Annotated in this window: 53 protein-coding genes, 1 other RNA gene and 1 pseudogene (2 of these 55 only partly in view); 29 read left to right on the plus strand and 26 right to left on the minus strand. The window is 39.9% G+C overall.

Annotation, left to right across the window (positions count from 1 at the left end; translation table 11 throughout):
• From FTV04_RS01990 to FTV04_RS02010, 5 genes are all read right to left on the minus strand, one after another.
• Positions 1 to 1,369, minus strand: partial view of an ATP-binding protein gene (locus FTV04_RS01990; protein WP_306669631.1) — the 5' portion only. The gene continues 470 nt to the left of window position 1, outside the view; only the first 1,369 of its 1,839 coding nucleotides appear in the window; the start codon lies at positions 1,367 to 1,369; its stop codon lies beyond the left edge, outside the window.
• Positions 1,370 to 1,422: 53 nt separating this feature from the next.
• Positions 1,423 to 2,106 carry a response regulator transcription factor gene (locus FTV04_RS01995; protein ID WP_078188703.1) on the minus strand — a complete coding sequence of 228 codons (684 nt, stop codon included), beginning with the start codon at positions 2,104 to 2,106 and terminating at the stop codon, positions 1,423 to 1,425.
• A 226-nt stretch (positions 2,107 to 2,332) separates the two neighbouring features.
• Positions 2,333 to 3,112, minus strand: a complete 780-nt coding sequence (locus FTV04_RS02000; protein ID WP_180088415.1) for a glutathione S-transferase N-terminal domain-containing protein — start codon at positions 3,110 to 3,112, stop codon at positions 2,333 to 2,335.
• A gap of 143 nt (positions 3,113 to 3,255) precedes the next feature.
• Positions 3,256 to 3,768, minus strand: coding sequence for a ribonuclease E activity regulator RraA (gene rraA, locus FTV04_RS02005; protein WP_168377554.1), 513 nt, complete (start codon positions 3,766 to 3,768; stop codon positions 3,256 to 3,258).
• A 10-nt stretch (positions 3,769 to 3,778) separates the two neighbouring features.
• Positions 3,779 to 4,444: an NAD(P)H-binding protein gene (locus FTV04_RS02010; RefSeq protein ID WP_168377555.1), complete on the minus strand. Its 666-nt coding sequence runs from the start codon at positions 4,442 to 4,444 to the stop codon at positions 3,779 to 3,781.
• A gap of 215 nt (positions 4,445 to 4,659) precedes the next feature.
• Here FTV04_RS02010 and rpsT point away from each other — a divergent pair, with 215 nt between their 5' ends.
• Positions 4,660 to 4,926, plus strand: coding sequence for a 30S ribosomal protein S20 (gene rpsT, locus FTV04_RS02015; RefSeq protein WP_078188707.1), 267 nt, complete (start codon positions 4,660 to 4,662; stop codon positions 4,924 to 4,926).
• 104 nt (positions 4,927 to 5,030) lie between these two features.
• Here rpsT and FTV04_RS02020 read toward each other — a convergent pair whose 3' ends face one another.
• Positions 5,031 to 7,625 (minus strand): M66 family metalloprotease, encoded by a 2,595-nt coding sequence (locus FTV04_RS02020; RefSeq protein ID WP_180088417.1) that lies wholly within the window; start codon positions 7,623 to 7,625, stop codon positions 5,031 to 5,033.
• A gap of 444 nt (positions 7,626 to 8,069) precedes the next feature.
• Between FTV04_RS02020 and FTV04_RS02025 the strand changes: the two genes are divergently transcribed.
• Positions 8,070 to 8,513 (plus strand): hypothetical protein, encoded by a 444-nt coding sequence (locus tag FTV04_RS02025; protein WP_180059081.1) that lies wholly within the window; start codon positions 8,070 to 8,072, stop codon positions 8,511 to 8,513.
• 88 nt (positions 8,514 to 8,601) lie between these two features.
• Here the strand turns inward: FTV04_RS02025 and FTV04_RS02030 are convergent, their stop codons facing one another.
• Both FTV04_RS02030 and FTV04_RS02035 read right to left on the minus strand, forming a co-directional pair.
• Positions 8,602 to 9,345, minus strand: a complete 744-nt coding sequence (locus FTV04_RS02030) for a histidine phosphatase family protein (protein ID WP_180088419.1) — start codon at positions 9,343 to 9,345, stop codon at positions 8,602 to 8,604.
• Positions 9,346 to 9,414: 69 nt separating this feature from the next.
• The gene (locus FTV04_RS02035) at positions 9,415 to 10,266 is read right to left on the minus strand and encodes a 3'(2'),5'-bisphosphate nucleotidase CysQ (RefSeq protein ID WP_180088421.1); all 852 of its coding nucleotides are present in this window, start codon (positions 10,264 to 10,266) and stop codon (positions 9,415 to 9,417) included.
• 13 nt (positions 10,267 to 10,279) lie between these two features.
• Here FTV04_RS02035 and FTV04_RS02040 point away from each other — a divergent pair, with 13 nt between their 5' ends.
• From FTV04_RS02040 to FTV04_RS02055, 4 genes are all read left to right on the plus strand, one after another.
• Positions 10,280 to 10,981 (plus strand): HAD-IA family hydrolase, encoded by a 702-nt coding sequence (locus tag FTV04_RS02040; RefSeq protein WP_180088423.1) that lies wholly within the window; start codon positions 10,280 to 10,282, stop codon positions 10,979 to 10,981.
• Complete coding sequence (locus tag FTV04_RS02045; RefSeq protein WP_180088426.1) at positions 10,974 to 11,414, plus strand: RNA-binding S4 domain-containing protein; 441 nt, start codon at positions 10,974 to 10,976, stop codon at positions 11,412 to 11,414. The genes FTV04_RS02040 and FTV04_RS02045 overlap by 8 nt, the downstream gene beginning before the upstream one ends.
• A 145-nt stretch (positions 11,415 to 11,559) precedes the next feature.
• Positions 11,560 to 12,603: a recombinase RecA gene (gene recA, locus FTV04_RS02050; protein ID WP_180088428.1), complete on the plus strand. Its 1,044-nt coding sequence runs from the start codon at positions 11,560 to 11,562 to the stop codon at positions 12,601 to 12,603.
• Positions 12,604 to 12,683: 80 nt separating this feature from the next.
• Complete coding sequence (locus FTV04_RS02055; protein WP_180088430.1) at positions 12,684 to 13,328, plus strand: regulatory protein RecX; 645 nt, start codon at positions 12,684 to 12,686, stop codon at positions 13,326 to 13,328.
• Positions 13,329 to 13,436: 108 nt separating this feature from the next.
• On the opposite strand, the gene ffs is transcribed toward FTV04_RS02055, so the two are convergent.
• Positions 13,437 to 13,533: signal recognition particle sRNA small type (ffs, locus tag FTV04_RS02060), an RNA gene on the minus strand.
• A 291-nt stretch (positions 13,534 to 13,824) separates the two neighbouring features.
• On the opposite strand from ffs, the pseudogene FTV04_RS02065 reads away from it, so the two are divergent.
• Positions 13,825 to 14,686: pseudogene (locus FTV04_RS02065) on the plus strand (YbgF trimerization domain-containing protein).
• Positions 14,687 to 14,746: 60 nt separating this feature from the next.
• Here FTV04_RS02065 and lpxA read toward each other — a convergent pair.
• The 12 genes from lpxA to rimO form a co-directional block, all read right to left on the minus strand.
• Positions 14,747 to 15,535, minus strand: a complete 789-nt coding sequence (gene lpxA / locus FTV04_RS02070) for an acyl-ACP--UDP-N-acetylglucosamine O-acyltransferase (protein WP_168377606.1) — start codon at positions 15,533 to 15,535, stop codon at positions 14,747 to 14,749.
• Complete coding sequence (gene fabZ / locus FTV04_RS02075) at positions 15,532 to 16,017, minus strand: 3-hydroxyacyl-ACP dehydratase FabZ (protein WP_171263789.1); 486 nt, start codon at positions 16,015 to 16,017, stop codon at positions 15,532 to 15,534. The genes lpxA and fabZ overlap by 4 nt, the downstream gene beginning before the upstream one ends.
• Positions 16,018 to 16,022: 5 nt before the next feature.
• A complete protein-coding gene (gene lpxD / locus FTV04_RS02080) occupies positions 16,023 to 17,093 on the minus strand; it encodes a UDP-3-O-(3-hydroxymyristoyl)glucosamine N-acyltransferase (RefSeq protein WP_180088432.1) in 1,071 nt (356 codons plus the stop codon).
• 3 nt (positions 17,094 to 17,096) lie between these two features.
• Positions 17,097 to 17,597, minus strand: coding sequence for an OmpH family outer membrane protein (locus tag FTV04_RS02085; protein ID WP_180088434.1), 501 nt, complete (start codon positions 17,595 to 17,597; stop codon positions 17,097 to 17,099).
• 41 nt (positions 17,598 to 17,638) lie between these two features.
• Entirely contained in the window at positions 17,639 to 20,182 is a 2,544-nt protein-coding gene (gene bamA, locus FTV04_RS02090; protein WP_180088436.1) for an outer membrane protein assembly factor BamA, read from the minus strand.
• A 40-nt stretch (positions 20,183 to 20,222) separates the two neighbouring features.
• Entirely contained in the window at positions 20,223 to 21,578 is a 1,356-nt protein-coding gene (gene rseP / locus FTV04_RS02095) for an RIP metalloprotease RseP (protein ID WP_180007769.1), read from the minus strand.
• Positions 21,579 to 21,581: 3 nt separating this feature from the next.
• Positions 21,582 to 22,778, minus strand: a complete 1,197-nt coding sequence (gene ispC / locus FTV04_RS02100; RefSeq protein WP_180088438.1) for a 1-deoxy-D-xylulose-5-phosphate reductoisomerase — start codon at positions 22,776 to 22,778, stop codon at positions 21,582 to 21,584.
• Complete coding sequence (locus tag FTV04_RS02105; RefSeq protein ID WP_078188722.1) at positions 22,779 to 23,603, minus strand: CDP-archaeol synthase; 825 nt, start codon at positions 23,601 to 23,603, stop codon at positions 22,779 to 22,781. It abuts the gene before it with no gap.
• Positions 23,604 to 24,359, minus strand: a complete 756-nt coding sequence (uppS, locus tag FTV04_RS02110; RefSeq protein WP_180088440.1) for a polyprenyl diphosphate synthase — start codon at positions 24,357 to 24,359, stop codon at positions 23,604 to 23,606. It lies immediately after the preceding gene.
• A gap of 6 nt (positions 24,360 to 24,365) precedes the next feature.
• Positions 24,366 to 24,920 carry a ribosome recycling factor gene (gene frr / locus FTV04_RS02115; RefSeq protein WP_078188724.1) on the minus strand — a complete coding sequence of 185 codons (555 nt, stop codon included), beginning with the start codon at positions 24,918 to 24,920 and terminating at the stop codon, positions 24,366 to 24,368.
• A gap of 79 nt (positions 24,921 to 24,999) precedes the next feature.
• Positions 25,000 to 25,728 carry a UMP kinase gene (gene pyrH / locus FTV04_RS02120; protein WP_078193535.1) on the minus strand — a complete coding sequence of 243 codons (729 nt, stop codon included), beginning with the start codon at positions 25,726 to 25,728 and terminating at the stop codon, positions 25,000 to 25,002.
• 45 nt (positions 25,729 to 25,773) lie between these two features.
• On the minus strand, positions 25,774 to 27,117 hold the full coding sequence (rimO, locus tag FTV04_RS02125; protein WP_180088442.1) for a 30S ribosomal protein S12 methylthiotransferase RimO: 1,344 nt from the start codon (positions 27,115 to 27,117) through the stop codon (positions 25,774 to 25,776).
• Between the two features lie 352 nt (positions 27,118 to 27,469).
• Here rimO and glnL point away from each other — a divergent pair, with 352 nt between their 5' ends.
• Together glnL and glnG are read left to right on the plus strand one after the other, a co-directional pair.
• Entirely contained in the window at positions 27,470 to 28,576 is a 1,107-nt protein-coding gene (gene glnL / locus FTV04_RS02130) for a nitrogen regulation protein NR(II) (protein WP_078188727.1), read from the plus strand.
• Positions 28,566 to 30,041 carry a nitrogen regulation protein NR(I) gene (gene glnG / locus FTV04_RS02135; RefSeq protein ID WP_180007766.1) on the plus strand — a complete coding sequence of 492 codons (1,476 nt, stop codon included), beginning with the start codon at positions 28,566 to 28,568 and terminating at the stop codon, positions 30,039 to 30,041. Before glnL ends, glnG begins: the two co-directional genes overlap by 11 nt.
• A 70-nt stretch (positions 30,042 to 30,111) precedes the next feature.
• Here glnG and FTV04_RS02140 read toward each other — a convergent pair whose 3' ends face one another.
• The 3 genes from FTV04_RS02140 to mnmG all read right to left on the minus strand — a co-directional run bounded on the left by FTV04_RS02140 (position 30,112) and on the right by mnmG (position 33,982).
• Entirely contained in the window at positions 30,112 to 30,438 is a 327-nt protein-coding gene (locus FTV04_RS02140; RefSeq protein WP_180088476.1) for a hypothetical protein, read from the minus strand.
• 114 nt (positions 30,439 to 30,552) lie between these two features.
• Entirely contained in the window at positions 30,553 to 31,758 is a 1,206-nt protein-coding gene (gene mhpT, locus FTV04_RS02145) for a 3-(3-hydroxy-phenyl)propionate transporter MhpT (protein ID WP_180088444.1), read from the minus strand.
• A 343-nt stretch (positions 31,759 to 32,101) separates the two neighbouring features.
• Positions 32,102 to 33,982, minus strand: coding sequence for a tRNA uridine-5-carboxymethylaminomethyl(34) synthesis enzyme MnmG (gene mnmG, locus FTV04_RS02150; protein WP_180027015.1), 1,881 nt, complete (start codon positions 33,980 to 33,982; stop codon positions 32,102 to 32,104).
• 253 nt (positions 33,983 to 34,235) lie between these two features.
• On the opposite strand from mnmG, the gene FTV04_RS02155 reads away from it, so the two are divergent.
• From FTV04_RS02155 to FTV04_RS02200, 11 genes are all read left to right on the plus strand, one after another.
• Entirely contained in the window at positions 34,236 to 34,586 is a 351-nt protein-coding gene (locus FTV04_RS02155; RefSeq protein ID WP_078188731.1) for a hypothetical protein, read from the plus strand.
• Between the two features lie 148 nt (positions 34,587 to 34,734).
• Positions 34,735 to 35,613, plus strand: coding sequence for a bile acid:sodium symporter family protein (locus tag FTV04_RS02160; protein WP_180088446.1), 879 nt, complete (start codon positions 34,735 to 34,737; stop codon positions 35,611 to 35,613).
• A 74-nt stretch (positions 35,614 to 35,687) separates the two neighbouring features.
• Positions 35,688 to 36,575, plus strand: a complete 888-nt coding sequence (locus tag FTV04_RS02165) for a bile acid:sodium symporter family protein (protein WP_180088448.1) — start codon at positions 35,688 to 35,690, stop codon at positions 36,573 to 36,575.
• Positions 36,576 to 36,701: 126 nt separating this feature from the next.
• Positions 36,702 to 37,604: a 50S ribosomal protein L11 methyltransferase gene (gene prmA, locus FTV04_RS02170; protein WP_180088450.1), complete on the plus strand. Its 903-nt coding sequence runs from the start codon at positions 36,702 to 36,704 to the stop codon at positions 37,602 to 37,604.
• An 18-nt stretch (positions 37,605 to 37,622) separates the two neighbouring features.
• Positions 37,623 to 38,507, plus strand: coding sequence for a DUF3426 domain-containing protein (locus tag FTV04_RS02175; RefSeq protein WP_180088452.1), 885 nt, complete (start codon positions 37,623 to 37,625; stop codon positions 38,505 to 38,507).
• Between the two features lie 392 nt (positions 38,508 to 38,899).
• Positions 38,900 to 39,169 (plus strand): DNA-binding transcriptional regulator Fis, encoded by a 270-nt coding sequence (gene fis / locus FTV04_RS02180; RefSeq protein WP_001086304.1) that lies wholly within the window; start codon positions 38,900 to 38,902, stop codon positions 39,167 to 39,169.
• Between the two features lie 95 nt (positions 39,170 to 39,264).
• Positions 39,265 to 40,839 carry a bifunctional phosphoribosylaminoimidazolecarboxamide formyltransferase/IMP cyclohydrolase gene (purH, locus tag FTV04_RS02185; RefSeq protein WP_180088454.1) on the plus strand — a complete coding sequence of 525 codons (1,575 nt, stop codon included), beginning with the start codon at positions 39,265 to 39,267 and terminating at the stop codon, positions 40,837 to 40,839.
• A gap of 130 nt (positions 40,840 to 40,969) precedes the next feature.
• Complete coding sequence (purD, locus tag FTV04_RS02190) at positions 40,970 to 42,253, plus strand: phosphoribosylamine--glycine ligase (protein WP_180088456.1); 1,284 nt, start codon at positions 40,970 to 40,972, stop codon at positions 42,251 to 42,253.
• Between the two features lie 120 nt (positions 42,254 to 42,373).
• Positions 42,374 to 42,844: a DUF4238 domain-containing protein gene (locus FTV04_RS16720; protein WP_257220936.1), complete on the plus strand. Its 471-nt coding sequence runs from the start codon at positions 42,374 to 42,376 to the stop codon at positions 42,842 to 42,844.
• Positions 42,845 to 42,866: 22 nt separating this feature from the next.
• Entirely contained in the window at positions 42,867 to 43,397 is a 531-nt protein-coding gene (locus FTV04_RS16725) for a DUF4238 domain-containing protein (protein ID WP_257220937.1), read from the plus strand.
• A 6-nt stretch (positions 43,398 to 43,403) separates the two neighbouring features.
• The gene (locus FTV04_RS02200; RefSeq protein ID WP_180088458.1) at positions 43,404 to 43,961 is read left to right on the plus strand and encodes a GNAT family N-acetyltransferase; all 558 of its coding nucleotides are present in this window, start codon (positions 43,404 to 43,406) and stop codon (positions 43,959 to 43,961) included.
• Between the two features lie 248 nt (positions 43,962 to 44,209).
• Here the strand turns inward: FTV04_RS02200 and FTV04_RS02205 are convergent, their stop codons facing one another.
• On the minus strand, positions 44,210 to 44,530 hold the full coding sequence (locus FTV04_RS02205; protein WP_180088460.1) for a pyrimidine/purine nucleoside phosphorylase: 321 nt from the start codon (positions 44,528 to 44,530) through the stop codon (positions 44,210 to 44,212).
• A 655-nt stretch (positions 44,531 to 45,185) separates the two neighbouring features.
• On the opposite strand from FTV04_RS02205, the gene FTV04_RS02210 reads away from it, so the two are divergent.
• The 9 genes from FTV04_RS02210 to FTV04_RS02250 all read left to right on the plus strand — a co-directional run bounded on the left by FTV04_RS02210 (position 45,186) and on the right by FTV04_RS02250 (position 57,281).
• Positions 45,186 to 46,058, plus strand: a complete 873-nt coding sequence (locus tag FTV04_RS02210) for a MetQ/NlpA family ABC transporter substrate-binding protein (RefSeq protein ID WP_180007758.1) — start codon at positions 45,186 to 45,188, stop codon at positions 46,056 to 46,058.
• 75 nt (positions 46,059 to 46,133) lie between these two features.
• Positions 46,134 to 47,159, plus strand: coding sequence for a methionine ABC transporter ATP-binding protein (locus FTV04_RS02215; protein ID WP_168377623.1), 1,026 nt, complete (start codon positions 46,134 to 46,136; stop codon positions 47,157 to 47,159).
• Entirely contained in the window at positions 47,156 to 47,851 is a 696-nt protein-coding gene (locus tag FTV04_RS02220; protein WP_078188742.1) for a methionine ABC transporter permease, read from the plus strand. The genes FTV04_RS02215 and FTV04_RS02220 overlap by 4 nt, the downstream gene beginning before the upstream one ends.
• Positions 47,852 to 48,077: 226 nt before the next feature.
• Entirely contained in the window at positions 48,078 to 48,728 is a 651-nt protein-coding gene (locus FTV04_RS02225) for a hypothetical protein (RefSeq protein WP_180023819.1), read from the plus strand.
• Between the two features lie 129 nt (positions 48,729 to 48,857).
• Positions 48,858 to 52,430 (plus strand): DNA polymerase III subunit alpha, encoded by a 3,573-nt coding sequence (dnaE, locus tag FTV04_RS02230; RefSeq protein WP_180088462.1) that lies wholly within the window; start codon positions 48,858 to 48,860, stop codon positions 52,428 to 52,430.
• A 51-nt stretch (positions 52,431 to 52,481) separates the two neighbouring features.
• On the plus strand, positions 52,482 to 53,324 hold the full coding sequence (locus tag FTV04_RS02235; protein ID WP_078193553.1) for an RNA methyltransferase: 843 nt from the start codon (positions 52,482 to 52,484) through the stop codon (positions 53,322 to 53,324).
• Positions 53,317 to 54,126 (plus strand): serine O-acetyltransferase, encoded by an 810-nt coding sequence (cysE, locus tag FTV04_RS02240; protein ID WP_180088464.1) that lies wholly within the window; start codon positions 53,317 to 53,319, stop codon positions 54,124 to 54,126. Before FTV04_RS02235 ends, cysE begins: the two co-directional genes overlap by 8 nt.
• 105 nt (positions 54,127 to 54,231) lie before the next feature.
• A complete protein-coding gene (locus FTV04_RS02245; protein WP_168377627.1) occupies positions 54,232 to 55,146 on the plus strand; it encodes an ABUW_2363 family tetratricopeptide repeat lipoprotein in 915 nt (304 codons plus the stop codon).
• Between the two features lie 167 nt (positions 55,147 to 55,313).
• Positions 55,314 to 57,281, plus strand: coding sequence for an esterase/lipase family protein (locus FTV04_RS02250; RefSeq protein ID WP_373688109.1), 1,968 nt, complete (start codon positions 55,314 to 55,316; stop codon positions 57,279 to 57,281).
• 120 nt (positions 57,282 to 57,401) lie between these two features.
• Here FTV04_RS02250 and FTV04_RS02255 read toward each other — a convergent pair.
• Positions 57,402 to 57,671, minus strand: part of the annotated coding region (locus FTV04_RS02255) for a transposase family protein (protein ID WP_180088468.1) (this coding region is incomplete at its 5' end). Its footprint extends 96 nt past the window's final position; 270 of its 366 annotated nt are in view.

Genomic DNA, 57,671 nt, shown 5'->3' on the forward strand with positions numbered 1-57,671 from the left:
GTAGTAATTTCAACATCGACAAGAACTGTCTGTTTGGAATATTACTTTCACACTGATCAACCAAGATCATCGAGCGCACAATAGATGCGCCCAGACCGTCATGTAGATCATGTGATAATTTAATTCGTTCTTGTAGGCGTACATTACTGAGTTCAAGCTGATGTTTATCGTTTAGGCTACTGCATAATTCATCACTGACTTTCTGAACTTCAAATGCCAAATCATCATTATATTTTTCAATTTTCTGAATATTACGATTGAGCCTCGCCCCCAAAATCACCACGATAAATAGGGTAATAATCGGTGAAGTAAAGGGAGATAACGGTGTAAAACCTTCTTTTGGAAAGAATACCAAGGCTGTGATGTCTGCAATAACAATCACAATGATCGCAGTCATACACATTGCTAATAAAGTGTAGTCTCTACGTTTTTCTTTAAAACTAATCCAGCAAAGATAAATGTAAGTGATAAAAAAGAGGATGCAATATAATAAGAAAATAAGGCTCGAAATTTCCGCATTTTGTTCAAATGGCCAAATACACACTACACCAATCAGAGCCGCAGTGAGCATAGTACAGGACAATTCAATTCGCGGAAATTTACGTCCAACAAAGCGCAAGATATAGATGCTAAAACACTGAAAGTACAGCATTGAAAATATCAAATTGGCTTTGGTGGAAAAAATCGAATTTGGATATGGAAAGGTTTCAGTAGTCAGGGCATTACTGAGAAATAAAATCCACAACACCGTTGAAAGCGCAAACCAGCCAAAACTAGTATCCCGACGTCGCATCAACCAAATAATGAAGCAAATTAGACCCAAGACCCCAGAAAGAAAAATATTTAATTGTAATATGGTTCGACGAGTCCAAGTGGCTTCTTCGGCCTGCTCTATTATTGCCATGACATTGTTAAATTTCACCGGACCCAAGCCAGCATTTAGACTCGAGTAGCCATAAACATAGATCAAGGTTTCATTATGATCATGCTTGATTCCACTTATCGGTAAAATCCAATAGCGTGCAACATTCCAACTTTTAGAGACCGGTTCTTGAAGATTTTTATTGGTCCACAGCAAGTCGCCATTCAGAAAGACTGAACCCGTATTAATAATGTAATCAACATATAGTGCGATGGGTTCTGCCAAACGCGCATTATTTTTACAGTACCAAGACCAGTCTAATTTATACCAAGCACCACCTTGATAACCCTCCCAGTCTTTATCTTCTTTCCAACGGTCAGGTAATTGCGTGGTTTTCCATCCAGTTCTGGGTAATTCTTGATTGGATGGTGTCTTCACCCGTGAAATGCTATTCACAGTTACATTACATTGATCATTTACAGGGAAAACTTGCTCTGCATGACTCAAGCTCCCCCATACTAAACAGAGGATAAATAAGAAAAAATATCCTCCTTTACGCATTATAGAATACCCATAGATCTTGCTGTACTCACGGCTTTGGTTCGTTTCGTTACGGCTAATTTGCGATAAATATGTTTAATATGGCTTTCTACCGTATAGCGAGAAACAAAAAGCTGTTCAGCAATCTCACGGTTACTCAAACCTTGAGCAACCAAACATAAAATTTCTTTTTCACGACTGGTCAAGAGGTTCAGGTCTGCTTCATCGGCGACTGTTTGTTCTGGACTTGGCGCTTCGGCTTCGGATATTTGTTTAAGGATTTCTCGTGCAATAAATGGGTCAATCGGCGCCCCACCACGTAAAATACTCCGAATAGATAAAAGTACTTCAGCATCATCACGTTCTTTTAATACATAGCCCGTTGCACCTGCTTTAATTGCGGCAAATAAGCTTTCTTGTGTACTCCATGCAGAGACAACCAAGATCATGGTATTACTTTCGAGGGAACGTATTTTTTCAATAATTTCGATACCACTACCATCAGGCAAACCTAAGTCAACTAAGGCTAAGGATATCGGTTGGGTCTCTACGGCTTGAATAGATTCTTTAACATTTTTGGTGAAGATAAGCTCTTCACGCTTATAACCCAGCTCTGTCAAAATTTGACGTAAACGTAATTGAATAATTTCCTCATCTTCAACGACGAGCACCGGTACGGGTAGTATGACTTCTTGTGGTGACATGATTTACTTCCCCCGAAAAAATGAAATGTCTTTTACATTAATGAGTTTAATCCTTTTAGGATATCCCTATAATTAAGTAAATTTCTTATTTTTTAACAATTTATTCTAATTCAATTGATGCAGCTATGATGCATTTTTCTTCTAATTTTAAATCCATTTAACATTACGATATGTGTATAGCCATCAGTCTGACTATACACTGCACTTAGCTTAAACTTGAGTGAGATTAGCTCAAATATTGCTTCTTCAGATATTTTACAATTTTTTCAGATTCAAAAAGTTCTACACCAGTATTAGGATCTTTCAAATATGGCACTTGAATATTGTTCCCCATGATTTTTAACACTTGTTCACGCTTGCCACCTTTCAGGGGTACATATTTACCAGGTCTTAAGCGCATTACCGCTAATCCCTGATCTTGCCAACGTTCCTTAGCCACATTATGAAAGATATATGCCAATTCCATTTCAGACAATGCGCTACGTACGATACGTGTATATGGACTCGCTTCAAAACCCCATAGTTCTAAGAGTTGACTTGGAGCATCACGATGAATGACTTTACGGTGCACCCACACGCCTTGAGCCCCATTAATTAAGGTTCCAACATAGGCAACATACGGAATTTTAGGATAATTGGCATATTTCTTAGGAGTCTGACCTGTTTTGCCATAATGTTTAAATAGATGATGAATTATTTGCTGAGATTCGTACAAACGATCCCCAGTATTGTCATCCACCAAGAAAGGGAATTGCTGTTTTCCACCTAATTTCTGTACCTCTAAACGGTACTTTTTAGCCCCTTTGGGACATGGGTAAACCTCATAATCCAAATTAAGTGTGGTCAAAACTTCACGCACACGACGGCAATACGGAGAACCTTCAAATTCGTACAGTTTAAGGGCTTTATCAGGTTGTTTGGGATAAGGCGTCCCATTTGTACCTCGTCCGCCCTCTGCTACGCCTGAGAGCAACGCTTGCGCCACTTTTAATTGATGCAACAACATATATTCTTCCTTTCTTCTTTTATTTCGTATTTTTATACAACAGCCGAGAGTCCTCAGCTGAAGTTTGTATTTTTTCCAGATTTATATCGTCGTATATAAGTAAGCAATGCCAACTGATTCCATGACTAAAAACTCAAACCCACTTAAAGAACAACCAATTGCTCTTTTGAAACAACAATGCCGTTATTGTCAGCATAAATAAAATCACCAGACTGAATGTTTACACCACCAAAACTTAATGGAATATCTGTTTCACCCACGCCTTTGCGGTTACTTTTTTGTGGAATCGCAGCCAAAGCATGCACACCTAAATCAAGTTCGGCAATCGCATCAACATCACGCACGCAGCCGTAAATAATGACGCCATTCCAATGATTGTTAACTGCAGATTCAGCAATCATATCACCCATCAAGGCACAGCGCATCGACGCACCACCATCCACAACCAATACTTTACCCGTACCATCGGTTGCCAATAATTCTTTAACACGAGAGTTATCTTCAAAACATTTGACCGTCATCACCTGACCGCCAAAACTTTTTCGTGCACCATAACTTTGAAAGAATTTACCATCCAACGACGGGATCACCACTTGTAATTCTTTATCTGGATGATCATCAAGTAAATCACAGGTGACGAATGGAACTGTAGACACGGTATTTCCCTCATTTAATTGTTAGTATGCGTAAATTATCATAAATCTCGAACTTTTCAGTCTGAGTTTGTGCTGCATCGACCATAGTATGAGCCACTTGCTGTGCTGTCACTGGCTTAAATTTGAAACGGTCTGGTACAAAATGCGAAAAGCGCATATAAAGTTTCTGTGTCGCATCTTCTAAACGCCGAGATTCATGACGCTCGCCAAGTAACAGCGAAGGCTTTAATATCGAAAGTTGATTTAACTTTAAGGTTTTTAAATAATATTCCAATTCCCCTTTGACTCGATTATAAAAAAATGCGGAATTGGCGTCAGCGCCCATAGCACTAACTATGATCAAATGGGTTTCTGTATATTCTAATAATTCAGCGAAATGTGCATTGATGCTAAAATCGATATGATAAAAATGATCTTTAGACCCTGCTTTTTTAATGGTCGAGCCTAAACAACTAAAGGCATGACTATAATCTCTCACATCATCCTGAGTCAGAGAAAGAAAGTCACTGATCACCATTTGTTGAACTTTTGCCAGTCCATTCAGTTCATGGTCACGCTGACGTACCACAGCAGTAATATTCTTACATCTTGCATTTTGACTGAGCTGACGAACCAATTCCCGCCCGACCAATCCTGTTGCTCCGATGACAATCGCATTCTCTATACTTTTAGTCATTTTTCATACAATCTCAATTACTTTAGACTAATCTAACGTTTTCTTTAAAATTTTTCTGCATCTAAAATGTTGTCAAAGCATGTCAAGACTTGACTTAAGCGCTTAGTTTAATCACAATATGGCACTTGTTTACGGGCTGGTGATAGTTCTTCTGATGTTGGTTTTCAGATGTAATTTCAGCCCGCCCAGACCAATCTATTTCAAGGAGTGCACGAGTGGCAAACTCTGCTCAAGCAAAAAAACGTGCTCGTCAAAACGTTAAAGCACGTCAACACAACGCAAGCTTACGTTCTATGGTTCGTACTTATCTTAAACGCACAGTAGCTGCTATTGCTGCTGGTGATTACGCTGTCGCTACAGAAGCTTACAAAAAAGCTGTTCCTGTAATCGACCGTATGGCTGATAAAGGCATCATCCATAAAAACAAAGCTGCTCGTCATAAGAGCCGTTTAAATGCACAAGTTAAAGCTTTAGCTAACTAATTTGTTGCGATGAAAAAAGCCCTTTTTAGGGCTTTTTTTGTGCCTATCGATTTTTAAAGGCAAAAAAATAAGGTCCAATAATGACCTTATTTTCTATTTACAGATTATTTATTAATCAGCTTCATATTCGTCGCTGATAAATATGTCCATAATAAGTTTTGGCTTGCTGTCAAATTTGTCCAACGTTGATTGCCACCATTGGTACAGCTATATCGAATTAAATCCGCACGATTATTCTGCAAACGTCCCGTATTTAAATCCATACATTGACCACTTTGACGAATCGTTGTAGTCGCAGGGTCCATGGTCCAAATTTGGTTGGTTTGGTTTAACACGCAACGTTCTAGCGTCACTTTAGCTGAACCACCATTGCCTGTAATACATTGATCTGGATTTGACTTGCTGTGTATACGACCAATCGCATCATATACCCACTGTTCAGTTTCATCCGCAGTACAACCGCTTGGACCACTGATGTACAAATTTAATGCTCCATCAGTTAAGGTTTCAGATTTCAAACAGTTGTTACCATTTTTGATTAATGTCGCCTGCTCAAACAAACCTTCTTGAGTGACTGAAAGCTTTTTCATAAATGCTTCGAGTGCGCTTTGCGCCTCAGGTACTTGATTGTTTAGGTCTTGAGCATACACATTCATCCAACGATTTAGTCGGTATGCGGTGTTTTGTTGCGACTCATAACGGGTTAATTGCTGACGCGCCACACTATTCATTAATGACTTGTCATTTTTATATGACTCATACAGCATTTTTTCAGTTGGATTTAGTACAACAACAGCATTTGCAGCTTGCGCTTCTAAAGCACTTTCCAATTGAGGAAGTTCAATAGCACGCAAAGCACTATAACCATGTTGACGTCCAATTTTGACGGCCGGCTTGATCGCTGTGCTGTAAACTGGAATATCAATATTTGCTAATAATTTGGCTTCTTCACCTGCTTTTTTACAGTATAAATCGACATTCTGTGGTTGATCTGCCAAAGCTAAATTGACATGCAGTTTATTGGCATTACTGCCTAATCGTGCAGGTGCTAAAGCAATATTGTTGACTTTATTCGTGTATTGCACATTCAACCAACATGCCGCTTGGTCTAAGGTAGTATTGGCAGCATTTAAGTCATACACATTACCCCAGTTTGAACGTGCAGCAGGATACAACAAACCAACTTGATTGACTGGATCATAGCCCCCTAAAATGGTAATTACGGGCTGACCAAAGACCCGTGGTCGTGGATAATTTTGATCTGCGTTATACCAAACCGGAGCCGTAGAATTTGGCATCTTCGGTTGAGCGACTTCCATTTCACGAGTGGTTTTATTCCACTTTTTGTAACCGGTAGGTGATGTTTCATCCCAGACATAACGGTCAAAGTGCGGTTGAATTTTCAGGAATGTGCTGTAACCCGTATAGTGTGTGTAGCGTGATACATTACTATCAGGATACCCGCCGGACATGGCATCTTTTCCGTACGGAAACAAATTTTTAAAATTTGGGATACCATTCGCTCCATCCCACTTCCATGTCGCCGTCCATGATAGATTTCCGCGCATCATATTGCGATTGGCAATATAACCCCATCCACTGTCCGCATGATGTGCAGCCCAAAATAGATTGTCACCTACCTGACCAGGGTAATGTCCTAAACCATAATGATGGCCAATTTCATGGCTAAATTCATTCCCTACAGAATCATAAAGCGTGAGCATGCCATTACCACCACTCAGTCCATGAGTATGCACACCATTGGCATAGTTCCCCTTCGTATGATGGACAACTACTGTTTGGGTTAATTGTGGCTGACTTTGGTTGGCCATAGATGCACTGGTAATACCCCAGTTAGCAAGGTTTATACCAACACTAAAGGTTGATTTACCGACATCCTCACGCATGTCTCCTGCATAAACACCACCATCTCCGGCACTTTTACTGTCATAAATAACACCTGAAGATACCATTGCACGTGTTAACTGAATATCATCATATTGTGCAACCGTCATTTCTGCTGCAGGAATGGTTTGGAAATAATCTGTGCCCGCTTTTTCAGGCTCTAGTAGCATATAGTGGCCGGTAGAATTTGGCTTATCTGCCAACATACCAACACGGATATTATTTAAAACCAATTCACCTGGTGCAGCAAAATCGATTTTATCCTCAGCCAATTCACCGCTGACTTTATTTGCGTCAATAAATTTTAATCTTAGACCGGGTTTAACTTCATCCCAATTGAGTTTCGTGGTCCACGCGCGTTTACTGTACCAAACATCTGGACGACCTCTTTGCCCACTCTGGTCTGAAACAGGCATTTGCGTCGGATCATCCAATGTCGCGGTACGAATTAAGCGGTTGTTTTGATAGATTTCTACTTTGAGTTGCTTGATGTTTTGCATATCAAGTGTTGGCGTCACGATAAGCAGCGCTTCTTTTTCACTGGTTAACCGTGGCATTTTCTTGGCTTCGTTCGCATTCGGATCGACGACATGACTTTGACCAAATTGAACTTGCGCTGAAAAGCTGCCGACTAAATCATTTCGTATTTCACGAACAGCATCATTGGCATCGTAGTCATAAAAGCCAATACTGGTATCATCGACAATATCTTGGGTTGGTTCTGAATAACTGGCAGTTGATGCAGAGCCACCTGAACTATTACCACCGCCTCCACCACCACAAGCAACTAACATTAATGACACAATACAAATTGATAATTTGTTATATGAAAAATCTATCACACTTTTCACCACTATTCCCCAATTAGCCACAAAAGAATCCAATAAAGAGACTTACATAAAATATATAAATCAATAATTTACAACAAAGTTAATGCTATTTTCTTTTTTTTAATCATTCAATTGCCGTGTTTTGTCACTTATTAACAATTCAAATAAAATCTAAATATTTTCTATTGGTAGAATCATTATTAATGTGACAGGTACTTCACTTTTCAACTAAAATTAAGATGTAGACCTGTTAATACAATCGTATATTCCCGACAGAAATTGTCTGGATATTTTTAGAAAGTTTGTAAATAAAAATTTTAAGAAATGGTTTAATCCCATATATTTTTTATGGTATTTTAATTTTCATCCTAGGCAGCCATTGCTGTACAAATGAAAAGAGGGATAAAAATGTCGATTAACCAATTTTTGCCATCATTAGAAAAATTTGCAGAAGCAGAAAATCAATATATTGAATATTTTACATCGAAAGGTGAAAAAGACATTTTAGGTAAAGTCATTTCAAATATGAAATCGACCGCAGAGATTCAAGCCTCTCAAGGCGTAGACTCATGGTTAGCATATGGCGTGTATTTACCTGCTGTAGAACGTATCTTTGCGCTGCATCAAGGGGAAACAGAAGCTGAATTTTTTGAACGCACACAATATCCCGTTGAACTCGTGCAAGCGTATAGCATTAAAGATCATGACATTGCCACATTGATTGCTGCAGACAAATACAGTCGAATCCACCAACAGCATCTCCCTGTCAATACTAGCCGCTGGCCTTATAGTGACGACGGTTCAAGTATTGATTTAAATCAGTATCCAGCGCGAATTAAAGCCAATATTTAATCTTTTATTTAATGAAATATTGAAGCAGATAAAAAAGGCATCCCGTACATGGATGCCTTTTTTAAATATTTTGTATGCGCAAAAATACTTAAAGTTGCTGTTCAGCCTGCTGAAATTCACGAATATTTAATTCATGTAGTTCACCACGCCAAATCCATTTCAGTTTAGATTCAAGGAATACATCTCCTTCAAACCAAACAAATAGTCCTTCCATCATTTTCGGCCAGTCTTCGCGTGTCACGATATTTTTACCTGAAATAATGGCAAGAATTGCAGCCAAAATCGTGTCATGACTCACCGCTAGACTCAGCCCATAATCATTGGTTGGATGAGTGTTGTAAATCAACTCCAATACATCTACTACCCCATGAATGGGTTGTTTCATACCCGGCAAAGCATTATTCACAAAACTATTGATAAAGCCTAAAGCACCTTGCTTTTGAAAGTATGGTCCTGCTTTTTTTATATCGAGCACAAAACTTCCCGGCTCGACCAATAATCCTTGTTCAATGATCTCGATATGGTGGGTATTCGGTTCAATCGTGACATTATCTGCACCTTGAATCATCAATGCCGCCGTATCCACACAGCGCTGAATTGGACTCGAAATACAGTGCTGAATAACACGGTCTGTATTTTCAACCAAATAGCTGCCCCACGCTTCGGCTAAATCACGTCCTTGATGGGTCAGTTGCAAGTCATAACCGGCCAAGCCTTGTCCTTGTACAACTTCACGAATGGAATGACGCGTAAACAATGTTACAGGCGTCTTTTCATCCGGCAATAAGTCTATTGCTTTCAGCATACTAGGAGGGAGCAAATCTAGGGCCATAATTGACAGTTCTTAAATGCAGGAGATTTAACGGAGTGTGCTGACACTATAGCATGAACCCGATTTAGCTCAAGTTTTGTCAGGCATGTTTGCCAAAGCATTTAAGGCCAATTCTTTCATTTCGGCATTTTTAAATGCAATAAATCCACCATTTAATAAAGTCGTGCGTTGGTTATATAGAAATGCGCGACCTTTAAAATCAACCAAACCACCACCAATACGCTCGATCAAACATTGTCCAGCGCTGGTATCCCATTCACAAGTCGGATGAAAACGCGGGTAAATATCCAGTCGATCTTCTAACATCATACAAAACTTATATGCACTACCAGCATGGTAGGCCTGAAAAGGAGTGAGTTTTTCTAAAGCGTCTAGATAGTCCGTATAAATCGGCTTATTTTTGGCACTTTGACTCAAGCCAACGTGTACGACACTCTCTGCAGAGGTTTGAACATATTCATACCATGCAGTGGACTGGCTATCATATTTCAGCGGCAGTCCCGCAAAGGGGCAAATATATACGCTATATTCCCCCGGGATCGCCAATATGGCAAAAGTGGTATTGGCCCCATCTACCAAACTCAGATTAATGGTAAATTCAGGTCTTTTATGTAAAAACTCTTTGGTACCATCCAAGGGATCAAGCAGCCAAAATTTTTGCCATTGCATACGCTCAGACTTATCACCTTCTTCTGACAATACAGGCAAGTTAGAAACTTTGGATAATGCTTGGGTAATATAGCTATTTGCACGATAGTCCGCCTGCGTTACCGGTGAATCATCACTTTTACGTTCCACATCAAAATTCGCTCCTGAGCAATAACGCTGATATTCTTCTCGCAAAATTTCGCAAGCTTGTGTCACAATGGGAACCAACTGCAAAATCAGTGGGTCTTGCGGTGCTGTTGTTGTTTTAAACATAGAATACCTTTATATGCCAAATTACTCAGAAAAGCCGACGATCATTTTTGATATGGACGGTACTTTACTCGATCTTGCTTATGATGATTTCATTTGGAATGAGCTGCTGCCAATTCGCTATGCTGAACAGCATCAGTGCTCACTCGAACAAAGCAAGCAAACGCTATTTAGTTTTTATCAACAGCATAATCATACCCTAAAATGGTACTCCTCTCGCTTTTGGACGTCACAAGTTGGCGTTGATGTTCTGGAAATGCAGATAGAACAAAAAGCCAAAGTAGCCAAACGCGAAGGCTGCATTGAGCTGCTTACCTATCTAAAAGAAAATGGCTATCCTATTTGGCTTGCGACCAATGCCGACTTTGCAGGCTTAGAATTCAAACTTAAAGAAACCGGTCTTCGTGATTTTTTCGATGTTATCGTCAGTTCAGAAACGCTCGGTCATGCCAAAGAGTTTATTGAGTTTTGGCAAATATTAGCAAGCAAACATCCCTTCGATGTAAAAAACTGTTATTTCATTGATGACACAGAAAAAGTGCTCAATGGTGCAAAACTTTTTGGGATTGAACAGCTCTATTCGATTCAGCAGCCTTCATCTGCCAAAGCGCCTCGCGAGACTTGTAATTATCCAATGCTGTCCGCATTAACAGATTTAATCCCTATTTTAGAAGCTCAAACGACTGAGCAAGCCGAGGAACAGAAAAAATATGCGTAAATCAAATCTAGCCGAAGATGCGGTTGGTATGCGTATAGACAAATGGTTGTGGGCTGCACGTTTTTTTAAAACACGCTCTATTGCCAAAAATGCGATTGAAGGCGGTAAAGTTCATCATAATGGCGAACGCGTTAAAGTTTCTCGTGAAGTTCGTGTAGGCATGGAATTAACCATTGCCCAAGGCCTTGAGAAAAAAACCGTGGTGGTGAAAGCACTGTCGGATGTTCGTGGGCCAGCCCCAACCGCTCAGCTGCTTTATGATGAAACTGAGGTCAGTATTGCAAAACGGAAATTGCTCGCATCCCAAAGAAAGTTGCATAATCTAGCTCGGCCAGATCATCGACCAAGTAAAAAAGATCGTCGAGATATTGGTAAATTTAAAAGAGAAAATGATCAACAGTTTGACCAGCAATGGTCTTATAATGATGATTAAGTTAAAGCGTCACAACATGTCGCACCTGTTGTGATTTTCATAGAACAAAAGGATGATTTCTGTCACTATACACTCGTGGAACAGATTTAAACTGAATACATCCACTTGAGTATATTGTTTCGTGACATCGTATTGAGGTTGTAAGATGGATGATAATAAAAGCAAGGCGTTAAATGCGGCCTTAAGCCAAATTGAAAAGCAGTTTGGTAAAAACACCGTTATGCGTCTTGGTGATAACACCGTACAGGCAGTTGAAGCTGTCTCTACAGGTTCTTTAACATTAGATATCGCACTAGGTATTGGTGGTTTGCCTAAAGGTCGTATCGTAGAAATCTACGGTCCTGAATCTTCTGGTAAAACGACTATGACATTACAAGCTATTGCACAATGTCAGAAAGCTGGCGGTACTTGTGCATTCATCGATGCTGAACATGCATTAGACCCTCAATACGCACGTAAACTTGGCGTAGATATTGATAACTTACTTGTTTCACAGCCAGACAATGGTGAACAAGCACTTGAAATTGCAGACATGCTGGTACGTTCAGGTGCCATTGACCTGATCGTTGTCGACTCGGTCGCTGCACTGACCCCTCGCGCCGAAATTGAAGGCGAAATGGGTGACTCACACATGGGCTTACAAGCTCGTCTGATGAGCCAAGCACTGCGTAAAATTACCGGTAATGCGAAACGTTCTAACTGTATGGTGATCTTCATTAACCAAATTCGTATGAAGATTGGTGTAATGTTTGGTAGCCCAGAAACCACAACTGGTGGTAATGCACTTAAATTCTATGCATCTGTACGTTTAGATATCCGCCGTATTGGTCAAGTGAAAGAAGGCGACGAAATCATTGGTTCAGAAACCAAAGTGAAAGTTGTGAAAAACAAAATGGCTCCTCCATTCCGTGAAGCGATTTTCCAAATTCTTTATGGTAAAGGCGTGAACCATTTAGGTGAACTTGTTGACCTCGCTGTACAACAAGAAATTGTTCAAAAAGCAGGTGCTTGGTATTCATACCAAGGTGACAAGATTGGTCAAGGTAAAAACAATACCATTCGCCACTTAGAAGAACACCCTGAACTTGCACAAACCATTGAAAAACTGATTCGTGAACAACTTCTGACTACAGGTACAGCACCTGCAGAAGACAAAGATGAAGAAGAACCGGACTTTTTAGATGCTTAATTACTGCATGCTTTAATAGCAGACGAAACGCCCTACGGGGCGTTTTGTTTTGCACTCAAATTTTGTATTAAAATGACCCCATGACTAAAGACCATTTTCCACGCTTGCTCGACTATGAAGCACTGAAACAACAGTTTACAGAAGCTGAAGAACCCACCTGCGTAAATCATGCTGCACAAACTGACATTCCATATGACAATGCTTCGGTGATCGATCACACTGCATTGCATTTTGATGCCAATGGTAAAGATGTTCATACTGAAAAAAAACCAGGTCTGCGCGGCTCTCGTTTACGCTCCTACGCCTTTGCAGTACTCACACGTAAAGAATACTCAAAAGCGGATTTAATCGAGAAATTAGCACTGTATGCGGATAGTCGTGAAGAAGTCATACACTTGGTGGAAGAACTCGCACGTGAGAACTATCAAAGCGATCAGCGTGTAGCAGAAATGCTGTTGTCGAGTCAAAAGCGTAAAGGTAAAGGCCCCAACCGTATAAAGCTCGCGTTAAAAAATAAAAAAGTAGACAGTGAATTAATTCAGGATGAATTAAAAGAAACAGATTGGGTCGCCGAAGCCTACCAGCTCAAGATCAAAAAATTTGGCAAAGCGGTTGAACATGATCCAAAACAAAAAGCCAAACAAATACGTTTTTTACAATATCGAGGCTTTGATCTCGATACGATTTTTAAAGTAATTGCACGTAAAGAATTTGATGACGAATAACAAAGATATAGATCTAAATGAAGAATTAATAAAACTAAAATAAAGAAGAATCTAGGATTAAAAAAAATGAGAGGAAGTTTAATTTATTATTATTGAAACTGGTGGCAACCCTACCAGCAAGACTTCGGCACATCATATTTCTACTACCGTTGCTACCTTCCGGTCCTGGCGGGGTTTGTAGAGTACAATTGCGAAGTAACCGGCAGGGTTACCATTGCAAGAACAGAGTATAGAGATTTTTGATAAACATGCAAGACTAAAACCAAGAATTCCTGAGTAGAAAACACTGTTTGATTATTTATAAATCAATATGATGGTCGATGATGTAGAAAACGTGAAACATCATCACTATATTTTTACTTTAATACACAACAAGATTGTAAAAGCTTATTGCAATTCAGAACTTTGGCGTTTTTAATGTGCTTATCGTTTTATCTAAAGCAGTCTGTAATAAAACTATTCAATACGGACATGCTTGCAACTACATGGAATTTTTATGATGTTTAAACAGCATGTATTGTGTGCCCTTACATTGACTTGCTCAGGTACGCTATTTGCCAATATTCCAATTGAATCTCGCGGTTTGAGTGGCGCAGATAATGGCACTGTGTATACAGCAAATAATACAGCCATTCAAACAGGTGCTGGCTCTACCCCTACGCCAACAAATTTAAATTGGCAGCTCATGCAGAAGAACCAACAGCTCGAAAATGAATTGCGTAGCTTACGCGGTAAAATGGAAGAGCAAGACAATATTATCGAACAATTAAAAAGTGAACTTACAAACCGCTATGCAGATTTAGATCAACGTTTAGAGCTACTCCAACAAAAAGTAGATCCGAGTGAAGACACAGAGCCTGCGGAGGATAACCAACAAGGTACTGCACCCAGTAGCAGCTAATATAGCCCCTACACCAGCTAAACAACCTACGCCCCAAGCAACATTAAGCTCATCTGCAAAACAACCTGTAAATGCAGGTGGTGACTCACTTGAGCTTGAGAAAGCAGCTTATACCGTTGCTTTAGATGCATATAAACAAGGTGGTGCGAAAAAAGCCATCGCACCGATGAAAAATTTTATTAAAAATAATCCTAACAGTGTTTATATTAGCAATGCATATTTTTGGCTAGCTGAATTCAACCTTGCTGTTGAACCGACTAACTACGCAGAAGCGAAAAAGAACTATGGTATTGTAGTAGATCAATACCCTGAGTCGACTCGTGCACCTAGAGCGTTATATCAACTGTATAGCATTGCAAAAGACGTAGATCGAAACAGCAGTTTAGCAACGCAGCTCAAAACCAAGCTTACCCAAAAGTATCCAAAATCTGAAGAAGCAGGCTTTGTTAAAAAATAGGACTTTTTTTAACGCAAAAAAAAAGACACCTTATAAGGTGTCTTTTTTTATTCGCAGCATTTAGCGTACGATACCGCGCTTAGACTGCTCAAGTGAGTCGATCAACAATTGCGCTTCTGCCACTTCAGGCAAAATTTCAGTACGAATACGTTCAATCGCTTCATTCGTCGTTAATCCATCTTTATAGATCAATTTAAAGGATTCACGTAAACCTTGAATCACATTTTTAGACCAACCTTTACGACGCATTCCTTCAATGTTCATGGCAAAAGCATGGGCTGGATTACCAGATACCATGACATAAGCAGGTACATCTTTCAAAATAAGAGATGCACCACCAATCATACTGTAAGAATCGATTTTACAGAATTGATGAATACCAGAGTTACCACCTACGATGACATAATCACCAATGTGGACATGACCTGCAACGCCGACGTTATTAGCAAAGATATTATGATCACCTACCACACAGTCATGTGCAATATGTGTATTCACCATCAATAAATTATGACTACCAACTTTAGTTAGACCCTGATCTTGAACAGTACCACGGTGTAAACTACAGTGTTCACGAATCGAGTTATGATCCCCGATTTCTAACCAAGTTTCTTCACCAGCATATTTCAAGTCTTGGCAGACTTCACCAACACTGGCAAATTGAAAAATTTCGTTATGTTGACCAATACGGGTATAACCACCCACCACAACATGTGAATGCAGTTTAGTACCCGCTCCAATTGTGACTTGAGGACCAATAATACAATATGGTCCAATTTGCACATCCGGAGCAATTACTGCTGATGAGTCAATAATGGCGGTAGGATGAATTAATTCGTTATTGCTCATGCTGTCTCTGTTTTCTGATGCGAAACCATAATTTCCGCGGTTGCTGCGACTACGCCATCTACAGTGGCAACACAATTATATTTGTAAATGCCACGCTTTTGCATCACTAATTCTGATTTTAATACAAGTTGATCGCCTGCAACGACTTGTTTTTTAAATCGGACCTTTTCTGCACCAGCAAATAAGAACAACGAACCAGCTGAAGGTTTCTCATTATTCATAATGAAACCTAAGATACCCGATACTTGCGCCAATGCCTCAACAATCAGCACGCCCGGCATAATTGGGTATTCAGGGAAATGGCCTTGTAAAAATTCTTCGTTAATCGTTACATTTTTATAGCCTACAATCCCGTTGTCAGTCACTTCAACAACACGATCAACCAATAAAAACGGATAACGATGTGGCAAATATTCACGAATGGTCTGAATAGTCATTGGTAATTCAGGTTTTGTGAAAGCTGGGGTATTCGACTCTGTCATCATAATTATTTACGCAATTTAAATGTTGATTCAAGGGACTCAATTTGAGACTGCATATGATCAAGTCGTTTGACCAATTGGGTCAATGGCACATCTGCTAATTGTTTAAAGCGGATTGCTGCCTTTTTCCAAGAACCACTTTCAAGCATTGGCGTACCTGAAGAATAACTTCCAGCAACGGAAATACTTTTTGTGACCATTGACATACCTGTAATTGTCACATTATCTGCAATATTAATGTGACCTACGATACCAACAGCCCCTGCTAGCACACAATTTTTGCCAATAGTTGTACTACCTGCAATGCCACATTTCGCAGCCATTGCCGTATTTGCACCTACTTTGACGTTATGCGCGATTTGCACAAGGTTATCAATAATGACACCATCTTCCAAAATTGTGTCATCTAAAGCACCACGGTCGATACTACAATTTGAGCCAATACGCACATCATTCCCAATGCGTACAGAACCTAATTGAGCAATACGATGCCATTTCCCTTGATAAGGCGCAAAACCAAACCCTTCACCACCAATCACCGTATTTGCATGGATACGTACACGATCACCTAACTTGGCTTCACCAGTAATCGTCACATGCGAATCGATAAAACAATCTTTACCAATTTCAACACCGTGATCAATCTTCACTTGTGATTCAATGCGAGTACCTTCGCCCACCACACTATTCGCACCAATCACCACATAATGCCCAATATAAGCAGTATCAGAAATGATTGCAGAAGGATGAATTTGGGCAGTACTTTCAATTCCTGTTTCTACAGATTTTTTTTCAAAAACATGCGTCAGAATAGCGAAAGCCAAATACGGATTGGGTACAACAATAAAGTTTTGCTGTGAAGGGATTTGTGACTGCATGTCTGCAGTCACAATCAGCGCACCAGCCTGAGACTGTTGAGCTTCATTCAGATATTTATCTGCGTTTAAAAATGCAAGCTGATGCGGTTGAGCACTCTCTAAACTTGCCATTCCACTGAATTGCAAGTCTAGCTGGCCAATACATTGACCTTGAACAAGTTGAGCAAGCTTTTCTAAACTGAATTTTTGAGAATTCATTGATTATTTAATTGCATTAACCTTTTGAATCATTTTATCAGTTAAATCAAACTTAGGGTCATACGCAAGTGTTGAATTTTTATTCAAAACAACATCTAACTTATTTTCTGTGCGCAATTGTTCTGCAACTTGCTTAATTCGAGTATCCATCGTGCGATTTAAGGACTGAATATTCCCTTGAACCGAAGCTTGAACTTTTTGCTGTAAATCAGTCAGCTCTTTGAGTTTAGTTTGATACTGTTGACCCATTTGCTGCTTTTGCGCAGCAGTCAACTTATCACCACCCTGCTGAGCTTTTTGCTGCATTGCTTCCAGCTCTTTAGCCAGTGATTCAATTTTAGTGGTTTGTGGTTTCAACTGCTGTTGAATTTGAGCATTTTGTTGCTTTATATAAGAGCTTTGATCAACTACTTTTTCTAAATCAACCACACCGTAACCCGCTGCATGTACCACAGCAGAACACGACATACCCAATACCGCCAAACCAGCAAATAATTTATTCATCTTATCAACCTGTAATTTTGTTATTCCCTGAAGGGTCGTACTTAGAACGTACGACCAATCTCGAATTGAATTTCTTTTGTTTCATCACCAGCTTTGTCATTAAGCGGGAATGCATAACTAAGTGAAATTGGACCAATCATCGTGATCCAAGTAAAGCCAGCACCAACGCTATAACGCATGTTATTCATATCAAAGCCGTAATTATCTTTACAGTATTGACGGTCTTCACTAGATTTAGGAACATCACATTGGGTATCAAATACTTGTGCGCCTTCAGCAAATAAAACTGGACGAACTTGACGAGCCCAATCGCCTTTAAATGGCACAGGTAAAGCTAATTCAGTACCAAATTGAATTAAAGCATTACCACCCACTTCTTCTGGATCATAGTCAACCTTATTTTGCGCATCATAATACACACCAGGATATTTAGGCCCTAAAGTACTGTTATCATAGCCACGTACCGAACCAAAACCACCTGCATAGAAGTTTTTATAGAACGGCAAATCATTACCATAGCCTAACTTACCGTAACCACGTAATACAAAGTCTTTACCCAGTGGGAAATAGGCTTGTGCATCGTAAGTGATTTTTTGATATTCAACATCACTACCTGGTAATGCAATTTCGGCATTGACGCGGTGTGACATACCCGATGTAGGGAATACCGGGCGATTCAAGGTATTGTATGACCAACCCAAGTTAAGGTTATAAGTTAAGAAATCACCTTTAAACGCACTATCGTATGATTCTTCAGGTACTGCGCAAGTGTTGTGAGTAACAATTTTATTACCTTCACTATCTAGTACAAAATCTCCATTCGCATCAGTTTTGTATACAGGCACAGTTAATTGTGAGTTACCAGACGCATCCGTAGGACAGAATGATGTGGTATCCGTCGCCTTCCCACCATTTGCTAGTAAATAATCACGCACATAAGTAGAAACATATGGGCCTGTAGTTACTTCGGTATTATCAATATTCAAGCCCATACTGATACTTTGGTTTTCATCGATCGGATAACCAAAGTTGATACCACCACCAAAACTGTCAGTGACGTAGTTGTTAACGTTATAGTCGTCATCTAACTTGGTTTTACGGTAGTACATATTATAACCACGACGTACACCATCAATAGTGAAATACGGGTCAGTTACACTGAGGTTGTAGTAATCTTGAGTCTCAGAACGTGACAAATCGATAGAAACTGCATTACCTGTACCCAAGAAGTTGGTTTGACTCAAACCTGCTTGGAAAGTTACACCGCCACTTTGTGAGAAACCAACAGCCAAAGTACTTGTACCTGAATGCTGTTCTTCAACATTCACATTTAAATCAATTTGATCTGGCGTACCCGGAATACGTGCAGGTTTAACATCAACGGTTTTAAAGAAGCCTGTACGCTCTAAACGCACTTTAGACAAATCAATTTTTTCGTTACTTGCTAATGCGCCTTCCATTTGACGCATTTCACGACGTAGAACTTCATCAGCTGTTTTCGAGTTACCTGTAAAATTAATGCGGCGAACAGTGACTTGCTGACCCGGATTCACATAGTAATTTAAATCGACCAATTTGGTGTCTTTATTGATTTCAGGAACAATGTTCACTTCTGCAAAGTAGTAACCTGCGTTACCGTATTTACGAAGTAAAAGTTGTTTAACACCATTCACTTTTTCTTGTGAATATAAATCGCCATCTTTATAGAGTTTTAAAGCGTTTAAATCAGTTTGCGTATAAAGCGTATCACCTAAGAAATGAGTTTTACCAAACTTAAATTGTTCACCTTCATCCACCGAAACTTCGATAAAGACGTGTTTTTTATCTTCACTCAAATTCAGACTTGAATTGGTAATGTTAAAGTTGATGTAACCTTTGTTGAGATACATCGCACGTAAAGCTTCTAAACTCGCAGCCATCTTTTCACGTGCATAACGGTCATTACGAGAAATGATCGAGTTCCAACCACTTTCTTTTAATGCAAAAATTTGTTTAATTTCGCTTTCTTTAAAGACCGTATTACCAATGATATTGATATCAAATACTTTGGCAGATTGGCCTTCTTCAAACTCGATTAAGACATTAACACGGTTGTTTGGTTGAGCGGTTGTAATAACTTTGACATCAGCATCATAACGACCTTGCTGCATGTACTGTTGTTCTAATTCAGTTTCAACCGTTTGCAAAGATGATTTCTTTAAAACTTCACCTTCGGACAGACCCATTTTCTTTAAGCCTTCTTCCAAGGCTTCTTTAGGAATAAGTTTATTGCCTTTTAGCTCAACTTTAGAAATAACTGGACGTTCAACCACTGTATATACAAGGGTATTACCGACTTGTGTAGACTTCACATCATCAAACAAACCCGATGCAAACATGCTACGAATTGAGTTTGAAATGATTTGATCATTGACACGATCACCAGCGGAGAATGGGATCATTCCGGCTACATTGTCAGGAGTTAAACGCACTAAGCCATCAACACGAATATCTTGTACTACAAAATCATCTGCTGCATATACTTGTTGTGCTACGGCCATAGCACTAACCAGTGCCAATGGCATAAATAAATGTTTGTGCTGCATGCCAGTCTTTTCCGCTGTTAATTTATTTCGTATAACGTTCTTATAAACGCATAATGTCATTGAATAGAGCCAGTAGCATCATGCTACCCAGCAATACCATACCAATTTTTAATCCAACCAATTGTATTTGTTCAGAAACAGGTTTACCACGAATTAATTCAATAAAATAGTAAATTAAATGACCGCCATCGAGCATAGGAATCGGTAGTAAATTTAAAATACCTAAACTCACACTCATCAGTGCCATAAATGAAATGAAGGTTTGCCACCCCATTTCAGCACTTTGTCCAGCCACTTTCGCAATGGTAATCGGACCAGATAAATTATCCAAACCCACCAAACCACGCACCATTTTTACAATAGAATTCAGGATCATACTAGATATCTGACCTGTTTTTTCTACCGCTTTTCCCATCGCCTCTACAGGCGTGTATTGAATGGTTTGTTTGTATTCGGCTGGAATATTGACTTTACCCGGATCGCTTTGTACACCTAAAAGCCCTGTGACTTTACCCATTTGGTCATGCTTACCTTGCGGCATCACGTTTAAATGCACAATTTTATTTTGTCGTAAAACATCAATTTTAAGTAACTTTTCTGGAGAAGCTTGTACAACTTGTACAACATCAAACCAGTCTTTCATTTTTACGCCATCAATCGAAACAATTCGATCACCCACTTGCATCCCTTGGCGAATCGCTGCGCCATCTTCACTGAGTTTTGAAACCACTGCAGGAATTTCAGGACGATATGGCGTAAAACCAAGAACATCGAGTGGTGACTGAGTTTGATCGCGTAAAAAACTCTGAATTGGTAAACTGAAGTTTTGAATTTGCCCTGCACGTTCAGCTTGAATTTGAATGTTGCCAGTTTCACCCACACGATCAACCAAGGCATAATTCAAGCGCTCCCAAGTGGATACTTGAGTACCATCTACGGCAGTAATTTTATCACCAGACTGCATTTGCGCAGCCGCTGCTGGTGTATTTGGTAAAATTTTACCTACGCGCGTATTGAGCTGTTCCTGTGCAGGTAAAAATAAAATCCAAAACAACACCACAGCAAAAGCCAAGTTGATGAGTGGCCCTGCAGCAACAATTGCAATACGTTTCCAAGGGTGTTGTCTGTTAAATGCTTTCGGTAAGTCTTCTGCTGCGACATCACCTTCACGCTCATCTAACATTTTGACATAACCACCCAGTGGTAATGCAGACAGTTGATATTGAATACCTGATTTCTTCGACGTCCACTTGAGCAGTGTTGGGCCAAAACCAATCGAATAAACTAAAACCTTTACGCCCAGTTTACGTGCAACGAAATAATGCCCAAATTCATGAATCGCTATCAGCGGTCCAAGTAGCAATATTGCTGCAATAATCATAAACAAGGCATTCATGTCTTAACTTCCTGAATTCAATACTGCTTTTTCAGCAACCATACGTGCCGATTTATCTGCATGCAAAATAACATCAATATTATTTGCAGCTGAGTTTTCAACTTGCCCCAACACATGTTCCACAATTTGCGGGATTTGAGTAAAGCCAATTTTCTCATGCAAAAATGCTGCCACGGCGATTTCATTGGCTGCATTTAAAATCGTAGGAGCTAAGCCTCCAGCCTTCATGGCTTGACGTGCTAATTTTAGTGCTGGGAATAGCTGTATATCAGGCTGTTCAAAGTTTAACTGTGAATGAACAAATAAATCTAATGGAGGCACATGTGTTTGAATACGCTTCGGCCACGCTAATGCATGAGCAATAGGCGTACACATATCAGGATTTCCCATTTGTGCCAAAGTCGAACCATCTACATATTGAACCATTGAATGAATGATACTCTGTGGATGGACAACAACTGTTACAAATTGTTCTTCAACTGCAAAAAGATGACAGGCTTCGATCAATTCCAAGCCTTTATTCATCAGCGTTGCAGAATCAACAGAAATTTTTTGCCCCATCGACCAATTTGGATGCTTACAGGCTTGTGCAGGCGTCACACTTTGCAATTGTTCTAAACTATGATGCAAAAATGGACCACCAGAAGCGGTAAGTAAAATTTGTTTGACACCTAGCTTTGGCTGACCATGACGCTCACCTTGTAGATAAGTTTCAGGCAAGCATTGGAAAATTGCATTGTGTTCAGAATCGACCGGCAGCAACAAAGCATTATTTTCACGTGCGGTCTGAATCATGATGTCACCCGACATCACCAGCGCTTCTTTATTTGCAAGCAACACGCGTTTACCTGCTTTCGCAGCAGCCAATGTAGGTAGCAATCCTGCTGCCCCCACAATAGCTGCCATGACCACATCAACTTGTGGATGTTCTGCTACTGCGATTAATCCTGCTTCATCATGCAGGATTTCAATATCAGTTAATTTTTCAGCTACGAGTAATTGGCGCAGTTCATCCACTTTATTGAATGGAACAACTGCGATTTTCGGTCGATATTGTTTGCATATTTCGACAAGTTCTACAATTCGGCTATGTGCAGTGACTGCAAAAACTGAATACTCTTCGGGGTGCTGTTGCAGAATCTTTAAAGTACTTTGACCAATGGATCCTGTTACACCCAATATACAAACAGATTGTGACATCTATAAATCTACGCCAATTAATTTTAAAACATACATACCTGCTGCAAAGATAGGTGCTGCGGCAAGCAACGAGTCGATACGGTCCAGCACACCACCATGTCCCGGAAGAATACGACCAGAATCTTTGATCCCTGCACGACGCTTGATCATCGATTCAAATAAATCACCAAGTACTGAACTAAATACCGTTATTACTGAAAGTATTAAAAATAAAATATGTTCAGCGATGCTTAAATCCAGATAAATAATTTCAACAACAATGACAATTAGCATTGCTGTGAATAGACCGCCGTATAAACCTTCGATCGATTTATTTGGACTCACATCTGGTGCAAGTTTTTTCTTACCAAATTTACGTCCTACGAAGTATGCACCACTGTCTGCACCCCATACCAATAGGAACAGATACATGAGCCACCACGGTGAGTTCATCCACACAGAAAAAATAGCAGTTACCGCAGCAGGAACCAAGACTAAGCCTATACCACTGAGACTCGGGTTATACCAATTGTCGTATTCAGGATATGACTTCACCCAATAGACACTTAAGATCCAAGTAAAGATCGAAGCCGCCCAAAGCAGTAATGCAACATCGGTAAAATGCAATGCTAGTGCTGAAAGAATAGCAGTGACTAGACCATAGCCCCAAGCGAAAGGTTTAATCACATTTTGTGTATTACGCGGCATGAGTTTAAACCACTCATAACCCGCGACAGCTGATGCAATAATCATCAGCACAAGCATTGGGTATTTAGACTCGGTTGCAAACATGCAACTCAGTACAACTGAAACCAGTACCAATGCGGTTATTATCCGCTCTAACATTTATTTATTCTCAAACTGCTCTTGTTGAATCTGCTCTGAGGTCTTACCAAAACGACGTTCACGACCACCAAATACTGCTAGTGCGTCGTCAAATTCTTCAATGGTAAATTCAGGCCATAATGTCTGGCTAAAATAAAGTTCTGCATACGCAGCTTGCCAAAGCAAGAAGTTCGAGAGACGGAAATCACCACCTGTACGAATTAACAAATCTACCGGAGGTAGATCACTTAAACTGACATATTGACCAAAGACTTCAGCATCCACTGCTTCAAGATCTATTTTGTTAGTTAAAACATCTGCTGCGATTTTTTTTGCAGCCTGTGTCATATCCCACATACCACCGTAACTAATTGCAATAGTTAAAGTCATGCTGTCGAAATTAGCAGTCCTTTGTTCTGCTTGCAACATTAAGTCACGTAAGTTAGGAGATAAACGAGAACGATCACCAATAAAACGTAGGGAAATGTTAAATTTTTCCATGCGTGGCAACTGTTCATGAATGGTTTCTTCAAGAAGAGCCATCAACAAATCAACCTCAAACTGAGGACGATTCCAATTTTCACTCGAAAAAGCAAAAACGGTCAGTGCTTGGATATTTCTTTTACGACAATGTTCAACGATGGGATCTAGGATGTCCTTTCCAGAACGATGCCCTTCACCTTTTTGCATTTGATTCTTTTTGGCAAAACGATTGTTGCCATCCATAATGATGGCAACATGTTTTGGAAGACGGGAAGTTTCTTCAGATGAGGTCATTAAAACTTAGACCTTCATCAATTCAGCTTCTTTTGCAGCCAGACGTTTTTCAACTTCAGCAACGAATTTGTCTGTGATTTTTTGAATGTCATCACCCGCACGACGCTCATCATCTTCAGAAATTTCTTTTTCTTTCAACAATGCTTTGATATCACCTAAAACATCACGACGGATGTTACGGATCGCAACTTTTGCATTTTCAGCTTCGTTACGTGCAACTTTCTGCATGTCTTTACGTGTTTCTTCTGTTAATGCAGCCATAGGAACACGGATGGCATCAGCAGTAATCGGGTTTAAGCCCAAGTCAGATTCACGGATTGCTTTATCAATTGCGGCAACCATTGAACGTTCAAAAGGCTGAACAAGTAAAGTACGAGAGTCTTCTACACCCACGTTCGCAACTTGGTTTAATGGCACATCAGAGCCATAGTAAGGAACCATAACACCATTTAAAATTGATGGGTGCGCGCGGCCTGTACGAACTTTGGCAAAACCATGCTCTAGAGAATCTAGAGATTTGTTCATACGGTCTTCTGCGTCTTTTTTAAGATCGTTAATCATGTGATCTTCCTTACTTAATTCGAAAAGATGTAAATTCTAAAATAGCTTGTAGTATAAAGAGCTTTAGGGCCCACGTACATTAGTTCGTAACGTGAGTACCCTCTTTTTCACCCATTACCACTGAAAGTAATGAACCTGATTTGTTCATATCAAATACTTGAAGTGGAACGTTGTGGTCACGGCACAAGCAAATCGCTGTTAAATCCATCACACCCAGTTTTTCATCTAAAACTTGGTCAAATGTTAATGCATCGTATTTCACTGCATCTTCATATTTGCTTGGATCTTTGTTGTATACGCCATCAACCTTAGTCGCTTTAAGGATAAGATTGGCTTCAATCTCAATACCGCGTAAGCATGCTGCTGTATCTGTCGTAAAGAATGGGTTACCCGTACCTGCAACAAATACACAAACTTCGCCACGAGTTAAATGACGAATTGCATCACGGCTAGAGTATGATTCAACTACTGCACCAATGGGTAAAGCTGACATTAGACGAGTTTTGATATTACGACGTACCAAAGCATCACGAAGTGCCAAACCGTTCATTACAGTGGCCAACATACCCATTTGATCACCTGTTACACGGCCAACCAAACCATCTTTTTGTAATTGGCTACCACGGTAAAGGTTACCACCGCCGACAACGATACCCACTTGAACACCTAAACCAACAAGGTGCGCAATTGCGAGTGACATTTGATCGAGCACTTGTGCATCGATACCCATCTCTTTATTGCCCGCTAAAGCTTCACCTGAAAGCTTAAGCAGGATGCGACCAAAACGTGGTTTTTTAGAATCAAGCATCATCAACTCCGAATTATTTAATTTCAATTATTTTTAATGAATCGTTTAAGCAGACTTAACCGAGATCAGTTTTGCAAATAAGTCATATTCATCTGCATCTGTAATTTCTACTTCAAGTAAATCACCTGCTTTAATCACTGACTTATCGATATCCTCAACAAAAACATTACCATCAATTTCAGGTGCATCTGCATAAGAACGCGCAACAGCAACTGGGAACTCTTCTTCAAGATCATCCACAAGTACTGTCATTTTCTGACCAATACGGCTTTGCAATTTTGCAGCAGAGATTTCTTGCTGAACTTGCATGAAACGCTCATAACGCTCTTGCTTGATTTCTTCAGGCACATGATCTGGCAAATCATTTGCAGTCGCGCCTTCAACTGGTGAGTAAGTAAAACAACCCACACGATCAAGCTGCGCTTCTTTTAACCAATCAAGCAACATTTGGAAGTCTTCTTCAGTTTCACCCGGGAAGCCCACAACAAATGTAGAACGAATCACAAGATCAGGACATTTCTCACGCCAAACTTTTAAACGCTCCAGTGTATTTTCACTGTGCGCAGGGCGTTTCATGAGTTTTAAAATCTTAGGACTTGCATGTTGGAATGGAATATCCAAATACGGCAGGATTTTGCCTTGTGCCATTAAGTCAATCACAGCATCCACATGTGGATATGGATATATATAGTGCAGACGCACCCAGATACCCAATTGACCCAATGCTTCACACATGTCATAGAATTTAGTTTTAACGGGCTGACCGTTCCAGAAGTCCAATTTGTATTTGGTGTCTACGCCATAAGCCGATGTATCTTGAGAAATCACAAGGACTTCTTTTACACCTGCTTTTTTCAGTGCTTGAGCTTCAGTCAATACTGAACCAACTGGACGAGAAACCAAATCACCACGCATGCTTGGGATGATGCAGAATGTGCAACGGTGGTTACAACCTTCTGAAATCTTCAAATAAGCATAATGTTTTGGTGTTAATCGAATACCTTGTTCAGGTACTAGATCAATAAACGGATTGTGTTTTGGTGGCTCAGGCACGTATTCGTGCACAGCTTCCATCACTTCTTGATATGCCGCAGCACCTGTCACTTTTAAGACATTTGGGTGCATTTGGCGAATTTTATCTTCGTCTTTACCTAAACAACCAGTCACAATTACGCGACCGTTTGAACTCATCGCTTCGCCAATGGCATCTAGCGACTCTTGTACTGCAGATTCAATAAAACCACAGGTATTTACAACTACTAAATCTGCACCATCATAATCTGATGCTACATCATAACCTTCAGTCTTTAACTGAGTTAAAATTCGTTCGGAATCTACCAATGCCTTAGGACAACCTAAAGAAACAAAACCGACTTTGGGGGATTTCATGAATCTGCGCTCCACTATAATCCGCGTATTGTATGTCTTTTCAAAACATAAAAACAGGTGAAAAGGCCACTCTTTATATCACGCACCAAAATAATGCTATAAATTCATCCATATAATTTAATTCGCACCATTTTAATGCATTTTAGATTTACAGCCTGTTTTTAATCGGCTATACACTTTATTTAAAGTCTTAAATAAGCGCATTTATTCAAATAAGCATCAAAACTTAGCGTATTTCTCAAATAGTTGGCTTATATCTTGCATAACTTGCATCAATTCGAACCTTATTAGATTGAACGATTTGCTTTATGAAGATGCCATTGCGCCATTTTAAGACAGGAACCTCTCGCTAATGGATCAGACTATGACGATTGATTACCGGCTTTTAGTGGATAATTTAACCACTGCCATTTTATTGGTCGATAGCAACCTGAATATTTTTTATTTAAATTCATCTTGTGAAGCGCTTTTTGACATAAGCTTACTTCGTGCATCAGGTCAGCCTGTATTAAATTTACTTCATATGCCCGATGATGAATTCAATACGCATGATGCATTAATGAATACATTAACTTCTGGTCAACACTATACGCGCCGAGAAGCAACGATTAATGTCAACTTTAAAGACATTCATGTCGATTACACCGTGTCACAGCTCAACTCAGGTAAACCCTACCACCCTTTGCTATTGATTGAGCTCAATCAAATCGACCGGATGTTAAAAATCTCTAAAGAAGAAAACCTGATTCAACAACATCAAGTTGCACGACAACTGATTCGTGGCGTTGCCCATGAAATTAAAAATCCACTTGGTGGTATCCGTGGGGCGACACAACTTTTAGCGCGTAGCTTAAATGATCCGAAGTACAGTGAATTCACCGACATTATTATTAGTGAAGTGGATCGATTAAGAAATCTTGCTGACACCATGCTGGGTTCAAGACAATTGCCAAGTTACGAGCCAGTCAATGTGCATGAACCACTTGAACGTGTCCGTTCACTGATCGTCAACCAAACTAAAAAGAAAATTAAGATCACCCGTGATTACGACCTTTCTTTACCGGATGTTCTGGCAGATCGTGATCAATTGATTCAGGTCATGCTGAATATCAGCGTCAATGCCGTTCAGGCGATGACTGAAAATAAAGAGTTCTTTGTTGAGCATCAACCAGAACTGACCTTGCGCACACGTATTCAACGCTTAGTCACCATCAATGGTGTATTAAAACGTTCTGCGGTACGCATTGACATTGAGGACAATGGACCGGGTGTCCCACAAGAAATATTAGAATCCGTATTTTATCCTTTAGTGACAGGACGAGCGAAAGGCACAGGTCTCGGCCTGAGCATTGCACAAAATATTATGCATCAACATAACGGAATGATTGAATGCCAATCAGTTCCTGGAAAAACAGTATTTAGCCTATATTTACCTTGGGAGTCAGATCATGTCGCGTAATAAGATTTGGGTCATCGATGATGATCGCGCCATGCGTTGGGTGCTGGAAAAAACATTCAAAGAAGAAGGTTTTGATGTTACCAGTTTTGAAGAAGCACAATCCGCTTTAGATCAGTTAAGTGTCGATGCGCCAGATGTTATTTTGACAGACATCCGTATGCCGGGTATTGATGGACTGACCTTTTTAGGTAAAGTCAAAGGCAACTACCCTGACTTACCTGTGATCATTATGACTGCACATTCAGATTTAGAATCTGCTGTGTCGAGCTATCAAACGGGTGCTTTTGAATATCTACCAAAACCTTTTGATATTGATGAAGCCTTAGCACTTGTAAACCGTGCAATTTTGCATATTACCAAATTGCAACAACAAGAATCTGCTAAAACCGCTCAACCGATTCAATCTACAGAGATTATTGGTGAATCACCTGCTATGCAGGAAGTCTTCCGTGCCATTGGTCGTCTTTCTCAATCACACATTACTGTATTAATTAATGGTGAATCAGGCACGGGTAAAGAATTGGTTGCGCATGCGTTGCACAAACACTCACCACGTGGTAACAAACCTTTTATTGCGCTCAACATGGCGGCAATTCCAAAAGATTTGATCGAAACTGAATTATTTGGTCATGAAAAAGGCGCGTTCACCGGTGCCAATACGCAGCGTCAGGGTCGTTTCGAACAAGCCAATGGCGGGACTCTTTTCCTTGATGAAATTGGTGACATGCCATTTGAAACCCAAACACGTTTACTGCGTGTTTTAGCGGATGGCGAATTCTACCGCGTTGGTGGTCACATCCCAGTCAAGGTGGATGTCCGTATCGTTGCTGCAACACACCAAGACTTAGAAAAATTAGTACATGAAGGTCGCTTCCGTGAAGACTTGTACCACCGTCTAAACGTGATTCGTATTCATATTCCAAAACTTGCACATCGTAGTGAAGATATTCCGATGCTTGCACAGCACTTCCTAGCAAGTGCAGGCAAAGAGCTTGGGGTAAGCCCGAAAATTCTGCGTCCTGAAACGCAAGAATACATGCAAAAATTGCCGTGGCAAGGTAATGTGCGTCAGCTTGAAAATACCTGTCGCTGGCTCACCGTGATGATTACAGGACGTGAAGTTTATCCAGAAGATTTACCGTCTGAATTAAAACAGATTCCAATTCAAGGCACAGATGGCAACCCTGCTGCTCAAGGGATTGATCGTATTGGTGTGCATCATTGGGATGAATTACTTGGTCAATGGGCCGTACAAAAACTGAAAAACGGTGAGATGAAAATTCTCGACATTGCCACACCAATGTTTGAACGCACCCTCATCAATGCAGCACTACAGCAAACACGTGGCCGTAAGCGCCATGCAGCAGAACTTTTAGGTTGGGGTCGCAATACCTTAACCCGTAAACTTAAAGAACTCGGTATGGACAGTGCCGAAGATGATGTCGAAGAAGAATTAGAAAGTTAATTTTCTAATTTACATTAAAAAAGCCAGTCACTTGACTGGCTTTTTTATTTTGAGATTTTTTAGCAATATTTTATGCCGTAAAGCCGACATAACGTGAATAACCTTCCACCCCTAAATCAGACTTATAAATCAGAAACTCAGGGAAGCTCGAGGCGGTAATTTCAGTAAATATATGATATTGATCATCATTGGCATGCAAGTCATCGACTGTATGCTGCATAGTTTGCTCAAATTCATCGGTAATAAACTCAAAACCAATATCCATTGCAATAAACAGCACATGCTCACATGGCTGCACATACTGCTCTTCTGACCAATCAATCACTTGCTGCTGACAATGTGGACACTGAATGTTATCTGAAGGAGAAATATCAAGTTCGATCAATTGATAAGACATAGAAGTAAATTTATTCATGAATATTAGATTTATTCTAACAAAACTTAGTTTCAGCTAAAGATATTTATTCAATAAAAAAGGAGCCGTAGCTCCTTTAAATATGACTGATTTCGATTATTTCTTGAGGGATGACTTATAGGCTGACAATGCAGCCACCGCGATAGCCGACAAAGCAATACCCGGCGCACTTGCAATTAAAATACCTGTCGTTCCTAGACCTAGCGCCAAAATCTTACCTGTGAGTAATGGACCTGTCATTGCTCCCAAACGCCCCCATGAAATCGCACTCCCCACACCTGTTACTTTCCCAGCTGGTGTATAGAAAATTGGAGAGATCCCATACAAAATAGATTGACCACCTGTAGAGAAAATCCCGCCCATGATGCCTGCTGCAATGAGTACAGGAATGGAATTTGTTGTAAACAGCACAAATAATGCTACAAACAAACCTGAATAGATAATCACTGCCATTTGCCATAATTTTAGGCGATCAAGCAAGTAGCCTAAACCGAGCGTACCAATTACTGCGCCCACTTGGAACATCAACATGATCATAAAAGCTTGTTGCTTTTCCAACCCTTGTTCTATAAGCAAGTTAGGCAACCAACTGATCAGAATATAGTTCACCATTAAGGTAAAGAAGAAACTCAACCAAAGCGGCAAGGTATATTTATAACGCTGTTCAGCAAAAAGGATTTGCCCCATCGGTGGAACCGCTTCTTTGCTTTCTGCCTGAACTTTTTCAGTACGCTTATCTTTTAAGATAATCGCCATGAATGGAATTAGAATTAAAGGCGTTAAACCACCAATTAAAAACAGTGTATGCCAAGAGATATCTTTAAAAATAATACCCAAGCCAGCAACAAAGATTGCACCTACAGGTAAGCCGCAGTACATCAAACTATTTAAGCGTCCACGGTTAGCATCCGTCGCTTCATCACCCACCACCGAGATCATCGTTGGCATCGCAGCGCCCAAACCTAAACCTGTAAAGAATCGTGCGATATATAAAATTTCAATACTTGGTGCAACTGCCGTGATAGACATAAATACACCGAAGATAAAAATCGACAACATTAGGACTTTCTTCTGCCCCAAATAGTCAGCGACACGCCCCCCAAAGAACGCGCCAAATAACATACCAAATACACCCAAGCTAAACACATAGCCCATTTGCACCTGATCTAAGGAAAATGTCGCTGCGATTCCTTTTGCTGCGATACCGGGTGCTTGTAGGTCAAAACCTTCAAAAAATGCCACCCAGAAACACAAAAATACTGTTAGAATTTTTTGCATTTTTCCCGATTGTTGATTTGCCATAATCGAACTCCATTCATGTAGCGTAAACCCACTTGTACGCCATGCCCTGAAGTTTCGGCTTTATTGGGTAGAATAAATACCACTACAAAGGTCGGAATTCACACGACCAAAAGCCCACCATTAAGACCTAAAACTTTGTATATCAATAGTTTTTAGATCTTATTTTTTGTATTTATAATTAATTATCAATCACTTAGGTTTATGAAAGATTTTAATAATCAAACCATAGCTAAAACTAATGATGATCAAAATATTCATTTAATCCGATCAAATAGCAACAGCCAATAATTTATTGGCAATAAAAAACCCGCAACTGAGCGGGTTTTTTATTTAACTCAAAATCTTATGCAGATTTTTTCGCTTGGTTATTCTTACGAATCGTAATCATCACCAATTGAACAGCCGCAGGTGTTACACCTGGAATACGACTTGCTTGTGCCAATGTTTCAGGCAATACATTTTTCAGCTTCATGGTGATTTCACGTGAAAGACCAGAAACTACATCATAATCAAAATCAGCTGGAATACGCGTATCTTCCAAACGCTTCATTTGCGCAACGTCTTCTTGCTGACGGTTAATATAACCTGCATATTTCACAGCAATTTCAATTTGCTCACCCACAAATGCTGAAACTTCAGAACCCGTCAATTCAGCAATTTGCGCAAAGTTGATATTTGGACGTTTGAGCAAATCAATTGCATTGGTTTCTTTTGACAGGTCATCGCCAGTCATTTCAACGAATTTTTTGCCTAGTGGATTGTTTGGCGCTGCCCAAAGGTGTTGTAAACGACCTTTTTCAGTTTCTACAGCTTCCATTTTTTGGCAGAACGAATCCCAACGCGCATCATCCACCAGACCCATTTCACGGCCAATCGCAGTTAAACGCTGATCCGCATTATCTTCACGTAACATCAAACGGTATTCCGCACGCGAAGTAAACATACGGTACGGTTCTTTAGTACCCAAAGTAATCAAGTCATCAACCAATACCCCCATGTACGCTTCATCACGTTTTGGTGTCCATTGCTCTTGATCCCATGCACGACGTGCTGCGTTTAAGCCTGCAAGCAAACCTTGCGCACCCGCTTCTTCATAACCTGTTGTACCATTAATTTGACCTGCAAAATACAGATTATTAATCGATTTGGTTTCTAAAGAGAATTTCAATGATTGTGGGTTGAAATAGTCGTACTCAATCGCATAACCTGGACGCAAAATGTGCGCATTTTCCATACCACGAATCGAGCGAACCAATTCAAACTGAACATCGAATGGTAAAGAAGTTGAAATACCGTTTGGATAAAGCTCATGTGTGTCCAAACCTTCAGGTTCCAAGAACACTTGATGCGAATCTTTATCGGCAAATTTATGAATCTTATCTTCAATCGATGGGCAGTAACGTGGACCCACACCTTCAATCACACCGGTATACATTGGTGAACGGTCTAAGCCACCACGAATGATATCGTGAGTTTTCTCATTGGTATGTGTGATATAGCAATTGATTTGCTCAGGATGCATCGACGCATCACCCATGAACGACATAGTCGGAGATGGGAAATCACCCGGCTGTGGCGTCATCACTGAGAAATCAACTGATCGTGCATCGATACGTGGTGGTGTACCAGTTTTTAAACGACCTACAGGTAAGTTCAATTCACGAAGGCGCGCAGCCAATGAAATTGAAGGAGGATCGCCCGCACGACCGCCTGAAGCATTATTTAGACCTACGTGGATCACACCACCCAAGAATGTACCTGTAGTCAATACAACAGTTTTTGCATCAAAGCGAATACCCATCTGAGTAACCACACCTTTTACAGTGTCGCCCTCAACAATAAGGTCATCAGCGGCTTGTTGGAAAATATCCAAATTCGCCTGGTTTTCTAAAGTATGACGAATCGCAGCTTTAAAACGTACACGGTCAGCCTGTGCGCGAGTCGCACGAACAGCCGCACCTTTACGTGAGTTTAAAATACGGAATTGAATACCACCTTTGTCGGCAGCCAATGCCATTGCACCGCCAAGCGCATCAATTTCACGTACTAAATGTGATTTACCAATACCACCAATGGCTGGGTTACAGCTCATCTGCCCTAAAGTCTCAATATTATGAGTTAAGAGTAAAGTCTGTCGACCCATACGTGCCGCAGCAAGAGCTGCCTCAGTACCCGCGTGACCGCCGCCGATAACAATGACATCGTAAACTTTAGGATAATGCATAGTGGTAAAGGAGATTAAAAAAGGATGACGGAAGATTATAGCAAAAATTCACCGATAAGTTGACTGATTAACTCGATTTTATTGTTATTGGCTACTGTTTTATGCCTATATATTTCTTTATGAACATACATACTTTGCATATTCCACATAAAAATATACATTTCTCAAGCAAATGTTACTCGAAGATTGTTGTTTTATTCTGATGATTTTTTATTCTGTTATAGATCCCATGAGAATCATAAGGACCATAAGCATGAATAAGAATATTTTGCTATCCACGGTTTTATGCGGTTTATGTTTATCACCACTTGCTGCCTCAGCCAATGATAAAGTTGAGAAAGTGTATGATGCACAGCGATATCAACAAGTCTGTAAAGGTAAAAGCCAAGGCGCTCAAGTTTCATTTGCCTATCGCGGTATTATCTGGAATGGTACTTGCGAACCACAATTTTTTAGTTCTTCCAAAAATGCAAATCTTCATGGCGAAGAAGCCGAATTATTAAGCACATGTAGTGCAGATGCAAAAGCCACTACTGCAACGATTAATGGACAAGAAATTAAAGGAAAATGTGCTTTAGGGTTCACTCCTCCTCGTCCTAAATAAACAGTTGTCGATAAAAATATCGACCAATTAACAGATCAAAAATAAAGCGGGTAAAACATCAGTTTTTACTCGCTTTTATTTATTGCTTATTTATTAAACTGAGATAAACTCAAAAAATACTATAAGGATAAAAATATCAGGAAATTCCATGGATTCGGGATTATTTGCATTTTTTCTACCCATTGCTTTAGCCATTATGATGATGGGTTTGGGGCTTGAACTTTCAGTCAAAGACTTTTTACGCGTTGGACGCTATCCAAAAGTCATTTTCATCGCTTTATTTACTCAACTAATTCTACTGACCAGTATTGCGTTTTTCCTGTGTAAGTTGCTGGAGTTACCCCCTTTACTCGCAGTCGGGCTCATGTTACTTGCGGCTTCACCCGGTGGCCCAACAGCAAACCTTTTTAGCTACCTATATAAAGGTGACGTTGCATTAAACATTAGCTTAACGGCCATTAACTCAGTTGTATCGTTCTTTACGCTGCCTTTTATCGTCAATCTATCCATTTTGCATTTTGTTGGTGAAAGTACCAGCATTGGTATGCCTATCGATAAGATCACCCATGTATTTCTGATTATTTTGATACCGGTATGTTTCGGTATGTTTATTCGTAACTCCTTTCCGACCATTGCATATCACATCAACAAGCCGATGCGATTGTTGTCTATTTTCTTATTAATTCTTATCTTTACACTCGCAGTTTTGCGTGAACAATCCAACATCATTACGTATTTTGCCAGCGTCGGCATTGCGACCTGTTTACTCTGTTTCAGTGGCTTATTTTTGGGTTACCTAATTCCGTTCCTCGCAGGTGTGCCGGAAAAGCAGGCGCGTGCGTGTACCTTTGAGATTGGCATTCATAACACCAGTATCGCCCTAACCATCGCACTGAGTGTGCTTGAAAACACCACAGTGGCGATACCTGCCGGTGTTTATTCTATTTTTATGTATTTATTGGCGACCTTATTTGGTTTTATTTTGACGCGCCGTGGCAGTCATCTGATCCAACAAGTGAAAACCTAAACTATTTTTCAAACGTAATCACCATAAGGACTTTGGTGAAAAACCATTAAATATGCTCAAGGAGAATAAATAATATGGATTCTGAAATTATTACGGTTCTTTTGCCATTAGCACTGGCCTTTATTATGATCGGGCTTGGGCTAGAACTTACCCCCAAAGATTTCGCACGTGTCACCAAGCACCCTAAAGCCGTGTTGATCGCATTATTTTGCCAGCTCGTGTTGCTTGTCGGTATCGCCTTTCTACTATGTAAACTGCTAGCATTACCACCACTGCTTGCTGTCGGCTTGATGCTACTTGCAGCCTCACCTGGTGGTAGTACAGCGAACTTATTTAGCTATCTATTTAAAGGTGACTTGGCTTTAAATATTACCCTGACCGCCATCAACTCAGTCATTGCAGCATTAACCCTTCCATTGATCGTGAATTTTTCGATCATGCACTTCATGCAAGAAGGGCAACAAATCAGTCTGCAGTTTGGAAAAATCCTCCAAGTTTTCGGCATCATTATCATCCCCGTCTGTATAGGCATGCTGCTTCGTCACTATGCACCTAAACTGACTGAGAAACTGCATAAACCACTCCGCATCTTTGCTGTGGTCTTTCTCATCTTAATTATTATCGGTGCTATTTACTCTGAACGACATAATATTGCGGCTTATCTAACCCAAGTTGGCTTAGCTACGGTTCTATTCTGTATTTTCAGCTTATGTATCGGTTATTTTGTTCCAAGACTGTTCGGCATCAATAGTGCTCAGGCACGTGCTTGTGCATTTGAAATCGGTATTCATAACAGTACGTTAGCCATGACCATCGCCTTAACGGTGATGGCAAGCTCTGCTGTAGCAATGCCTGCGGCGGTATATTCAATCTTTATGTACATCTTTGCCGCTGTATTTGGCTTCCTAATTACGCGTTTTGCACCAATCCCGACAACTACAACCGAAACAATTAAAAGTTAAGTCATTGAAAAATTAAAAGGATGCTACGTGCATCCTTTTATTTTTTGTCAATTTTGATAATCGCTAGCTGCAAGTTGCCGAGTTCCGTTACAATAGCTTTTTATAAAACTCATTTAGGTTATGTCCGTGAAGTGGTTACAAATTCATATTACTGTTGAAAAAGCTCAAGTTGATTACACTGAAACGCTGCTCAGTTCTTTAGGTGCAGTCAGTGTCACGCTAGATGATGCAGAAAATCAGGATTTACTTGAACCACTTCCAGGTGAAACACCACTTTGGAATAAAGTGATCGTTACTGGTATCTATGCACAAGAAGATGATGAAGAAATTGATGTTGCTGCATTAGAAACATTTATTAAAGCTCAACTTCCTGAAGCACCAATGCGTAGCGAATTCATTGAAGACCAAGAATGGGAACGCACATGGATGGATGCTTACGAGCCTATTCAAATTGGTGAAAAATACTGGATCGTCCCTGAATGGATGGAAGCGCCAGTAGCAGACGCCGTAAACATCAAACTAGACCCAGGTCTTGCTTTTGGTACTGGTAACCATGCATCAACATTCTTATGCCTACAATGGTTAGGTAAAGTTGACCTTAAAGATAAAATCGTAATCGACTACGGTTGTGGTTCTGGTATTTTAGGTGTTGCAGCTTTACTTTTGGGTGCCAAAAAAGTTTATGCCACTGATATTGACCCACAAGCGGTTTTAGCAACACAACAAAATGCCGAATTGAATGGTGTATTGGAAAATCTGTATGTAGGCCTACCTGAAGAGTTCAACCAAGAGCTCGCTGGACAAAAAGCCGATGTGTTTGTTGCCAATATTCTTGCAGGCCCTCTAATGGCCTTGGCTGCAGAATTCTCAACTTTAATTAAATCTGAGGGAGAGTTCGCACTTGCAGGTGTAATTGAAGAGCAAGTTTCTGATGTTTCTAGTGTTTATTCTGATTTTTTTGATATATTAGACGTAGAAAAACGTGACGAAACATGGTGCCGAATTTCGGGTAAACGCCAACAGTATTAAAATTTAAAATGTGTACTTATGAGCGACAAATTAACTAACTGCCCTACTTGTTTTACAACATATAAAGTAACTGTTCCGCAGCTTACTGTCGCTCAGGGCATGGTTTGTTGCCCAAAGTGCTCTACATCTTTTAATGCTCTGTCTCATTTGGTGGTAGATATAGCGTTGTCTTTTTCTACCCCTGAGCAAGAAAATGCGCCGCAAAAAAACACCAATACTATTATTAATGTCAGCGAATTTAATAATACGCTTACGCCAGTGACTGTTGAAGAAACACCAACCCACCATTTATTAAAACTATTTGATCAAAAAGTCGAAAACTCTAATATCGATCTAAAAACTTATTTAAATAACTTAAATTATTTCAGCACCGAACCGATCGGCAACCTTCCTGCTGTAAATTGGGCAGAACAGGCTGAAAAGGATAAAAAACGTACACCACTCAACTATTTTATGTGGTTCTGTATTAATGCCTTCTTATTTGGTGCACTTATATTCCAGTTTTTCTGGTTCAATCCACAATATTTAAAAAACAGCCCAGTAATGGGTGCAGCATTTACTGCGGTCTGTGATGTATTCAATTGTTCACGTCTTGAGGAGCACTACAGTTTAATTAGCACCAAAAAAGTTAAAATTCGTAGCATTGGAAATAATGAAACACGTTTTACTGGTGAAATGATCAATTTTCATGACCGTAGCCTTGCCTTACCCAATATGAAAATTTCACTAAAAGAAAATGGTGCTGAAATAGCAAACTATACGCTTTTACCTGAAGAGTATTTGGATAAAAGTCTGCATGGCATCCAACGGATCCCAAAAAGTAGTCCTTTTAAATTCCAATTTAGCTTGCCTATTGCACGCAAAAGCTTCGATAATTATTCAATTGAGTTGATTCGCCCCTAATATTGGAAAAAACTATTAAAAAACTAAAAAAAACATAAAAAAAATGCAGTTTTCTTGCTCACTTTTTCCTAGACAATGGTATGATACGCGCCACGAAAGCTTTGTGCTGCAAACTCCTCGCTAATTTTTCACAACAAATACAATCCCAACCGTGCGCTTTAATATTTATTGCGTATTGAGTAGATTTTTTGTTTGTTTTTTAGGCTGTAACAATTATTAATCTATTGTTACGCTTATTTTTCGAACAATTTTGCGAGTTGTGTCAAGCTACAAGTAATGTACAAGTTTTAGAACTCCGCATTAGGAACTAAAACGGAGTTCATTCAAGTTTATAGACCACTTTTAACAAATCACTTTACCCAAGTGATATTTGATTTTTCGGATTAATTCGCATGAATAGCAAATCTCCTATTTTTACTGCACAATCTGATGTCGCTCTTCGTATTCACGTAGATCGCGCAGTTCGCCATTACTTTGCACAATTGCAAGGCGAGCAACCATCTCAGGTATACGATATGGTGCTGGCGGAAATGGAGAAGCCTCTTCTATCTGTAGTTCTTGAATATACACGTGGTAATCAAACCCGTGCTGCTGAGATTCTCGGCTTAAACCGTGGTACTTTACGTAAAAAGTTGAAAGCTCACGGTTTAATGAGTGAATAAATGATAAAATGCTTGCGGCTTCCGCAGGCATTTTTTTTAACCTGCATTTTGCTAATTTTGTTTTAATCTGTTCCTTGAAAACTGTGACGAAGATCATGACTATTAAACGCGCTTTAATCTCTGTGTCTGACAAGACTGGAATTGTTGAATTTGCACAAGAACTTGCTGCTCTAGGGGTAGAAATTTTATCTACTGGCGGAACATACAAATTGTTGAAAGACAATAATGTTGCCGTAGTTGAAGTTTCAGAGCACACAGGTTTCCCAGAGATGATGGACGGCCGTGTAAAAACGCTACATCCGAAAATTCATGGTGGTATCTTAGCTCGTCGCGGTCTAGACGAAGCTGTGATGGCTGAACACAACATCGATGCAATCGATCTTGTAGTTGTTAACCTTTATCCGTTTGCTGCAACTGTTGCAAAACCAAACTGCTCACTTGCTGATGCGATTGAAAACATCGACATCGGTGGTCCGACTATGGTTCGTGCTGCTGCGAAAAACCATGCATCTGTAGGTATCGTAGTAAATGCATCTGACTATGGAACTGTTGTTGAAGAGTTAAAAGCTGAAGGTTCACTTTCACATGCAACTCGTTTTGACCTTGCGGTTAAAGCATTTGAACATACTGCACAGTATGACGGCATGATTGCATCTTACTTAGGCGCTCGCGTAGGTAAGGAAGAAGGTCAAGCAGATAAATTTGCGCGTACTTTCAATACTCAATTGAACAAAGTTCAAGACTTACGTTACGGTGAAAACCCGCATCAATCTGCTGCTTTCTATGTAGAAGACACAGCAACTGAAGCATCTGTTTCTACTGCGAAACAACTTCAAGGTAAAGAATTATCTTATAACAACATCGCAGACACTGACGCAGCACTTGAATGTGTAAAATCATTTGCTAAGCCTGCATGTGTCATCGTAAAACACGCAAACCCATGTGGTGTAGCAGTATCTTTAGACGGCATCCAAGCGGCTTATGACCTTGCTTATGCAACTGACCCTGAATCTGCATTCGGCGGCATCATTGCATTTAACCGCGAATTAGATGTTGCAACTGCGCAAGCCATTGTAGACCGTCAGTTCGTTGAAGTGATCATTGCTCCTAGCGTTGCCGAAGGTGTGTTAGAAGTGACTGGCGCGAAGAAAAACGTACGTGTACTCGTATGTGGCGAACTTCCTGCAATCACTGAACGTAAAGCACAGTTAGATTACAAACGTGTAAATGGCGGTTTGTTGGTTCAAGACCAAGACTTAGGCATGATCACAAAAGATGACCTTAAAGTTGTGACTAAACGTGCGCCAACTGAAGCAGAAATTGATGACTTGATCTTTGCTTGGAAAGTTGCGAAATACGTTAAGTCTAACGCTATTGTTTATGCAAAAGGTCGTCAAACCATTGGTGTTGGCGCAGGTCAAATGAGCCGCGTTAACTCTGCTCGTATTGCTGCAATTAAAGCTGAACATGCTGGTTTAGTGGTTGAGGGTGCGGTAATGGCATCTGACGCATTCTTCCCATTCCGTGATGGCATTGATAACGCTGCAAAAGCGGGCATCAAATGCATTATCCAACCGGGTGGTTCTATGCGTGATGACGAAACGATTGCTGCAGCTGATGAAGCTGGTATTGCAATGGTCTTCACTGGCATGCGTCACTTCCGCCACTAAGCACAGTGCTTAGAATGTAATGACAAAGTCATACATGTGGTTTAAAACAGATTTCTAATCTTGCATAAAGTCCTCTCCTATTTTTAGGCTGAGGACTTTATGTCATTTTCGATTCATGGAGTATGAACCGATGAATATTTTAGTTTTGGGTAATGGCGGTCGTGAACATGCATTAGCATGGAAAATCGCACAAGATGACAAAGTCGCAAAAGTATTTGTAGCACCAGGTAATGCGGGTTCTGCAACTGAAAATAAATGCGAAAATGTTGCACTTAACATTTTAGACAATGCTGCAATTATCGACTTTGCAAAAAACAATGCCGTTGATTTAATCGTAGTTGGCCCTGAAGCACCACTAGTCAATGGTGTGGTGGATGCTTGCCGTGAAGCAGGTGTAAAAATTTGGGGTCCAACTCAATTTGCAGCGCAGCTTGAAGGCTCTAAAGCATTTGCTAAGCATTTCTTAAAACGTCACAACATTCCAACTGCTTTCTATGATGTATTCACAGAAGTAGATGCGGCTAAAGCATTTGTAGAAAAAAATGGTGCGCCGATTGTAATCAAGGCTGACGGTCTTGCAGCAGGTAAAGGCGTAATCGTTGCGATGACCAATCAAGAAGCATTTGATGCGATTGATGACATGCTGGCTGGCAACAAATTTGGCGATGCTGGCTCACGTGTAGTGATCGAAGAATTCTTGGCAGGTGAAGAAGCATCTTTCATTTGTATGATTGATGGCGACAACATTTTGCCAATGGCGACTTCGCAAGATCACAAACGTATTTTTGAAGGCGACCAAGGTCCGAACACGGGCGGTATGGGTGCATACTCTCCTGCTCCTGTTGTGACTGCTGACGTATTTGAAAAAACCATGAATGAAGTGATGCGTCCTACCGTTGAAGGTATGAAAAAAGACGGTCACGTTTATACAGGTTTCTTATACGCAGGCTTGATGATTGATGAACAAGGTCAACCGAAAGTGATCGAGTTCAACTGTCGTTTTGGCGACCCTGAAACTCAGCCAATTATGATGCGTTTAAAATCATCTTTAGTTGACCTAGTTGAAGCAGGTATTGCGGGTAACTTACCTGCGGAAGCTGAATGGGATGTGCGTAAGACTGTAGGTATCGTACTTGCATCTAAGGGCTACCCTGAAACTTCTAGCAATGGTGATGTGATTTCTGGTTTAGACACTGAAATGGCTGATGCGAAAGTATTCCATGCTGGTACTAAAGCACTTGAGAATGGTGACATTGTAACTGCTGGCGGCCGTGTTCTTTGTGTGACTGCGCTAGGTGATACGATTGGTGAAGCGCAAGCAAAAGCGCTCGAGCTTTGCCAAAAAGTGACTTTTGATGGTGTTCAATACCGTAAAGATATTGGTTACCGTGCGATTGCACGTGAAAATGCTTAATTAGTTTTAAGTACAAAAAACCCCGCTGAGTGCGGGTTTTTTTTTATTTAATTAAAAGTTATTTCTACAAAATCTTGATAACGTATAAGATACTTTGCATTACACCCAATAAAAACTTATATGCCGACAACAAACCAATGGGAATTCACACCCAAGCAATTGCAAATAAAGAGAGAAAATCATTATGTATGGGCTAATTACCTAAAAAATTGGTCTACTAATAATTCAGATGTTTGGTATACAACCAAAAAATTTAAAATAGCTTGTGATAGTGTCAAAGCAATTGCAAAGGAGAAAGATTTATATCAAGCTAGACATCTTAGCAATGAACAATTGCAGTTTATTTTACAGTTATCAGCTCAATCACCAGAAGCATTACAAAAAATCCATAAGTCATTTTTAGATCCATTTATACAAATTTTAGAAATAGAAAAATTTTACTTATCATCAATTACAGACAATAAACAGATTAAAGCTCATATTGAAGCAATTAAAAGCAATACTTTAGAGAACATACATACAGCTATAGAAAATAATGTAAATAAAATTTTAGAAGAATTACAAAAAAAAGAATTTAAAAATTTTAGATGAACTAGAAAACATGATTAATTTTATGAATTTTTTTGGTCATCAAATCGCTAGAACAGCCCCTTTTCGGAATAAAATATTAGCCACTCAAACCAATTCAACCGTGCAAACAATCTATAAAGATTCTTGGTGGTTTATAAGCTATATGTTTGGTATGAATATCGGAGTAGATTTTTTCAAAACTCGTAAAATTGATAAACATTGTTTGCTGATCAACATCTCTGATGAAGACTTTATAACCTCGGATCATCCAATCATTAATGTCCATCCAAACATAAATGAAAATGATTTAAATGCTCCTTCTAGCGAAGAAGCAGACTTTTTTTACCCAATTTCGCCCAGAATAGCCTATATGATTAATAAGTCTGATTTATTCCCAAGTGGTATAAGCCATGTATCTATCGATTTTGTTAAAGCCATGAATAGAAAATTAGCTATCCACTCAGATCAATACATCATTAGTACTACTGAAACTCAATTAAGGCCTTATAAAAAATTTGTTGGTCAAAGGCTCAAAATCATCAAAGAAAGTCATGAATCTTTCAACAATATCTGAATTTACATGACTATCCAACTTCAAACCCCTCGCCTTATCCTCAGCCAATGGCAAGACTCCGACACTGCTCCATTCATCCACATGTGTGCAGATGATGAGGTCATGCGTTATTTCCTCAAAAAGCTCAATGCTGAGGAAGCCACTGCATTTCTGCAACGCTTAAAAGATGCTATCGAAACACGTGGTTGGGGCTTATACGCTGTAGAGCTAAAAGCCACAGGTGAATTTATTGGCTTTATCGGTTTACACATATACCCGTCCGAATTTGAAATAGCCGATGCCCCTGAAATTGGTTGGCGCTTACTGCCGCAATATTGGCATCAAGGTTATGCCACCGAAGGTGCAAAAGCTGTACTTAAACATGCTTTTCGAAACTTAAGATTAGATAAAGTTATTTCCTTTACAGCAAGTTTGAACACACCATCAGAACATGTCATGCAACGCATTGGTATGCATAAAGTACGCGAGTTTAATCATCCGCTTGTACCAGCAGAACACCCATTAAACCGTCATGTGCTGTATGAAATACAGCGTAGTGATTATTTGCACATCCCCTTTTGCTAATTCAATAATTATTCACGGCAAAACTAAAGTACATTAACTCTGCCAAACAGTGGCTATAGATGATGTTAAAAAGCTTAATTTTAGTCACCGCAGGATTTCGTATAAGACAGCAAAATCATTCATGTAATCATATAAAAAACCCCGCTAAATGCGGGGGTTTAAACTCTAAACAGATCAATTACTATGGCTTTGGAAGTAAAAATCATAAGTTGGAAAGCTGAAGCAACTGCAAACCTGTCTAAGCATGCTTAATCAAAATGGCATACATAATCAACGACATCAGTACATTGCACTTTAAAAATAGAATCTTGTGGAACAATAAAGCTTTCGCCAGACGTATATTGAACAAACTCGCCCTGCTCGCCAATTTGCACAACACACTGCCTCGATGTGATTTCAACACGTTCTTTCACATGCGCCTCAAACGTCATGGGTTGCTCTGATGGCAAAAATACACCGATGGTTTTTTGACTACCATCTTCCATTTTTAAAACATGGCTCACTGATCTACCGCCATAATGAACCGTAGGCTTTTTTACAAATGAGACGAAATCAAACTGATTTAACATAGCGTGCCGCACATAGCAATTTATTATGATCAATTATTAAGCAGTTTATATTAAACAATATAGCGGATTCAATCTTCCTCAGATTTAGATCTAAGATTTTGAAAACCATGAATCAGAGTTGAACTTCAAATATATCAATAAAGATTTCAATGCAGATTAGATTGAAGCTCTCCGTTATTTTCACATATGAATGTTACAAATTTTGTGAATGACAGGACTTATTTCATTTTTATCATATTTTCAGCAATACATTTTAAAATTTGTTATATAGACCTAAACTTATACAAATGACGTACTTAAATAGTTTAATTATAAATAATATATTGTTTTTACTTATTAAATTATTTAATTAAACATATTCCATTTACATTTTTGCTGCTAAGCATAACTTTTTAAATCACTATATTGAATAATAAAAAATTGATATGATGCCTAGCGAAATATAGAGATTTACTTTATTAAATCTTTTGTTTACAGCAGCTTGCAATGGCTATCTTTTCCCATTTGGAAATAGACTCAGATCTAATTGTATAAGTCTGTGTAGCATTTTAAATTATTAAGCATCTATCAGCCTGTCTGATAAAAGACTTAAGTAAATCTCTCCATAATATGATTTGTGAATTTATTAATTTTATAAATTTACTCGGGTGAATATATGAAAAAGCTCCTAGGATTAGTTCTCGGTTTATCTGTTGGCCTTTCAGGCTGTGGTAAACAAGAAGCTCCTGCAACTGACGCCGCACAACAAAAAGACACTGCAGAAGTGCAAACCGTTACCATGGCTTCGACTGGTTCAGATGCTGATATTTGGCGCTATATTGCTACGCTTCCTGAAACTAAAGAAGCTGGCATTAAACTTGAAGTGAAAAACTTTACTGACTATGTGTCTATGAACACTGCTGTAGCGAACAAAGAAATTGATGTTAATGCATTCCAGTCATATGCCTATATGGTTGCGTTTAACGACAACAATAAAGATAAAATTGCACCGCTTTCGACAACTTATTTAGAACCAATGGGTATCTATTCAAGCAAAGTTAAAAAACTTGAGGAGTTTAAAACAGGTGCAACCATTGCGATTCCAAATGATGGCGCAAACGAATCACGTGCATTATTACTGCTTCAATCTGCTGGCTTAATCAAACTTAAAGCTGATTTTGACGATGTAAAAGGCACACCTGCTGACGTAACTGAAAATGCGAAGAAAATCGTAATCAAGCCAATCCAAATGGCGACTGCGGTTCGTGTTAAAGACGAAGTTGATGCGATTGTTTTGGGTAATACCCTTGCAATGGAAGGTGGTTTAAACGTACTGAAAGATGCGGTTTACTATGAGCCAATCGATCAAAGTACAAAAATGAACGTGAATATTCTTGCTGTTGCTGCTGACCGTCAAAATGACCCAGTTCTACAAAAAGTGGGCGCGCTTTACCACACTCCAGCAGTTAAAGCTTACATCGATGAACATTTTGGTGGTACTAAAATTGATGTAAACAAACCAACTAGCTACCTCACTGAAGCAAAATAGTAATATAATTTCTTCAAATAAACAGGCAAAGTTTACTTTGCCTGTTTTTTCATTTTTGAACCCTTTTTTGACGCTATGATCCAATTTAAAAATATCTCCAAGCATTTTGAGCTAAAAGGCCAAACCGTTACAGCACTGGATCAGATTAATCTGGACATTCCAGATGGCTGTATTTTCGGTTTAATTGGCTACAGTGGTGCAGGCAAAAGTACCTTAATCCGTTTAATTAATTTGCTAGAACGTCCGAGTGAAGGGCAAATTATTATTCATGATAAAGACTTTACTGCTTTAAATTCGGCAGAGCTGCGTCAAGAAAGAACCAATATTGGCATGATCTTCCAGCACTTCAATTTACTGCAAACCAAAACAGTTGCAGAAAATATTGAAATGCCGCTTAAACTTTTAGGTGTGTCTAAAGCTGAACGCCAAAAACGTTTAGAAGAGTTGCTCGAATTTATTGACTTAAAACATAAGAAAAATGCTTATCCAGATGAGCTCTCTGGTGGTCAAAAACAACGTGTCGGGATTGCCCGTGCGCTTGCCAATCATCCTAAAATTTTACTGTGTGATGAAGCAACATCTGCTCTCGATCCGCAAACCACCAAATCGGTATTGGCGTTATTAAAGAAAATCAATCAAGAACAAGGCATTACCATTGTCATGGTCACCCATGAAATGGATGTGATTGAATCCGTTTGTGATTATGTTGCGGTAATGGAACAAGGGAAAGTCATCGAACATGGCTCAACTTTAGAGATTTTTAGTCAGCCAAAACACAATACAACGAAAAACTTTATTCAAACTGTATTACAGCAACAGCTCCCTGTTAATATTTTAAATAATTTAGAAAATCAAAATCATAACAGTATTTATTGTTTAAAATTCCTCGGCAGTTCGGCACAAGAAACTGTGATTCAGGCGGTAATTAAACAGTTTGATATTAGCCTGAATATTTTGTTTGCCAATATGACTGAAATTAATGGTGCGGTGATTGGACAAATGTTCGTTCAGCTATTAGGTGATACAGCATTGATTCAACAAGCGGTGGCGTTCTTAGAACAACATGGTGTTGAAGTAACTCAAGCAGGAGTTCAGCAATGAGAGATTTAATTGTTCAATGGCTGACTCAAATTACAGCACCCTTTTGGAAAAGTTCTTTGTCTATGGATCAGTTCGTCACTGCCCTACAAGAAACTTTTCACATGGTGTTCTTTGCCATGCTCTTCGGCTGTATTTGGGGTTTTATCCAGGCCGTGATCTTATATGTCTCACGTCCACAAGGCATTTTGCCTAACCGTGTCATCTACCATGGTTTGAACCCGATAGTGAATGCGCTGCGTTCATTGCCATTTATTATCCTCTTGATTGCGGTCATTCCTTTGACCAAAGTCATTGTAGGGACATCAATTGGGACTTGGGCTGCGATTGTTCCGCTCACAATCTATGTTGGTCCTTACATTGGTCGTCTGATTGAAACATCGTTGCTCGAAGTAAATGACGGCATTATTGAGTCTGCTCAAGCAATGGGTGCATCTCCGCTGCAAATCATAACTAAATTTGTACTACCAGAGTCTCGTAGCTCTTTAATTTTGAACTTAACAACTGCAACCATTAGCTTAATTGGCGCAACAGCGATGGCAGGTGCAGTAGGTGCAGGCGGTATCGGTGACCTTGCCATTTCTTATGGTTATCAACGTTTTGATAGTAGCGTGGTCATCATGACCGTCATTGTCTTGTTGATTTTGGTACAAATTGTTCAAAGTCTGGGGGACTGGTTATCGAAACTGCGCTAAGCCTGCATAATTCATATATTTAAGCTCTCCTCGGAGGGCTTTTTAGTTTCTTAGATTCTAAAATTTAGTTTTTAATGCCGCAATTAAACCAAAATTTTTTTTAGTTTTAAATTATTTTGACGGCAAATTAGCAACACCATAAAATTTAAAATATAACCTTCAATATTACGTTTACAAAAATTTGAATGAGTACAAAATATCAAAAGAATAGAATTTTATATTCCCCATGCAAACTACACTGACAGCACAAATTTTCCGCTTAACTTTTTTCACAACGGGGATATTCATCACTTCTGCAGCATCTGCATCCATTGCTGATTATGACTATGTCACTAGTATTAAGGTAAATGATGTTGACTTAGCCTTACCCTTGCCTGCATCAAAAGCAAATGCATTAATCAGCAAAAGTCCAGTAAAGCTTAAATATGAATATTCAGAATGTACCGGCAATACTGAATTTCATGTCACATCAAAAGGTAAATTTCTAAAATTTGAAATTTATGCAGAGGACAATCCTCAAGTTAAGAATAATTCATTCTATAAAAATAAAAGCAGCTTCGCCCAACTTGGACAAACCAAAGGGGATGTTTGGATGGAATGGGATAAATCCACTCAAATACGCGATAAAATTCAAATTGGGTCAAAACATCTGACAAGCCAATATAACTTTCTACAATTTAAAAAAGACTTTCCCAAAAGTGCAAAATCCGCCAATCCAAATGAAGTTGCATATGTGATTTTACTCTCACCTACTCATGCCAAATCCGTGCTGAAAGAGCCGCAAAATTATGATTTACCCTATATTGGCAATCTAGCATTCAACTTTAAAAATGGCAAATTAACTGCCTTTTCAGTTAATCAAGGTATTGCTTGCTAAATGGTGCTTGTCATACAGCGTTTATTGATTAAACAGTGAATTTATAAATCTGCATAAAGCCATGCAATAAACGCAAGTTTGATCTCAGAGCATGCTAAAATCAGCAGCTGTTTTCGCAGGGACTCATCTATGCACTTTGTACATCTTGGTATTTTTACAGAATTTTCCATTACTGAATCTATTGTACGTATACCTGATCTTGTAAAAGCTGCAGCTGCAGATGAAATGCCCGCTCTGGCCATTACTGACCTTTCAAATCTACATGCTGCTGTAAAATTCTATAAAAAGTGCTTAGATAAAGGCATTAAACCCATATTTGGTTCAACCATTCGTCTGAATGATGCTGAACACAAAGCTACTCTTCTAGCGATGACCAATAAAGGTTGGCGCAGTCTAACAGAATTGGTTTCTGAAGGTTATATTTCAGGTCAACAGCTTGATATTCCTTGCGTAAAAAAAGATTGGATTTTAAATCAACACCAAGACTTGATTGTTTTACTGGGTATGCAAAGTGATGTCGGCAAAATGCTTTGCTCTTCCAACCCGCAAAAAGCTGAACCACTGTTAGCTGAATGGGTCGAAAAATTTGGCAATCGTGTTTATCTAGCGATTACACGAACTGAGCGCTCGGGTGAAGAAGACTTTATTCACGAAGCAGTAAAACTTGCGAAGAAATTTAACATTGGTGTGGTTGCTCATAACGATGTGCATTTTATTCGTAAAGAAGATTTCGAGGCACATGAAGCACGCGTTTGTATTGCCGATGGCTATGTCCTCGGTGACAATCGTCGCCCTAAAAATTACAGTCCTGAACAGTATTTTAAAACTGCCAAGGAAATGACGGAGCTGTTTGCAGACATTCCAACGGCTATAGAAAATACCTATCACATTGCGCGACGCTGTAATGTGTCATTACGTTTAGGCTTCCATGACCTTCCCGATTATCCAATTCCTGAAGGTCATACAATTGACACCTATTTTGAACATTTATCAAAAGAAGGTTTAGAAGAACGTTTAGCGCATTTGTACCCTGTCGAACAACGTGGTGACGACTGGCCAGAAATTCGTAAGCCTTATGATGAACGTTTGGCTTATGAAGTTGGGATCATCCTGACCATGCAATTCCCAGGTTATTTCCTAATTGTCATGGACTTTATTCAATGGTCTAAAGGTAATGGCGTCCCTGTTGGTCCAGGCCGTGGTTCGGGTGCAGGTTCCTTGGTTGCCTATAGTTTAAAAATTACTGACCTAGACCCACTACGTTATGACCTACTGTTCGAACGTTTCTTAAACCCTGAACGTGTATCAATGCCCGACTTTGACGTCGATTTCTGTATTGCAGGTCGTGACCGTGTTATTGACTATGTTGCACGCACCTATGGTCGAGATGCGGTCTCTCAAATTGCAACTTTCGGTACCATGGCGGCAAAAGGTGCAATTCGTGACGTAGCCCGTGTCTTGGGTAAATCTTATGGTTTGGCTGACCGTATTTCTAAAATGATTCCGACCAAGCCTTTAGGTTTAAGTTTGGAAGAATCCATTGAGGCCGAACCACAACTCAAAGATATTGTCACCAATCCATCTAACCCAGATAACGACGATGCAGCCGAAATTTGGGAAATGGCACTCAAACTTGAAGGCATTACCCGTAATACAGGTAAACATGCCGGTGGTGTGGTTATTGCACCAACTAAGTTAACTGACTATTCGGCTGTCCTATGTGATGCAGATGGAACTAACCGTGTAGCCCAATTCGATAAAGACGATGTGGAAGCTGCAGGTCTAGTTAAATTCGACTTCTTGGGCTTACGTAACTTAACGGTAATTGAAGATGCCATTAAGCACATTAATGCCCGTCCAGATATCACTACACCTGTCGATATTTCCTTGATTCCTTTGGATGACAAACCTGCCTATGCTGTGTTCGCAGATGCAAATACCACAGCAGTCTTCCAGTTTGAATCCGTCGGCATGAAAAAAATGCTGAAAGAGGCACGTCCAAGTAAGTTCGAAGAAATTATTGCTTTCGTGTCTTTATACCGTCCAGGCCCCATGGATCTGATTCCTGACTTTATTTACCGTATGCATGGTGGCGAGTTTGAATACTTACATCCATTACTAGAAAGTGTCCTTGAACCGACATACGGCATTATGGTTTATCAGGAACAGGTAATGCAGGCAGCGCAGTTCTGTGCTGGCTATAGCTTGGGTGGCGCGGATTTACTTCGTCGTGCCATGGGTAAAAAGAAAGTCGAAGAAATGATTAAGCACCGTCAGATCTTTACTGAAGGTGCTGCAACCAAAGGTATTGATGCAGATACGGCCAACCATATCTTCGATTATATGGAAAAATTCGCAGGCTATGGTTTTAACAAATCCCATGCCGCAGCCTACGCTCTTGTTGCATATCAAACCGCTTGGTTAAAAGCACATTTCCCAGCTGAATTTATGTCAGCAGTGATGACCTCGGAAATGCAGAACACGGACAACGTGGTGTTCTTGATCGATGACTGTCGAATTAATGGTCTTGAAGTCTTACCACCTTCGGTCAATATGTCTTTATATAATTTCCATGCCAGCGATCCAAAAACCATCGTCTATGGTTTAGGTGCGATCAAGGGTGTCGGTGAAGCTGCCATGCAGTCTGTGATTGACTCACGTATCCAAGATGGCCCATATAAAGATCTGTTTGACTTCTGCCATCGTATTGACCTAAAAAAAATCAATAAGCGCACGCTTGAAGCATTGATTCGTGGTGGCGCATTGGATTGTTTAGGATTAGAACGCGCTGACTTGATGGCGCAATTGCCAGAAGCTGTACAAGCGGCTGACCAAGCCCGTACAAACCGCGAAACAGGGATGATGGATTTATTTGGTGAAGTTGAAGAAGTTCAGCGTAAACCTTCTAAACCTGTTAAACCGTGGTCAGATGAAGTTCGTCTTAAAGGTGAAAAAGATACTCTTGGGCTTTATCTAACAGGTCATCCGATCGATGTGTATCGATCGGAGCTAAAAGCCTTTATTTCACAGCGCATTAATGAGCTTACGCCTACACGACGTGGTGTCACTACAGTATTTGCAGGCCTAGTCGTCGATGTTGCCAACTTCCCGAACCGCATGATGGTGACGCTCGATGATGGTACTGCACGTATTGAAGTGTCTGCGAATCACGAACGTTTTAACCGCTTCAAAGATGTGATTCAAAACGAAAAAGTGGTGGTCATTGAAGGTGAAATTTACGAACGTGAAGGTTTTGATCGGCCAATGGGTCGCTTAACTAAAGCCTTCAGTTTGAATGAAATCCGTCAAAAACGTGCCAATGCCATTCAAATTAAATTAACGCCGGAACATTTTAGTAAAACGCTATCACGCGACATCCAAAATATTTTACTGCCTTTTTGCAATGTCGATATGTGTACGCATATCCCTGTGCAGTTATATATTGACTATCCATATGCGACGGCTGACATTCATTTGGGCTTAAACTGGAAAGTTGCCCCACTAGATGAATTACTGTCTAAGCTGCGTGACTACTTCGGTAAAGAATCTTTGCATGTCGAATATCATGTCAAATCCAAAGCTGCCAAAGCGGTAAGTTATGAACAAGCCTCTATTCCTGCGCAGGTTCCGCCACCGCCAGATGGGATGAGCATGGATGATGCCATGGATTTATACCAAGCAGAAGCCAATCAATTTTCTTAAAGTTTAAACGCTGTTTGAACTGCTTTTTTAAATAAACATATTGGAAATATCATGAATCAAACTGACAATGCTGCGGTTTCAGCACATCTCTCCCATGTGCGTATTGTCATGGTGAACACAACATTACCCGCAAATATTGGTAGTGCATTACGTGCCATGAAAACCATGGGACTTTCAAAGTTAGTCTTAGTTGCACCGAAGACTTACCCGCATCCGGACATTAATGCCTTAGCTGCCGGTGCTGTCGATTTAATTGATCAAATTGAAATCGTTGAATCACTAGAAGATGCCATTAAAGATTGTCATATTGTCTTTGGTACTAGTGCGCGTAGTCGTACCATCCCATGGCCATTACTTGACGCTCGCCCTGCTGCCGAAATGTCTCTCAAAGCGGTCTGCGAACAACAGCAAGAAATTGCCGTTGTGTTTGGCCGTGAAGACCGTGGTTTGACCAATGAAGAATTGGCAATGGCCAACTACCACGTCACTATTCCAGTAAATACTGAATATGGCGTATTGAACGTTGCCCAAGCGATTCAAGTCATTTGCTATGAAATGCGTATGGCTGCCCTTGCACATACTGAGTTAACGGCAAATCCTGATGCCAATATGCATGTGACAGATGACATTGATATGGAATGGGATGAACCTTTGGTGACCCATGAAATGATGGAACAGTTCTACCCGCATATTGAAAAAATGCTGGCAGAGATTGAATTTATGGATCCAAAAAATCCAAGATTATTACCTTTACGCTTGCGTCGCCTATTTGGACGTATACAATTAGATCGTATGGAATACCACTTATTACGTGGCATCTTTAGCCGAGTACAGGCATTAAATAACGGAACATGGAAAAAATCTACAGACAATGAGGATCAATCTAATGCTTAAGCAGCTCAAAGAAGATATACAGGCTGTATTCGCGCGCGATCCTGCTGCACGAAATACACTCGAAGTCTTAACGACTTATCCAGGAATTCATGCCTTAATCATGCATCGTATGGCACATGAACTTTGGAAAAAAGAGTGTAAAGGCTCAGCTCGTCTATTGTCTTCTTTTAGCCGCTTTGCCACAGGCATTGAGATTCATCCGGGTGCGAAAATCGGTCGTCGTTTCTTTATTGACCACGGTATGGGTGTGGTGATTGGTGAAACAGCTGAAATTGGTGATGATGTCACCCTTTACCATGGTGTGACCTTAGGGGGCACAACTTGGAATAAAGGCAAACGTCACCCCACCTTGGAAGATGGCGTAGTGGTTGGCGCTGGTGCAAAGATCTTGGGCCCATTTACGGTGGGTAAAAATGCCAAAGTCGGTTCAAATGCCGTCGTGACTAAAGAAGTTCCTGCAAATACTACTGCTGTGGGCAATCCAGCACGCTTTATCACCAAAGATAAACCAAAAGATGAAGCGGAAACACGTCGTCGCGACTATGCAGAAAGTATTGGTTTTCAGCCTTATGCTGCAACCCAAGACCAAACTGACCCGATGTTAGAAGGTATGCGTGTATTGTTAGATCGTATTCAGCACAATGAAAAACGTATGAATAATTTGTGTCAGCGTTTGTCTCTCCTTGACCCAACGTTCAAAAAGCAACAGCTTAATGAACAACCTTTTAGTCAGGAAGAACTTAAAATCATTGAAGATGTGCGCCGCGAATGCGAAGCTCAAAGTAATCAATCTAAAGCTTAACCAAAAGCAATCATAATAAGTTGCCTTTAACTTGCATGTTGTTCAGAGTTTTTTTAGACTGACCAACATGCTTTTTTGTATAAAATAAATTAATGGATGAATCATATGACGCTTAAGCCCTTGGCAGTTGCTTGTATTGCTTTAACCCTTGCCGCTTGTGGAAGCGCCCCAACTAAAAATAATGCTCCTAAAGATGCCATGATTTTTGTAGAGCCTGAACTGACTCCACCGTTCTACGCACTCAACCCATTTAACTACGATGCACCACCTCCTTTTGAATTAAATTTACAAAAAGCTGCAGCACAGCCTGTGACTAAGATGGTGGTAACTAGCCCGACCGACCCATCTAAACAACTGACACTTGAAGAAAACCGTCTGATTATTCCAATTGTAGACAGCAAAGTACGTTCAATGAAATTTGCTGCTTTAGCGGGTGACAATGAAATCGACATTACTGAAATTGATGATTTCTTACAGCTCGTTGAAGGTAAAGCACGTCACTATCCACCACGTTTTGTTCAACGCCAAGAACGTAAAGGGTTTGAACTTAAACTTAAAGAAGTGACGCAAAAACTAGATACCCTTGCATCTAAAGACAACGCATCTTTTGATGTTTTAGTTCGTGCTTTTAAAGCCAGTGTGATGGCACGTAACCTCGACTTAGGTTCTGTATACACCACTAAATCATTAACTTACGCACAGCGTATTTTAAAAATCAACCAAGATGATGCTGAAGCAAACTTCTGGTTCGGTTTTGGTTTATCTGAAGGTGGTGGTCAACGTGAAGCGATCCCATACTTAGACAAAGCGATGAAAGCGGGTGTTCAAGAAGCGTATCTTTCTGCAGCAAATAACTACATTGCGATGGAACAAAAAAAGAACGCAATTCAGGTCTTAAAGAACTATAAAGTGAAATACCCACAAGAAGGCGAAGTCGCTGACCGCTTAATTCAAGAAATTGAAAAGCAAGGCCGTTGGAATGTTTGGCAAGTTCTAAATCCACCTAAAGCTACATCTTAATTGTAACGATTTAGAAAATTCTTTTGAAAAAAGACCGTTTTAACGGTCTTTTTTCATTTAAGGCGAATTGAAAATCCTGACAATTATCGTATGATTTGAAAATATTCAACCCAATGTGCGACCCCTTTATGCAGCTAAATACTAAAACAATACTGCTCCTTGGAATCATGAGTACCAGCGTACTGAGTGGATGTCAGGTCGTCAGTGTCAAAAACCAAAAACTCAACGTTTCTATTGCCAATGAACGTGAAAGTATTATTTCTCGAAACAAACTCAGCGAAGCCAGTTTAAATGTCTTGTCGATGACAGGTCGTGAAGCCAAAGCGTGTATAGAAGACCCGAAAGCCTGTGTTGATGAACTACAACAGATCCCTCAAATTCAAGATGAACAATTATTGTCTACGGCAAGTGAATTATATTTAGCCAAAGCCATCGAATATGAGTCTTCTTCAGCCTGTAAATTAGGTCTTCTCAGTAGCCACAAATCAGAAGAAAAACAAAAAATTGAACAAGACACTTATAACAAATGTTTAGATCAACAGCTGACGCTACTGGATAAAAGTATTCGCTATAGCTACGCCTATATGTTTAAAACCAAACGTGCGCCTACTGACCGTATTTTTGATAACCGCCAAGTTCAAATCCGAGATTTCTATAATCAAGGGATTGCTAAACTGGTTAGCAGCTATGCACTACGTTATAAACCGCAAGAAGTCACCCAACAGATCAAAGTCGGACAAACCACCTATCATATTGACTTCAGCCATTACCCAGAACTCAAAAATCGTAAAATTGAACAATTGATGTCAACCTATAACCTCAACTTCTCAGGTTTACGTTCAATTACCCGCCGAGATGGTTTTGGTTCCGAATTCCTTGTGGTTTTACCCGAAGAACATACAGTTGAAACAGGCAAAGCCAAATACATTATCAACCCAATAGATTTTAAATATCCGTCTGGTTCAAACCCTAATATCCATCAAGCGCGCTATTTAGCTGCAACCTTAACAGCGGAACCTGTAAGCACCACAACTTCAGTTGATCAAATTTTAAATCAGCATGAGTTTCAAATTAAGGCTTACGACCCGTACAAATATGAACAGGTCAATATTGCCAATAAAAACTATGCCCTTGCAGCCAATTTTTCTGCACCTTATGGTCTTTGGTTAGCACAAAACAACTTGGGCAAGGCAGCGTATTTATCCCTGATTGACCGTGATGAAAAACTCACGATGCCGCATCTCTACATGCTTGAACCATATAATCCTGACAAAAAAGTCATCGTTTTGGTACATGGTCTTGCTAGTAGCCCTGAAGCATGGATTCGTCTCACCAACGATATTATGGGCGATTCTGTGCTACGTGAGCATTATCAAGTGTGGCAAGTGTTCTACTCAACCAACATGCCGATTATTGAAAGCCGCTTCCAAATTTATTCCATATTGACTCAAACTTTTAATAAAGTCGACGCCAATGCTGCAGCTAAAAAAGATGCGGTTTTAGTTGGTCATAGTATGGGCGGAATTATTGCACGACTACTGGTTAGCCAAGCCGATACCACACAATCTGCTTTGAAAATGATGAACTCACGTCAATTAAATCAGTACCGCAATATTCCAGTCGTGAAGCAGCGTATGGTAATTGACGATATTCCAAATTTCAGCCGTGCGATTTTCTTGGCTGCACCGCATCGTGGTACTGAATACGCAGATCGTTGGTTTACCAAAGCTGCTCGAAAAATCATTAAACTTCCGGGCGCTTTCTTATCAGCCATGGGTGATGTGTTAACTCAGGAAGAAGACCTGAAAGATTTATTCCGTGAAATCGACCACGGCTTAATCCAAAATGGACCAAGTGACTTAAGCCACCAATCCAAATTTATTGCGCTCACTGAAGATATTCAGCCACGTATAGGTTTGAAGTTTCACTCAATTATGGGAAATAACACCAACAGCCAAGATAAAAATGTAATCTCAGATGATGTCGTGCCATACACCAGTGCGCATTTAGAGGGTGCTGTTTCAGAAAAAATCATTAAAGGGGGGCATTCGATTCAAGAAACCCCTGAAGCTGTACTCGAACTACGCCGTATATTACGTTTGCATTTGATTGAACTTGGCCTCTATAAACCATAAGGCAATACAGCATTTAAATCGATCTACATATTTTAAAACCGATCTCAGGATCGGTTTTTTTATTTCTGCATTTACTTGAATATGCCATTATTCACGTAATTACTAGATTTCTTTCATAAGTCATTTTTCACTCAGCTCCAAGTTATAAATTCCAGCAATTAGATTGAATCTTAATGCTAGTCTTTTGCCTCGATTGCGATATCGCTCAGCAAGAATTTTGAAGGTTTTCAAACTGCCAAATACATGCTCAATTCCAATTCTTCTTTTATTGATTTCCTGATTATAGATTTTTAGTTCGGAATCCAGTTTACAGCGCTTCTTTGCTTTTAATGGCAACAAGCTATTTGGATACACTGTACAAATTCCCTGATAACCCTTATCCGCAAGGAT

The organism is Acinetobacter sp. YH12219 (genome assembly GCF_013417875.1).
Taxonomy (GTDB): domain Bacteria; phylum Pseudomonadota; class Gammaproteobacteria; order Pseudomonadales; family Moraxellaceae; genus Acinetobacter; species Acinetobacter amyesii.

Bases quoted from the DNA above. Each gene is read 5' to 3' on its own strand.
- purH (WP_180088454.1), top strand. From the start codon at position 39,265: ATGACTATTAAACGCGCTTTAATCTCTGTGTCTGACAAGACTGGAATT.
- glnL (WP_078188727.1), top strand. From the start codon at position 27,470: ATGGATCAGACTATGACGATTGATTACCGGCTTTTAGTGGATAATTTA.
- FTV04_RS02140 (WP_180088476.1), bottom strand. From the start codon at position 30,438: ATGTCTTATCAATTGATCGAACTTGATATTTCTCCTTCAGATAACATT.
- FTV04_RS02020 (WP_180088417.1), bottom strand. From the start codon at position 7,625: ATGTTAGTTGCTTGTGGTGGTGGAGGCGGTGGTAATAGTTCAGGTGGC.
- bamA (WP_180088436.1), bottom strand. From the start codon at position 20,182: ATGCAGCACAAACATTTATTTATGCCATTGGCACTGGTTAGTGCTATG.
- FTV04_RS02165 (WP_180088448.1), top strand. From the start codon at position 35,688: ATGGATTCTGAAATTATTACGGTTCTTTTGCCATTAGCACTGGCCTTT.
- FTV04_RS02175 (WP_180088452.1), top strand. From the start codon at position 37,623: ATGAGCGACAAATTAACTAACTGCCCTACTTGTTTTACAACATATAAA.
- FTV04_RS02155 (WP_078188731.1), top strand. From the start codon at position 34,236: ATGAATAAGAATATTTTGCTATCCACGGTTTTATGCGGTTTATGTTTA.
- recA (WP_180088428.1), top strand. From the start codon at position 11,560: ATGGATGATAATAAAAGCAAGGCGTTAAATGCGGCCTTAAGCCAAATT.
- FTV04_RS02025 (WP_180059081.1), top strand. From the start codon at position 8,070: ATGTCGATTAACCAATTTTTGCCATCATTAGAAAAATTTGCAGAAGCA.
- FTV04_RS02085 (WP_180088434.1), bottom strand. From the start codon at position 17,597: ATGAATAAATTATTTGCTGGTTTGGCGGTATTGGGTATGTCGTGTTCT.
- FTV04_RS02105 (WP_078188722.1), bottom strand. From the start codon at position 23,603: ATGTTAGAGCGGATAATAACCGCATTGGTACTGGTTTCAGTTGTACTG.
- FTV04_RS02030 (WP_180088419.1), bottom strand. From the start codon at position 9,345: ATGGCCCTAGATTTGCTCCCTCCTAGTATGCTGAAAGCAATAGACTTA.
- FTV04_RS02215 (WP_168377623.1), top strand. From the start codon at position 46,134: ATGATCCAATTTAAAAATATCTCCAAGCATTTTGAGCTAAAAGGCCAA.
- FTV04_RS02235 (WP_078193553.1), top strand. From the start codon at position 52,482: ATGAATCAAACTGACAATGCTGCGGTTTCAGCACATCTCTCCCATGTG.
- FTV04_RS02200 (WP_180088458.1), top strand. From the start codon at position 43,404: ATGACTATCCAACTTCAAACCCCTCGCCTTATCCTCAGCCAATGGCAA.
- cysE (WP_180088464.1), top strand. From the start codon at position 53,317: ATGCTTAAGCAGCTCAAAGAAGATATACAGGCTGTATTCGCGCGCGAT.
- FTV04_RS02035 (WP_180088421.1), bottom strand. From the start codon at position 10,266: ATGTTTAAAACAACAACAGCACCGCAAGACCCACTGATTTTGCAGTTG.
- frr (WP_078188724.1), bottom strand. From the start codon at position 24,920: ATGATTAACGATCTTAAAAAAGACGCAGAAGACCGTATGAACAAATCT.
- lpxA (WP_168377606.1), bottom strand. From the start codon at position 15,535: ATGAGCAATAACGAATTAATTCATCCTACCGCCATTATTGACTCATCA.
- FTV04_RS02205 (WP_180088460.1), bottom strand. From the start codon at position 44,530: ATGTTAAATCAGTTTGATTTCGTCTCATTTGTAAAAAAGCCTACGGTT.
- FTV04_RS02225 (WP_180023819.1), top strand. From the start codon at position 48,078: ATGCAAACTACACTGACAGCACAAATTTTCCGCTTAACTTTTTTCACA.
- lpxD (WP_180088432.1), bottom strand. From the start codon at position 17,093: ATGAATTCTCAAAAATTCAGTTTAGAAAAGCTTGCTCAACTTGTTCAA.
- FTV04_RS02245 (WP_168377627.1), top strand. From the start codon at position 54,232: ATGACGCTTAAGCCCTTGGCAGTTGCTTGTATTGCTTTAACCCTTGCC.
- FTV04_RS02045 (WP_180088426.1), top strand. From the start codon at position 10,974: ATGCGTAAATCAAATCTAGCCGAAGATGCGGTTGGTATGCGTATAGAC.
- mnmG (WP_180027015.1), bottom strand. From the start codon at position 33,982: ATGCATTATCCTAAAGTTTACGATGTCATTGTTATCGGCGGCGGTCAC.
- dnaE (WP_180088462.1), top strand. From the start codon at position 48,858: ATGCACTTTGTACATCTTGGTATTTTTACAGAATTTTCCATTACTGAA.
- rseP (WP_180007769.1), bottom strand. From the start codon at position 21,578: ATGAATGCCTTGTTTATGATTATTGCAGCAATATTGCTACTTGGACCG.
- FTV04_RS02055 (WP_180088430.1), top strand. From the start codon at position 12,684: ATGACTAAAGACCATTTTCCACGCTTGCTCGACTATGAAGCACTGAAA.
- pyrH (WP_078193535.1), bottom strand. From the start codon at position 25,728: ATGCTTGATTCTAAAAAACCACGTTTTGGTCGCATCCTGCTTAAGCTT.
- rimO (WP_180088442.1), bottom strand. From the start codon at position 27,117: ATGAAATCCCCCAAAGTCGGTTTTGTTTCTTTAGGTTGTCCTAAGGCA.
- mhpT (WP_180088444.1), bottom strand. From the start codon at position 31,758: ATGGCAAATCAACAATCGGGAAAAATGCAAAAAATTCTAACAGTATTT.
- glnG (WP_180007766.1), top strand. From the start codon at position 28,566: ATGTCGCGTAATAAGATTTGGGTCATCGATGATGATCGCGCCATGCGT.
- FTV04_RS02160 (WP_180088446.1), top strand. From the start codon at position 34,735: ATGGATTCGGGATTATTTGCATTTTTTCTACCCATTGCTTTAGCCATT.
- FTV04_RS02210 (WP_180007758.1), top strand. From the start codon at position 45,186: ATGAAAAAGCTCCTAGGATTAGTTCTCGGTTTATCTGTTGGCCTTTCA.
- purD (WP_180088456.1), top strand. From the start codon at position 40,970: ATGAATATTTTAGTTTTGGGTAATGGCGGTCGTGAACATGCATTAGCA.
- FTV04_RS02220 (WP_078188742.1), top strand. From the start codon at position 47,156: ATGAGAGATTTAATTGTTCAATGGCTGACTCAAATTACAGCACCCTTT.
- FTV04_RS02250 (WP_373688109.1), top strand. From the start codon at position 55,314: ATGAGTACCAGCGTACTGAGTGGATGTCAGGTCGTCAGTGTCAAAAAC.
- fabZ (WP_171263789.1), bottom strand. From the start codon at position 16,017: ATGACAGAGTCGAATACCCCAGCTTTCACAAAACCTGAATTACCAATG.
- uppS (WP_180088440.1), bottom strand. From the start codon at position 24,359: ATGACCTCATCTGAAGAAACTTCCCGTCTTCCAAAACATGTTGCCATC.
- FTV04_RS02000 (WP_180088415.1), bottom strand. From the start codon at position 3,112: ATGTTGTTGCATCAATTAAAAGTGGCGCAAGCGTTGCTCTCAGGCGTA.
- FTV04_RS02010 (WP_168377555.1), bottom strand. From the start codon at position 4,444: ATGACTAAAAGTATAGAGAATGCGATTGTCATCGGAGCAACAGGATTG.
- FTV04_RS02040 (WP_180088423.1), top strand. From the start codon at position 10,280: ATGCCAAATTACTCAGAAAAGCCGACGATCATTTTTGATATGGACGGT.
- FTV04_RS16720 (WP_257220936.1), top strand. From the start codon at position 42,374: ATGCCGACAACAAACCAATGGGAATTCACACCCAAGCAATTGCAAATA.
- fis (WP_001086304.1), top strand. From the start codon at position 38,900: ATGAATAGCAAATCTCCTATTTTTACTGCACAATCTGATGTCGCTCTT.
- FTV04_RS01995 (WP_078188703.1), bottom strand. From the start codon at position 2,106: ATGTCACCACAAGAAGTCATACTACCCGTACCGGTGCTCGTCGTTGAA.
- ispC (WP_180088438.1), bottom strand. From the start codon at position 22,778: ATGTCACAATCTGTTTGTATATTGGGTGTAACAGGATCCATTGGTCAA.
- FTV04_RS16725 (WP_257220937.1), top strand. From the start codon at position 42,867: ATGAATTTTTTTGGTCATCAAATCGCTAGAACAGCCCCTTTTCGGAAT.